Source organism: Exiguobacterium sp. s189 (genome assembly GCF_018617615.1).
GTDB classification, from domain to species: Bacteria; Bacillota; Bacilli; order Exiguobacteriales; family Exiguobacteriaceae; genus Exiguobacterium; species Exiguobacterium aestuarii_A.
Genome location: NZ_JACSKM010000009.1, coordinates 1 through 57671, shown reverse-complemented (window position 1 = coordinate 57671; position 57671 = coordinate 1). Strand labels below are relative to the sequence as shown.

Annotated in this window: 61 protein-coding genes and 2 riboswitches (1 of these 63 running past the window's edge); of the genes, 37 read left to right on the top strand and 24 right to left on the bottom strand. The window is 46.0% G+C overall.

What is annotated here, in order from left to right:
* On the top strand, positions 1-85 hold the end of the coding sequence (locus KNO99_RS11580) for a hypothetical protein (protein ID WP_214748692.1). The gene continues 407 nt to the left of window position 1, outside the view; only the last 85 of its 492 coding nucleotides appear in the window; its start codon lies beyond the left edge, outside the window; it ends in the stop codon at positions 83-85.
* Complete coding sequence (locus KNO99_RS11575) at positions 78-554, top strand: APC family permease (RefSeq protein ID WP_214748690.1); 477 nt, start codon at positions 78-80, stop codon at positions 552-554. Before KNO99_RS11580 ends, KNO99_RS11575 begins: the two co-directional genes overlap by 8 nt.
* 110 nt (positions 555-664) lie before the next feature.
* Here KNO99_RS11575 and KNO99_RS11570 read toward each other — a convergent pair whose 3' ends face one another.
* The 3 genes from KNO99_RS11570 to KNO99_RS11560 all read right to left on the bottom strand — a co-directional run bounded on the left by KNO99_RS11570 (position 665) and on the right by KNO99_RS11560 (position 3738).
* Entirely contained in the window at positions 665-1393 is a 729-nt protein-coding gene (locus tag KNO99_RS11570) for an ATP-binding cassette domain-containing protein (protein WP_214748687.1), read from the bottom strand.
* A 9-nt stretch (positions 1394-1402) separates the two neighbouring features.
* The gene (locus KNO99_RS11565; RefSeq protein WP_214748683.1) at positions 1403-2128 is read right to left on the bottom strand and encodes a hypothetical protein; all 726 of its coding nucleotides are present in this window, start codon (positions 2126-2128) and stop codon (positions 1403-1405) included.
* A gap of 113 nt (positions 2129-2241) precedes the next feature.
* Entirely contained in the window at positions 2242-3738 is a 1497-nt protein-coding gene (locus tag KNO99_RS11560; RefSeq protein ID WP_214696956.1) for a phytoene desaturase family protein, read from the bottom strand.
* Between the two features lie 186 nt (positions 3739-3924).
* On the opposite strand from KNO99_RS11560, the gene KNO99_RS11555 reads away from it, so the two are divergent.
* Positions 3925-4308: a hypothetical protein gene (locus KNO99_RS11555; RefSeq protein WP_214748680.1), complete on the top strand. Its 384-nt coding sequence runs from the start codon at positions 3925-3927 to the stop codon at positions 4306-4308.
* Between the two features lie 40 nt (positions 4309-4348).
* On the opposite strand, the gene KNO99_RS11550 is transcribed toward KNO99_RS11555, so the two are convergent.
* The gene (locus KNO99_RS11550) at positions 4349-4948 is read right to left on the bottom strand and encodes a TetR/AcrR family transcriptional regulator (protein WP_214748677.1); all 600 of its coding nucleotides are present in this window, start codon (positions 4946-4948) and stop codon (positions 4349-4351) included.
* A gap of 171 nt (positions 4949-5119) precedes the next feature.
* Between KNO99_RS11550 and KNO99_RS11545 the strand changes: the two genes are divergently transcribed.
* The gene (locus KNO99_RS11545; RefSeq protein WP_214748674.1) at positions 5120-5848 is read left to right on the top strand and encodes an ABC transporter ATP-binding protein; all 729 of its coding nucleotides are present in this window, start codon (positions 5120-5122) and stop codon (positions 5846-5848) included.
* Positions 5841-6854, top strand: coding sequence for an ABC transporter permease (locus KNO99_RS11540; RefSeq protein ID WP_214748671.1), 1014 nt, complete (start codon positions 5841-5843; stop codon positions 6852-6854). The genes KNO99_RS11545 and KNO99_RS11540 overlap by 8 nt, the downstream gene beginning before the upstream one ends.
* Position 6855: 1 nt before the next feature.
* Here KNO99_RS11540 and KNO99_RS11535 read toward each other — a convergent pair whose 3' ends face one another.
* On the bottom strand, positions 6856-7329 hold the full coding sequence (locus KNO99_RS11535; RefSeq protein WP_214748668.1) for a DedA family protein: 474 nt from the start codon (positions 7327-7329) through the stop codon (positions 6856-6858).
* A 149-nt stretch (positions 7330-7478) separates the two neighbouring features.
* On the opposite strand from KNO99_RS11535, the gene KNO99_RS11530 reads away from it, so the two are divergent.
* Genes KNO99_RS11530 through KNO99_RS11520 form a run of 3 tightly spaced genes read left to right on the top strand, consistent with a single transcriptional unit; the run spans position 7479 to position 9804 of the window.
* The gene (locus tag KNO99_RS11530) at positions 7479-8033 is read left to right on the top strand and encodes a class I SAM-dependent methyltransferase (protein WP_214748665.1); all 555 of its coding nucleotides are present in this window, start codon (positions 7479-7481) and stop codon (positions 8031-8033) included.
* An 11-nt stretch (positions 8034-8044) separates the two neighbouring features.
* On the top strand, positions 8045-8737 hold the full coding sequence (locus KNO99_RS11525; protein ID WP_214748661.1) for a response regulator transcription factor: 693 nt from the start codon (positions 8045-8047) through the stop codon (positions 8735-8737).
* Positions 8734-9804, top strand: coding sequence for a HAMP domain-containing sensor histidine kinase (locus KNO99_RS11520; RefSeq protein ID WP_214748658.1), 1071 nt, complete (start codon positions 8734-8736; stop codon positions 9802-9804). The genes KNO99_RS11525 and KNO99_RS11520 overlap by 4 nt, the downstream gene beginning before the upstream one ends.
* 237 nt (positions 9805-10041) lie before the next feature.
* Here the strand turns inward: KNO99_RS11520 and KNO99_RS11515 are convergent, their stop codons facing one another.
* Positions 10042-10665 carry a glucosaminidase domain-containing protein gene (locus KNO99_RS11515; protein ID WP_214748655.1) on the bottom strand — a complete coding sequence of 208 codons (624 nt, stop codon included), beginning with the start codon at positions 10663-10665 and terminating at the stop codon, positions 10042-10044.
* 141 nt (positions 10666-10806) lie between these two features.
* Complete coding sequence (locus KNO99_RS11510) at positions 10807-12303, bottom strand: MDR family MFS transporter (protein ID WP_214748653.1); 1497 nt, start codon at positions 12301-12303, stop codon at positions 10807-10809.
* A 164-nt stretch (positions 12304-12467) separates the two neighbouring features.
* Here KNO99_RS11510 and KNO99_RS11505 point away from each other — a divergent pair, with 164 nt between their 5' ends.
* The 7 genes from KNO99_RS11505 (at position 12468) to KNO99_RS11475 (ending at position 19616) form a co-directional block, all read left to right on the top strand.
* Positions 12468-13340: a TetR/AcrR family transcriptional regulator gene (locus KNO99_RS11505; RefSeq protein WP_214748650.1), complete on the top strand. Its 873-nt coding sequence runs from the start codon at positions 12468-12470 to the stop codon at positions 13338-13340.
* A 146-nt stretch (positions 13341-13486) separates the two neighbouring features.
* Positions 13487-14500 (top strand): LacI family DNA-binding transcriptional regulator, encoded by a 1014-nt coding sequence (locus KNO99_RS11500; RefSeq protein WP_214748647.1) that lies wholly within the window; start codon positions 13487-13489, stop codon positions 14498-14500.
* Between the two features lie 202 nt (positions 14501-14702).
* Positions 14703-16010, top strand: a complete 1308-nt coding sequence (locus tag KNO99_RS11495; RefSeq protein WP_214748645.1) for an ABC transporter substrate-binding protein — start codon at positions 14703-14705, stop codon at positions 16008-16010.
* Between the two features lie 59 nt (positions 16011-16069).
* Entirely contained in the window at positions 16070-16972 is a 903-nt protein-coding gene (locus tag KNO99_RS11490; RefSeq protein ID WP_214696921.1) for a carbohydrate ABC transporter permease, read from the top strand.
* 3 nt (positions 16973-16975) lie between these two features.
* Positions 16976-17905, top strand: a complete 930-nt coding sequence (locus KNO99_RS11485) for a carbohydrate ABC transporter permease (protein WP_214748642.1) — start codon at positions 16976-16978, stop codon at positions 17903-17905.
* A gap of 24 nt (positions 17906-17929) precedes the next feature.
* The gene (locus tag KNO99_RS11480; protein ID WP_214748639.1) at positions 17930-19282 is read left to right on the top strand and encodes a GH1 family beta-glucosidase; all 1353 of its coding nucleotides are present in this window, start codon (positions 17930-17932) and stop codon (positions 19280-19282) included.
* Between the two features lie 88 nt (positions 19283-19370).
* Positions 19371-19616 (top strand): hypothetical protein, encoded by a 246-nt coding sequence (locus KNO99_RS11475; RefSeq protein ID WP_214748637.1) that lies wholly within the window; start codon positions 19371-19373, stop codon positions 19614-19616.
* Between the two features lie 32 nt (positions 19617-19648).
* On the opposite strand, the gene KNO99_RS11470 is transcribed toward KNO99_RS11475, so the two are convergent.
* The 10 genes from KNO99_RS11470 to KNO99_RS11425 form a co-directional block, all read right to left on the bottom strand.
* Positions 19649-20611 (bottom strand): quinone oxidoreductase family protein, encoded by a 963-nt coding sequence (locus KNO99_RS11470; protein ID WP_214748880.1) that lies wholly within the window; start codon positions 20609-20611, stop codon positions 19649-19651.
* A gap of 131 nt (positions 20612-20742) precedes the next feature.
* On the bottom strand, positions 20743-21273 hold the full coding sequence (locus KNO99_RS11465) for a helix-turn-helix domain-containing protein (RefSeq protein WP_214748634.1): 531 nt from the start codon (positions 21271-21273) through the stop codon (positions 20743-20745).
* Between the two features lie 29 nt (positions 21274-21302).
* Positions 21303-22502, bottom strand: coding sequence for an MFS transporter (locus KNO99_RS11460; protein ID WP_214748631.1), 1200 nt, complete (start codon positions 22500-22502; stop codon positions 21303-21305).
* 103 nt (positions 22503-22605) lie between these two features.
* Positions 22606-23151 carry a hypothetical protein gene (locus tag KNO99_RS11455; RefSeq protein WP_214748627.1) on the bottom strand — a complete coding sequence of 182 codons (546 nt, stop codon included), beginning with the start codon at positions 23149-23151 and terminating at the stop codon, positions 22606-22608.
* The gene (locus KNO99_RS11450) at positions 23148-23474 is read right to left on the bottom strand and encodes a hypothetical protein (RefSeq protein ID WP_214748624.1); all 327 of its coding nucleotides are present in this window, start codon (positions 23472-23474) and stop codon (positions 23148-23150) included. The genes KNO99_RS11455 and KNO99_RS11450 overlap by 4 nt, the downstream gene beginning before the upstream one ends.
* A 74-nt stretch (positions 23475-23548) precedes the next feature.
* A complete protein-coding gene (locus KNO99_RS11445) occupies positions 23549-24877 on the bottom strand; it encodes a PTS sugar transporter subunit IIC (protein ID WP_214748622.1) in 1329 nt (442 codons plus the stop codon).
* 12 nt (positions 24878-24889) lie between these two features.
* Positions 24890-26296 (bottom strand): GH1 family beta-glucosidase, encoded by a 1407-nt coding sequence (locus tag KNO99_RS11440; protein WP_214696901.1) that lies wholly within the window; start codon positions 26294-26296, stop codon positions 24890-24892.
* Between the two features lie 15 nt (positions 26297-26311).
* Positions 26312-26620, bottom strand: coding sequence for a PTS sugar transporter subunit IIB (locus tag KNO99_RS11435; RefSeq protein ID WP_224863627.1), 309 nt, complete (start codon positions 26618-26620; stop codon positions 26312-26314).
* The gene (locus tag KNO99_RS11430) at positions 26617-26964 is read right to left on the bottom strand and encodes a PTS lactose/cellobiose transporter subunit IIA (protein WP_214696899.1); all 348 of its coding nucleotides are present in this window, start codon (positions 26962-26964) and stop codon (positions 26617-26619) included. The genes KNO99_RS11435 and KNO99_RS11430 overlap by 4 nt, the downstream gene beginning before the upstream one ends.
* A 153-nt stretch (positions 26965-27117) precedes the next feature.
* Entirely contained in the window at positions 27118-27828 is a 711-nt protein-coding gene (locus tag KNO99_RS11425) for a GntR family transcriptional regulator (protein ID WP_214696897.1), read from the bottom strand.
* Positions 27829-28033: 205 nt separating this feature from the next.
* On the opposite strand from KNO99_RS11425, the gene KNO99_RS11420 reads away from it, so the two are divergent.
* The 7 genes from KNO99_RS11420 to KNO99_RS11390 are packed head-to-tail and all read left to right on the top strand — an operon-like array spanning position 28034 to position 31521.
* On the top strand, positions 28034-28468 hold the full coding sequence (locus tag KNO99_RS11420) for a hypothetical protein (RefSeq protein WP_214748621.1): 435 nt from the start codon (positions 28034-28036) through the stop codon (positions 28466-28468).
* Entirely contained in the window at positions 28465-28893 is a 429-nt protein-coding gene (locus KNO99_RS11415) for a hypothetical protein (RefSeq protein ID WP_214748618.1), read from the top strand. Before KNO99_RS11420 ends, KNO99_RS11415 begins: the two co-directional genes overlap by 4 nt.
* A complete protein-coding gene (locus KNO99_RS11410; RefSeq protein ID WP_214748615.1) occupies positions 28894-29343 on the top strand; it encodes a hypothetical protein in 450 nt (149 codons plus the stop codon). It abuts the gene before it with no gap.
* Positions 29327-29797: a hypothetical protein gene (locus KNO99_RS11405; RefSeq protein WP_214748612.1), complete on the top strand. Its 471-nt coding sequence runs from the start codon at positions 29327-29329 to the stop codon at positions 29795-29797. Before KNO99_RS11410 ends, KNO99_RS11405 begins: the two co-directional genes overlap by 17 nt.
* Positions 29776-30294 (top strand): hypothetical protein, encoded by a 519-nt coding sequence (locus KNO99_RS11400; RefSeq protein WP_214696888.1) that lies wholly within the window; start codon positions 29776-29778, stop codon positions 30292-30294. Before KNO99_RS11405 ends, KNO99_RS11400 begins: the two co-directional genes overlap by 22 nt.
* Positions 30281-30751: a hypothetical protein gene (locus KNO99_RS11395; RefSeq protein ID WP_214748609.1), complete on the top strand. Its 471-nt coding sequence runs from the start codon at positions 30281-30283 to the stop codon at positions 30749-30751. Before KNO99_RS11400 ends, KNO99_RS11395 begins: the two co-directional genes overlap by 14 nt.
* 26 nt (positions 30752-30777) lie before the next feature.
* Entirely contained in the window at positions 30778-31521 is a 744-nt protein-coding gene (locus KNO99_RS11390) for an endonuclease/exonuclease/phosphatase family protein (protein ID WP_214748606.1), read from the top strand.
* A 29-nt stretch (positions 31522-31550) separates the two neighbouring features.
* On the opposite strand, the gene KNO99_RS11385 is transcribed toward KNO99_RS11390, so the two are convergent.
* Complete coding sequence (locus KNO99_RS11385) at positions 31551-31886, bottom strand: hypothetical protein (RefSeq protein ID WP_214748603.1); 336 nt, start codon at positions 31884-31886, stop codon at positions 31551-31553.
* Between the two features lie 413 nt (positions 31887-32299).
* Between KNO99_RS11385 and glmS the strand changes: the two genes are divergently transcribed.
* From glmS to KNO99_RS11345, 8 genes are all read left to right on the top strand, one after another.
* Entirely contained in the window at positions 32300-34096 is a 1797-nt protein-coding gene (gene glmS / locus KNO99_RS11380) for a glutamine--fructose-6-phosphate transaminase (isomerizing) (RefSeq protein ID WP_214748601.1), read from the top strand.
* Positions 34097-34240: 144 nt separating this feature from the next.
* Positions 34241-34510, top strand: a complete 270-nt coding sequence (locus KNO99_RS11375; RefSeq protein ID WP_078146232.1) for a PTS sugar transporter subunit IIB — start codon at positions 34241-34243, stop codon at positions 34508-34510.
* Entirely contained in the window at positions 34500-36530 is a 2031-nt protein-coding gene (locus KNO99_RS11370) for a BglG family transcription antiterminator (RefSeq protein ID WP_214748598.1), read from the top strand. Before KNO99_RS11375 ends, KNO99_RS11370 begins: the two co-directional genes overlap by 11 nt.
* 167 nt (positions 36531-36697) lie before the next feature.
* The gene (locus KNO99_RS11365; protein ID WP_214697278.1) at positions 36698-38119 is read left to right on the top strand and encodes a PTS mannitol transporter subunit IIBC; all 1422 of its coding nucleotides are present in this window, start codon (positions 36698-36700) and stop codon (positions 38117-38119) included.
* A gap of 47 nt (positions 38120-38166) precedes the next feature.
* Positions 38167-38598, top strand: coding sequence for a PTS mannitol transporter subunit IIA (locus tag KNO99_RS11360; protein ID WP_214748595.1), 432 nt, complete (start codon positions 38167-38169; stop codon positions 38596-38598).
* Positions 38599-39747, top strand: coding sequence for a mannitol-1-phosphate 5-dehydrogenase (locus KNO99_RS11355; protein ID WP_214748592.1), 1149 nt, complete (start codon positions 38599-38601; stop codon positions 39745-39747).
* Positions 39748-39891: 144 nt separating this feature from the next.
* Entirely contained in the window at positions 39892-40719 is an 828-nt protein-coding gene (locus KNO99_RS11350) for a CPBP family intramembrane glutamic endopeptidase (protein ID WP_214748589.1), read from the top strand.
* Between the two features lie 20 nt (positions 40720-40739).
* Positions 40740-41261 (top strand): GNAT family N-acetyltransferase, encoded by a 522-nt coding sequence (locus KNO99_RS11345; RefSeq protein WP_371743092.1) that lies wholly within the window; start codon positions 40740-40742, stop codon positions 41259-41261.
* Between the two features lie 33 nt (positions 41262-41294).
* Here KNO99_RS11345 and KNO99_RS11340 read toward each other — a convergent pair whose 3' ends face one another.
* The 3 genes from KNO99_RS11340 to KNO99_RS11330 form a co-directional block, all read right to left on the bottom strand.
* Complete coding sequence (locus tag KNO99_RS11340) at positions 41295-42788, bottom strand: N-acetylmuramoyl-L-alanine amidase family protein (protein ID WP_251131050.1); 1494 nt, start codon at positions 42786-42788, stop codon at positions 41295-41297.
* 168 nt (positions 42789-42956) lie between these two features.
* Entirely contained in the window at positions 42957-43208 is a 252-nt protein-coding gene (locus tag KNO99_RS11335; protein WP_214748581.1) for a hypothetical protein, read from the bottom strand.
* Positions 43209-43290: 82 nt separating this feature from the next.
* Complete coding sequence (locus tag KNO99_RS11330) at positions 43291-43962, bottom strand: hypothetical protein (protein ID WP_214748578.1); 672 nt, start codon at positions 43960-43962, stop codon at positions 43291-43293.
* Between the two features lie 212 nt (positions 43963-44174).
* Here KNO99_RS11330 and KNO99_RS11325 point away from each other — a divergent pair, with 212 nt between their 5' ends.
* On the top strand, positions 44175-45467 hold the full coding sequence (locus tag KNO99_RS11325; protein ID WP_371743091.1) for a tetratricopeptide repeat protein: 1293 nt from the start codon (positions 44175-44177) through the stop codon (positions 45465-45467).
* A 44-nt stretch (positions 45468-45511) separates the two neighbouring features.
* Here KNO99_RS11325 and KNO99_RS11320 read toward each other — a convergent pair whose 3' ends face one another.
* Positions 45512-45829, bottom strand: a complete 318-nt coding sequence (locus KNO99_RS11320) for a hypothetical protein (RefSeq protein WP_214748576.1) — start codon at positions 45827-45829, stop codon at positions 45512-45514.
* A 195-nt stretch (positions 45830-46024) separates the two neighbouring features.
* Positions 46025-47866 (bottom strand): ATP-binding protein, encoded by a 1842-nt coding sequence (locus tag KNO99_RS11315; RefSeq protein ID WP_214748573.1) that lies wholly within the window; start codon positions 47864-47866, stop codon positions 46025-46027.
* A gap of 236 nt (positions 47867-48102) precedes the next feature.
* Here KNO99_RS11315 and KNO99_RS11310 point away from each other — a divergent pair, with 236 nt between their 5' ends.
* The 6 genes from KNO99_RS11310 (at position 48103) to KNO99_RS11285 (ending at position 56452) form a co-directional block, all read left to right on the top strand.
* On the top strand, positions 48103-48708 hold the full coding sequence (locus tag KNO99_RS11310; RefSeq protein WP_214748570.1) for a flavin reductase family protein: 606 nt from the start codon (positions 48103-48105) through the stop codon (positions 48706-48708).
* Between the two features lie 171 nt (positions 48709-48879).
* Complete coding sequence (locus tag KNO99_RS11305) at positions 48880-49830, top strand: AAA family ATPase (RefSeq protein WP_214697256.1); 951 nt, start codon at positions 48880-48882, stop codon at positions 49828-49830.
* Entirely contained in the window at positions 49827-50897 is a 1071-nt protein-coding gene (locus KNO99_RS11300; RefSeq protein WP_214748567.1) for a DUF58 domain-containing protein, read from the top strand. The genes KNO99_RS11305 and KNO99_RS11300 overlap by 4 nt, the downstream gene beginning before the upstream one ends.
* Entirely contained in the window at positions 50894-52993 is a 2100-nt protein-coding gene (locus KNO99_RS11295; RefSeq protein WP_214748564.1) for a transglutaminase domain-containing protein, read from the top strand. The genes KNO99_RS11300 and KNO99_RS11295 overlap by 4 nt, the downstream gene beginning before the upstream one ends.
* Before the next feature lie 41 nt (positions 52994-53034).
* Positions 53035-53135, top strand: a riboswitch (purine riboswitch).
* Between the two features lie 110 nt (positions 53136-53245).
* On the top strand, positions 53246-54769 hold the full coding sequence (guaA, locus tag KNO99_RS11290) for a glutamine-hydrolyzing GMP synthase (protein WP_251127027.1): 1524 nt from the start codon (positions 53246-53248) through the stop codon (positions 54767-54769).
* A 134-nt stretch (positions 54770-54903) separates the two neighbouring features.
* Positions 54904-55005: riboswitch (purine riboswitch) on the top strand.
* A gap of 88 nt (positions 55006-55093) precedes the next feature.
* The gene (locus tag KNO99_RS11285; protein ID WP_251125744.1) at positions 55094-56452 is read left to right on the top strand and encodes an NCS2 family permease; all 1359 of its coding nucleotides are present in this window, start codon (positions 55094-55096) and stop codon (positions 56450-56452) included.
* 26 nt (positions 56453-56478) lie between these two features.
* Here KNO99_RS11285 and KNO99_RS11280 read toward each other — a convergent pair whose 3' ends face one another.
* Positions 56479-57321, bottom strand: a complete 843-nt coding sequence (locus KNO99_RS11280) for a VanW family protein (RefSeq protein ID WP_214748561.1) — start codon at positions 57319-57321, stop codon at positions 56479-56481.
* Between the last annotated feature and the right edge of the window lie 350 nt (positions 57322-57671).

Genomic DNA, 57671 nt, shown 5'->3' with positions numbered 1-57671 from the left:
CGATCCGTTACACGTGACGAGTGTCGAGCTCGGCCATGTCCAATTTGAGCGGAAGAAACAAAAAAGGAGGAAAGTGAATGGATAAACAAGAACGTCTCCCCAAAATGATCGAACAGGATCTCGACGCGCGAGGGGTCAGCGCGATATTTGGCATCATCGGCCTGTTTTTATTTCTAGTCGTTTCGGTCATAAAAGGTGTCACGGTGACGACGGTTGCCTTCTCTTTTCTCGTGACCCAACTGCCGATGCTCTATCAAGCGTGGCGACGGATGAAGCTGTTGCGCACATTCAACGAAGACGAAGAATACCAACGCCTCGTGCGCCGAGAATTTCTAATCATCGTCGCCATATTTGGGTCACTTGGTGTATTCACTTTCCTCGCGTGGTTCGTATTCGGTTCGATGCAGGAACTACTCGGTGTCGCATTGATTGGCGTCATTCCACTTCTCATCTTGTATTTGCTGATGGACCGTAAACTACGTGAAGCGGACCCGGAGCATGTGACCAATCGAGAGTTACGACAAGCACATCGTAAACAGAAACTCAGCCCCTGACAGAGCGTCAGAGGCTGAGTTTTTTCATGAAAACATGGAGATGAGAAAGCCGCAGACGACCATGCCGATTGTATAGAATGTGAACCGGTGTCGTTCCCAAAACGAGTCATTCATCGTGTCACCGCCACATCATCAAGTGGTGTGTCGACCATCCGAACGAACGCTTCATCCGGGTCGGTCGTTCCAGATTCTTTGAGCCAGTCCTGGAAGTCCCCTTCATACAAAATACGTCCGCCGTGTAGGAAGATGACGTGGGCATCGAGTTGAACTAAGTCATGCAACTGATGCGTCGAGATGAGGCATGTCTTACCGTCATCGACGAGTCGCTGCAGGCGGCGCATGATTTGAATGCGTGACGCCGGGTCAACCCCGCTCGTCGGCTCATCAAATAAATAGAGAGAACGCTTGATGGAAGACAATAGTGTCACGAAGAGCCATTTCTTCTCTCCAACGGACATCTTCCCGAGTTTCATCGTCCATAGATGTTCGAACAGTTCTTGCTCTCGGGACGTCGAAAGGTTATTCACATAAGACTCGAGTTTCTTGAAGTCGGAGCGCTGTGACAGGCGTCCGATAAAATAGGCGAAGTCTTTTCCTGTTAACTCATGGTGGTTATACATGAGTTGTGTCAAATAGAGCATGTCCGTCGTCGGGACGAGGTCGAGTGACGCTTTGTCAACGGGAAGGGTACCCGTCATACAATCAAACAGTGTCGTCTTGCCGGCACCGTTTTGTCCGATTAACACGTTCAGCTTATTTGGTTGCAGGGTGAACGAGATGCTGTCGAGCACGGGACGTGTCGCTTTCGGATAGCGATAAGTGAGTTGGTTTACGTGCATAAGAACCTCCTAGCGTGTGATGAGTGAGACGAGACTAAAGCGTTTCAACGCAATCGCACCGATGATGAAGTAACCGAGTACGGAAAAGAATGTCGCCCATACTCCGAACGAGAGATTGACTTGAGTCGTTAGATGCAGCAACCCGAGCGCGAATTCATGGAGCGAATAGAACGGGTTGAGGAAGCTGAACCATTGATCAGGTGACTTGATTGCCAATAAAAAGAGTGGGAACATCAGAATGTTTGCGAACGTTCCGAGACTCGATACTTTCACTGGAAGCGTCGTGATGGCGACACTGGCGACCGCGAACGGGATACTGCCGATCAATACGAGTAGAGACGTTGCAATCAACTTGAACGAGAAGAACCCGTGTACGAGCGTGACGACCGTTGTGAATAAAGTCAAGCTGATGGAGGCGAATAGAAGTTGCGCCAAGATGACGGCGATGACGTATGTCAGTTTGTTGCCTGAGATCATCACGTACGTTTTCATCAGTCCATATTCGCGCATGCGGGCGAGTTCGATGCCGACACCGTTCACATATGTAGCAAGAATAATATATACCCAGAAATAAGAGAGTCCTGGGTAGTATTCCGCTGTCGTCGCTTGGCGAATATCTGAAGATGACTGCGTCAAGGCGATAATGAGTGGAATTACGAATGTCCAGATGAATGGAACTTTATCCGTGACGACAACTTTGGCATACATAAATAAATAACTTGTGATTTGATGCATCTTGTTCCTCCGTTTGTCTATTTGATTGTTTGTATCGTAGCACAATATACGGAAGGAGATTGGAAAAAGTTTCAAAAAATAATCCCTCATATTGAATGAGGGATTGAAGAGAATCATTTCACTTTGTCACGTTTCGCGATTTTATCGCTCACTTGTTGACCACTCAACGTCACCATTGGCATACCGCCGCCCGGGTTGACGGTTCCCCCGACGAAGTAGAGATTGTGATAGAGTTCGCTCTGCTTCTTATGCTTGAAGCCGCCGTTTCGATTCTTGTCGGCGACCGTTCCATAAATAGCGCCTCGGTCCGATCCATACGTCCGCTCGATATCATGAGGCGTCCATACGTCACGCGTCACCGTATGTTCACGCAGACCATCGAGACCCATCCGTTCTAACTTATCGAGAACACGCTCTTCAAAAGCGGCGTACTCTTCTTCGGTGAACGGATTGTCTTGGATATACGGGATGTGAGGCAAGATTTTAATGTTCTCATGTCCCGGTGGCGCTTGAGTCGCATCGGTCTTGTTGACGTTGACGAGATAAATCGTCGGGTCGTCCGGAAGTTCGTGTTTCTCAAAGATTTTGTCCATCTGCTCATGCAAGTTTTCGGAGAAGAAGAAGTTATGGTGCGCGAGCTGAGGATAGGCTTTCTTCACCCCGAGATGGAGGACGAATCCAGAGCTGGCCGGTTCATATTTATCGACGAGTTTGTCGACGTACTGTTCGTCGGCGTCGACCATTTTCTGATAGAACGGGATGACTTCCATGTTCGAGACGAAATAATCGGCCGAACGGAGACGTCCATCCTCGAGCTCAATCGCTGTAATCTTTTCATTCACCGTGTGGGCACGAACGACGCCCTGACCGGTATGTAGCTTCACACCGATTTCTTCGGCGAGCTTCGTCAATCCTTCTGCGAGCTTGTGGGTCCCACCTTCGACGTACCAACAGCCTTGGGCGTACTGCATGTAAATCATCATGTTGAGGACGGCCGGTGCGTTATACGGAGACGACCCAACATATTTGACGTAATACGACAGCATGTCCCGAAGATGTGGATTACTGATGCGCTTCTTGATGGCGCTATACATCGTCGACGTCAAATCGAACCCAAAGAGCGTTGGGAAAATCCCCGTCTTCATGACGGCTTCTAAAGGTGACTCAAACCCTTCAGCCAAGTATCCTTTCTCGGTCGTCTTATAAATGCGGGCTGCGTAATTCAATAGTTCACGATATTCTTGCATGTCTTTTCGAGAGAGGGAGGGATTCGCGCGTTGCATCTGTTCGAGGTCATGATAGAGGTCGAGCACGGTCTCGTCCGGGAAGAACGAGCGCCATTCGAGCTCAAGCCGCTGGATGGAAACATAGTCCTCCATCCGTTTGCCGCTTCCGCGGAACAGTTTGTCGAAGATATGGGGCATCGTTAAAATCGAGGGTCCGAGGTCGAAGCCGAATCCGTCTTGTTCGAGACGGTTCACTTTCCCTCCGATGTGGTCGTTCTTTTCGTAGAGTGAGACGTCGTATCCCTTTTGAGCGAGCGAGATGGCCGCTGACAATCCACCGAGCCCTCCGCCGATGACGATGACCGACTTATCCACTGATTGCATATATTCGCCGCCTTTCCGAAGTATTATTTTCAAAAAACAGAATGATTGCTACCTCTTCTATTCCCGTTTCTAAATGAATCGAACATGCTTTTACGGATTTGCCACATCCACAAAGATGTCATCCCTGAATCGGGAAAAGTTTTGTATAGTAAGGGAACAGAGACTGAACGAAAGTAGGAATCTAAGATGATCGTAAAAACAATCACGCTTCACTTTGCGAACGGGGATGAGATCATGATCCCGTTTGACGACATTGAGTCATGTCGGATGCATGATATAAAAGACGGGATGCGTGTAGCGACGGATGGTCAGGTGATTAAAGAAAAAGTGATGCATGGACTCGACCTCGTGTTAAACGACTCAGTGAATCAATTGGAATGGGATGGTGAGAGTAAACCGTTTGAACGCATCATGCGAATCGCTGACTTACAGCACCTCGCTTTTGAGTTTGAAGGGATGCGAGGGAAGTCATATCGTATCGCGTGGCATGACATGGAGGCGGTACAGAACGCTTATCAGACGACAACGGAAGACAATGGAAACTTGCATGTGCATGTTCGCATTCCGTAAAAAGGGCCTCTCGCAACGTGTGCGGGAGGCTTTAATTGTTTCACTTCACACCACCAGCGACGAGTGGTCCTTCAAATGTAATCGTATAGATAATCCGAGCGATGTCTTCCGCCGTTTCTTCCGAAGACGGATTGTTCAGCCATTCGTAGATGACCCCCATGTGAGCTGATGAGAGATAGGCGACGAGATAAGTCGGCGGGACCATCATCTTGTTCGGATCAAACAAGGTTACCGGAGAGCGCTGAAACAAGGCAGCCTGCATAAATTTTCGAAGTTTTGCCTGGAACGTCGGGTCTCCGTTCGGTCCGAGGAGCGGCTTCATGATGATTTGGTTGTCTTCGATGAAACGGATGAACGGAATGAGGTAATAATACGAGTTGTCGGTCCGTTCGTCTCCGAAGATGTGTGGCAACTGATGAATCAACTTCTGTTCAGCCTCTTCAAAGATTTCGTTGACGCATTTCTCCATCAACTCGAACTTATCCACATAGTGACTATAAAAGGTTCCTCGATTGATACCGGCCCGTTCGGTCAATTGCTTGACGGTGACGGCTTCAAATCCCTGTTCTTCAATAAGACTGAAGAAGGCATCTTTGATCAATTTTTTCGTCCGGATGACGCGTAAATCAGTCTGTTCCATCCATTTTCTCCTTTTCCTCAACACATTCAGACCATCTGTCGGAAAACCGACACGATGACCGATATTGACGATTGTTGCTACCGTGAACGGGGTCTATACTAAACTTATAAACCAACACGGTGTCGATTATCTTGAGTATACACGATGAGGCGCCGAAAAGGAGTGACAGAAATGAACATTCAACTGCAACACGTCGACAAGTCGTTCGGTGACCAGCTCGCCATCGACAACATCGACTTCACCATCCCATCTGGAGAGATTTGCTGTTTGCTCGGACCATCTGGATCGGGGAAGACGACGCTCATCCGACTCATGATCGGCGCCCTCGCACCAGACAAAGGAAGTGTCCATATCGGCGAAACGAAAATGCCGGACATGGGCATGCTCCGACAAATCGGATTTATGCCGCAAAACGATGGCTTGTACGAAGACTTGTCGGCCGAGGCGAACCTAGCTTTCTTCGGTTCAATTTATAAGTTAGGGAAAAAGGCGCTACAAGAACGCATCACCGAAGTACTCGACCTTGTCGATTTGGCGAACGACCGGCATAAACTCGTCCGCAACTTTTCAGGAGGGATGAAAAAACGTCTATCATTAGCCATTGCCATCTTGCATAAGCCAGATGTGTTGTTCCTTGATGAACCAACGGTCGGGATCGACCCGATTTTACGTCGTCAAATTTGGGATCAGTTTCAAGTGATTCGGAAGGCAGGTACGACGATTATCGTCTCGACACATGTCATGGATGAAGTGCTTGAGTGTGACCGTGCCGCGCTCGTCTACAATGGGCGGTTGATCGCCTATGACCATGTACAGGACTTGCTCGACCAGACCGAGAACGGTCGCGTGGAAGAATTGTTCTTGATTGCCGGGAAAGAGGAGGTGGGCGGTCATGCGTAACTTAGCGAAACGTGTCATCTTCCAAACGTTGAACGATAAACGAAGTGTCGCCTTGATCTTGATCGCACCGCTCCTCATTTTGACACTCGTCTACTTCTTACTCGGTGACTCAGATTACGTGCCGACTGTCGTCTTGGATGACAACGCACCCGAACAGCTCGTCAATGCGTTTGAAGACGAGACGCTCGAGGTGGAACAAGCAACGTTCGATGATCCGAAAGCATACATCGAAGACAATGAACATGTCGATGCTGTCTTTGAAATGGATCAAGAAGGGACGACCATCACGTTACGTGAACCATCGACGAAGTCGTCGAAGGCGGTTGGTGAGATTCAAGATGCGTTGACGACGCTCAACCCTGCAGCCGAGATTGATACGTTATTTGTCTATGGGGAAGAAGACCAGTCGACGTTCGATTCGTTCGGATTCGTATTCCTATCTCTCTTCTCGTTCTTCTTCGTGTTCATCTTATCTGCGATGGCGCTCGTCAAAGAACGGAGTGGGGGTACGCTTGAACGACTGTTGATGACCCCGATCAAGCGAGGGCAAGTCATTTTAGGGTATACGCTCGGGTACGGAACGTTTGCGGTGATACAGTCAATTTTTATCGTACTCTATTCGATTTATGTGCTCGGTTTGTCTTCTCTTGGGAACATGGCATGGGTCATGTTGACGATGCTACTCATGGCGGGTACGGCAGTGCTCTTCGGAGCGACCATCTCGGTGTTTGCCCGTTCGGAATTACAAGTCGTACAGATGATTCCGTTCACCATCATCCCGCAAGTGTTCTTCTCGGGACTCATCCCGCTCGACTTGATTCCATATGGTCTCGGGAACTTGAGTTACATCATGCCAATCTTTTACGGAGCAACAGCAATCAAGGAAGTGATGGTCTACGGAAGTGGCTTCTCAGGCATCTGGGTGTATTTACTCGGTTTAATTCTCTATGCAGGTATCTTGTATCTCTTAAATATGCGGGCACTCGGAAAATACAGAGGACATTGAGTTAAAACGACAACACCCAATCTTGAAACTGTTGAAACGCCGGGATTTGATTGGCCAGTCCGATGACGAGAAACCAAGCACCCGTATAGAAAAATGCAGAGATAGTCGTATAGAACGCATACGTGCGAAGTTTGAGCGACGTGAACCCGGCGATGTAATGGAGCGGGTGCCGAAGGCCAGGGATAAAATAAGAAATCATAATGGTACGTGCTCCATAATTTTGATAGAATGCCTCAGCTCTCTTGAGATAACGAGATTCTCGTTGTCGCATTGGTAAAATGTGATGAAGTCCTTTCCCGATTAAATAAAACCAGCCGAACGTGAGCGTGAAGAGAATCCAAGTGGAGACAAATAAAAGCCAACTTGGGACAAAAGCATCCGCGACCGTCAGATGCGTGATCATTAAGACGTCGTCAGATAATGGGGTAAACATAATGCCGATGGCAAGCATGCCATAATGTATGATCATTTCCATAACGTTTCACTCCTTACCTTGTCTAGTATTCACTCGCAAGCGTAAGGAGTTTTTAGTATTCTCTTAAGAAATCTTAAGAAGTTCGTCAGAATGTGTTGCGATTCACTCGATACACTCAAGCTATCAACAAAGAAAGAAGTGGAATCGAGATGATACAATCATGGCTCAACAAATATATGAACGACCTTGAAGAAGCTAAGATGATTTCTCCGGAATCAACCTATTTAGCTGAGGGAATGACACAGAAAAAAGTATTGAGCGAAGCGCATATAATTGTTGAAATCAGACCTGGGATAATCGGTTGTACCGAAGAAATCCTTCGGAAAATGCGAAAAGATGCTACGCTCATATTGATTGAATCTGACATCGATCTGGTTCAAAATTTAAAAACACGATATGGAAGAGATCGTCGAATCATCATTGTCGAAGCAGATGCTCTCGACTTGCAGAACATATTACGAGCATTAAATATCGAGGAAGTAGATGTCATCTTTTCTGGGCTGCCATTTTCAAAATTCAATGCTGAACAAACAGAAACCATCTTACGAGAAGTGAAAACTGTTCTTTCAAAAACAGGTTGGTTTGTTACGTTTCAATATACGAAAATTCGGTACGATCATTTTCAACAAATCTTTAGTTGTGTAGGGGTGGAGCGAGAATACCGCAATGTACCACCCGCATATTTATTTCATTGCGCCATGTGAGGAGGAAGGACATGCGTTCACAGCCAGTCATTTGTATTGCTGACGACGATGAGGCGATTCGAGAATTGCTTGCCATTTATTTAAAAAATGAAGGATATGTACTTCGATTTGCCAAAAATGGACAAGAAGTCATTGACCTTGCTTCAACAGAAACAATTGATTTACTCATTCTCGATTTGATGATGCCGGTTATGGGTGGAATCGAGGCTTGTATTGAAATTCGAAAGACACAGTTTATGCCGATTTTGATGCTGACCGCAAAAACGAGCGACATGGATTTGATGCAAGGGATTTCTGTTGGAGCGGACGACTATATCAAAAAGCCGTTCAATCCACTTGAAGTGACGCTTCGTGTCAAGTCGTTACTCAGAAGGTATCGTGATTATGGGGCGGACCGAACTGAGGCACAGACCACGCTTACTCATGAAGAGATTACACTCGACCTTCGGACGCGACAGTGTCGAAAAGGCGAGACTTTGGTTAGGCTCACACCGAAAGAGTTTGATATTCTCGCTTATTTTATGAGGCATCCAAATCAAGTCCTAACCGTCGAACAGATTTACGAGGCGGTGTGGGGTGAGGCGGCATTTGAGGTCGACAATACGGTGATGGTTCACATCACAAAAATTCGTGAGAAGTTAGAAGACACACCACGAAAACCAACCATTATCAAGACGGTGTGGGGCGTGGGGTATCGATTATGAAACAGAGGCAATGGGATCGCTTGCTTGTCAAGTTAATCGGTATTATTTTAATTAATGCGTTGATTGCGACGATTGCTTTTCTAATCATGGGTTATTCGATTAGTCTATATTACATTGAAAACGAAATCACACCAGATCCGCTAACAGCTAATTTAGTATTTTTAGGGGTAACATTCATTGTCATACTACTTTTTATTATTGGATTTTCAATCATGATGCGGAAAATACTTCGTAAAATCACGTATCTGTCGAGTGAGATTGAACAGATTGCAAACGGAGACCTCGGTCGTACGGTCAAGGTGGAAGGACGAGATGAGCTCGCCTCACTCGGAGAGAGTGTAAATCAGATGTCGAAGCAGCTACGTGAATTGTTTGAGAAGGAACGGGCGCACGAAGAAGAGCGGAACCAACTGTTTTCCAACCTGTCACACGATTTGCGTACTCCGCTCACGAGCATCAAAGGCTATACTCAACTCCTTCAAATGAATCGTGAACTGACAGCTGAAGAAAACAATCATTTTCGTATCTTAAATGAAAAGACGAATCAGCTTGAACATCTACTCGATCAGTTGATGGACGTGAACCGACTCTACGCCCCGAATATGCAACTTAACAAACAGAAACTCAATTTGAGCTTGTTGACGACCCAGCTCATCCACGAGATGGAGCCGTTGTTCAATGAGCGAGGTCATCGACTACACTTGTCGATTCAACCTGACCGATGGATAGAGGCTGATCAAGAACAGCTCATTCGTGTATTTGAAAACCTTTTCTCGAATGCTTGGAAATATGCGGAGCAAACGAGTCCAATCGAGATAAGACTTCAAACGAAAAGACAACAGATTGAATGGTCTATTTCAAATGCGACAACGGCAGAGACGATTGGAGCCATTCCTCATCTCTTTGATCGCACATATCGAGTCGATTCGTCGAGAGGGGTCACTCCAGGTGATGGATTGGGTTTATCGATTGCGCGCCAAATCATTTTGTTGTATGGCGGGACGTTGACAGCCGAGCCGATCGAAGATCAGGTCATTTGTTTTCGAGTGTCGTTTCCGATTGCATAAACTGGCTCATCGTATAGCACGTGAGTAAGTAACTGTTCTTCGTTTTGAAAGTCGTGGCTCATAAAATGCTGCGACTTTTTTGTGTTGAGCAAATAAACCCACAAAAAAAGCACTCGGACAACTGCCCGAAATGCTCATTAGCGCTTGAGTAACAACATCACGCCGGTCACGAATAATGCGATTCCGCTCGCGAGTCTAACTTGTTTGCACGTCACGTTCTTTCACCCCTACATTTCTTCATCGTTTTGCTTTAGCGACACGTTTCGGTGTTTTCGACATTTCTTGATAAATCGAAAGAATCTCATTCCCGTAATTTCCTTTTGGCTGCATGGCCCACTTTTGGTGAAGTGACGGCCAAGTCGTCGCAGAGCCCCGTTTGACGAGGTGGAAGCGTGGATCGACTTTTGTCATATTCAGCGCATCTTTTGAGGCGTATGCCTTTAGATGCTGAATTTGAGCGGTTACCCCTTGATGTGGTGAACGGAAAAAGTGTCCCTTCACGCCGTTCCCAGTCGTCCCAATCCCTGAGTAGTTATGCTGCTTTGGAAGGACATCGCCGCCATAACGGAAATACCCTGTCTCTTTCAGCGCCTGCGCGAACGCAACATCACCACGGACGCCTTCTTTTGCACCGATGATGACGAAAAGTTTCGCCAAATCTTCGACAGACGTTTTCGCGAGCCGGACATCACGAGGATTCTTTTGTTTTACGTAATCCGCCATTTGTTGCGGAGTCAAAGCCGATACTCCCATGATAGCACGATTCTGCTTCTTTGGGGCCGCCTCAACGATTGATCCAGTCGAGACGAAAGATGAAGTGATCAGAAGAAAAGCAACGATGAAGCCAAACACTTTTTTCATAATATGTACCCTCCTAAACGAATCCTATCCATTGAGAAATAATACCATATATGTATTAAAATTTAATTTCATATTTACGCATGAAGGAAATGAGAAATTGAAAAGCCGTTCTGAATCGATTGTTCAGAACGGCTTTTTATATTAATTTGCTTGTTTCAATTCTTCAACGGTTTCTATTTGATCATCAAATTTACGAACATCCACTCGTTTTACGAAGAACGCAAGGACAAGCGCCAAAAGATTCATCCCGAGTGCAACGTAAAATGAATATTGAATCCCGGACAAGAGGGCTTGCTGAGTGATGGCACCCATCGAGCTCTCTGTGAGCGTCGCAGGATCGACTCCTGTCATCAATGATTCAGCTTCCGTACGTGTCACCGAGTTCATGATGGTCACGAGTACTGCCGTACCAATTGCGCCGGATACTTGTTGGGCCGTGTTGTTGATGGCCGTTCCGTGCGGGTTGAGGCGAGTTGGCAATTGGTTCAGTCCATTAGTCATGATGGGCATCATGACCATTGACATCCCAAACATACGCAACGTGTACGTTAAGACGATGTATGTGTAGGTCGAGTCAAGTTGGACGTTTGCGAGCATGTACGTCGATACGGCGGTAATTGTCAATCCGGTAAGTGCCAATAATTTTGGCCCGAATCGGTCAAACAGTTTACCCGTGATTGGCGACATGATTCCCATGATGATCGCACCAGGAAGAAGCATGAGCCCTGAATCGAGTGGGGAGATACCACGTACGCTTTGGACGTAAGCCGGTGTCAAAATCATACCAGAGAACATCGCGACCGCGTTGACCATCGCAATGACTGACGCGAGTGCGAACATCGGATGTTTGTAAGCACGCAAATCGAGCAATGGTTTTTCCATATGGAGCTGACGATAAATGAATGCGATCAACGAGATGGCACCAACGATCATCGTCGCCAAGACGATTGGGTTGTCCCAGCCGTCCGAGCTTGCCGAGCTGACACCGTATAAAATCCCGCCAAATCCGAGCGTCGATAAGACGAGTGACAAGTAATCGAGTGACTGATCTTTATTTTGGACCATGACGTTCTCCGCTTTCCAAACAGCGAGCGCGAGACCGATGATGGCGAGCGGTAAAATCATTTCGAATAAGACGCGCCAATCATAGTACTCGACGATATAACCCGAGAGTGTCGGTCCGATCGCAGGTGCCGAGATCATGACGAGCCCGAAGATTCCCATCGCCATCCCCCGTTTTTCACGCGGGAAGCTGACGAGCATGACGTTCATTAAGAGTGGCCCCATCGTGGAGGCTCCGACGGCCTGAATCATCCGACCGCTCAACAACCAGCCAAAGTTTGGCGAGAAGGCCGCGATCGCCGTACCGATGGCGAAAATACTCATCGAGGTGATGAACAAGCTTCGGTTAGAAAAACGAGTGATCAAATAGGCGGATGCCGGGACGAGTACACCTGTCACGAGCATAAAGCCTGTCGCAAGCCATTGTACGGTCGAGTAGTCTGCAATCTCGAGATCGACCATGATCGATGGGAGCGCGACGTTGAGTAATGAGTTGTTTAAAAATGCGATAAACGCACCCGCAAAGAGGACCGCCAACATGACGTAAGGCGGTTTCTTTTGGAATTCTGGTTTCATATGGATGGCTCCTTTATTTTCTAAATAGTTATGTGTTGGTAAGTGTCGATGAAATGATTTTATACCCGTTGTATAAATAAAGCAATCATTTTGTACTATTAGTCTAAAATGGTTTTCGGTGATATAGTAAAGGTACATATTAGACAGAACGGAGTCATGAAAGCATGAAAGAGAAAAAGAGAAAAGTCGCAGACATTGCCATGTCTCTCTTCATCGAAAATGGAGTGCAACACACATCGGTGCAAGAGATTATCGACCGTGCCAATATCTCAAAAGGGACGTTTTATAACTACTTCTCATCGAAGACGGATTGTGTCGCGAGTATCCTCGAGAACTTACGATATGATGCAGGACAGCGCCGGATTGAGATGCAGATGGGACGGGACAAACGAGATCGTGACGTCTTCATCGAGCAAATCTCGATATTGATTCAATTGAACGAAGAACGGAACTTGCACGCGTTATTTGAATCGATCATGTCGTCAAACGAGAATGAACTGAAGAAACTCGTACTTCAACATCGCATTTATGAAATTGAATGGATTGCGATGCGTTTGACGGAAATCATCGGAGAGGCTGTCAGACCGTATTCGATGGAATTGACGGTGCTCTTCAACGGAATGTTGCAACATATCTTGTTCACGAACCGGATCACGAATGCCGCTTACTCTCCTCAAAAGGTCGTGCGCAGTTTATATGCGTACGTAGAACTGATTGCTGCGCGAATGATAGAGACAGGAGAGCACGTCTTGAACCCGGTCACGGTCGATCAAATGCGGGGGACGACAGATAAACATCTCATTACGATCGAAGAATTGATTGAGATGGCTGCTCGCATCGAAGAGCATGTCGAGATGACGGAAGAACAACAAGATTTGTTCGATGCAATCTCACATGAACTGAAACAAGAACGCCTTCGGAAAATTGTCTTAGAGCAATTGTTGAAGCCATTTCAGCGTCTATTTAAAGGCGTGACAGGCGAGACAGAAGTCCAAAAGTTTACGAATCTCGTCTGGCTGTATACACGGACACATTAAGGACAAAAATTTCCCGATACAGTAATATAGAAGAAACAAGGAATGGAAAAAAGAATCAAAAAGTTTCCTCGAAAAAGAATTGATTCCTACAAATTCATGCGCTACAATCAAATTACCGAAAGCGCTTTCGGGAAGAGGAGAATAACATGGGTACGATTTATGATTTAGCCAAAAAAACAGGATTCTCAATCACGACAGTGTCCAAAGCGTTGAACAACTATAAAGACGTGAGCGACAAGACGAGAGCAAAGATTCTTCAAGCCGCTGCTGAGATGGACTACTTGCCGAACGCACATGCCCAGTCGTTATCGACGAAAAAATCATGGGCGATCGGGGTCATGTTCTCAGAGGCGAATGAAGTTGGGATGAAGCACCCGTTCTTCAATGGGATCATCGAAAGTTTTCGTCACGCGACAGAGGAGCAAGGCTACGATTTGATCTTCGCCTCGCGTAACCTGCGCAACCGTGATATGAGTTATCTCGAACACTTCAAACACCGTGCGGTCGACGGCATCGTCGTCATCTGCTCGGACCGAATGGATGAGCAAGTTCAGGAGCTCATGCGAAGCGACATCCCAATCGTCGTCGTCGATATGGACAGCGCCAATTGTAGCGTCGTCTATTCCGACAACATCGAAGGGGCACGTCTCGCTGTGAATTACCTCTATGAACTCGGTCATCGAAAAATTGCCCACATCGCTGGGGATGAGACGATTGACGCTGGAGCGGCACGGATCAAAGGATATGAACTTGCGATGCAAGAGCTGAATCTTCCGATTCGACCAGGCTACCTCGTCAATGCCGGTTTCTTCTCAGTAGGAGAAGGCAAGCAAGCGATGGAACGATTGCTTGAACTAGACGATCAACCGACTGCAGTCTTTGTGGCCGGGGATCAAATGGCAATTGGCGTCATCGAAGCGATTCACGAACACGGTCTTCACGTCCCGAATGACATCTCTGTCATCGGATACGACGACATTGAAATGATCCAATACATTACGCCGAAACTGACTACGATTCGCCAAGATACGGATGAAATCGGGGAAGCGGCAGCAGAACTTTTACTTGAACAAATGACCGCGAAAGAGCGACTCACCGAACGTCGCATCATTCCGGTACGCTTAGTAGAACGGGCATCTTGTGCGCCGGTCAAACAGTGATTTATAGCCAATGATATTTCGAAGTCGCTCTCTTTTCTTCAGCGGATGGAGAGGGGAGCGCGATTTCGAAAGTCATTTTTAGAGAAAATCGAAACCGCTTTCGATATTTTATTTCGGATAAACCGAAAGCGCTTTCGATAATTATTCACCTCTTCTTGCAAGCGCTTTCTAATACTACTTATAAAAAGGATGGGAACAACACATGCGTAAACTTGTTAGCTTACTTACCATTGGAGCACTTTCAGTTGGTGTCTTGAGCGCTTGCTCTGACGGCGGCGAAGGATCATCTTCAGAAGGTTCAAAAGATGATGTCCTAAAAATTTGGTCATTCACAGATGAGTTGAAAGAGCCAATCAAAACGTTCGAAGAGCGTAACGGCGTGAAAGTCGAATTGACAATCGTACCGACGGCTGACTACGCAACGAAGTTGAAGCCAGCTCTTGAAAGTGGCGTCGGCGCACCGGACGTCTTCACGGGTGAAATCGCGTTCCTTAAACAATGGATTGACGCTGGATATTGGGAAAACCTTTCGGAAGAACCATACAACGCAGAAGAAGTTTCTGGAGACATCGTTCCTTACGTCTTCGACCTCGGGAAAGACAAGGACGGAAACGTTCGTGCTCTTTCATGGCAAACAACTCCAGGTGGAATCTACTACAAACGTAGCATCGCTAAAGAAGCACTCGGTACAGATGACCCGGCTGAAGTCGGCGAAATGATGAGCTCGATGGACGGACTTTTCGAAGTCGGTGAAAAGCTTAAAGATAAAGGCTACAAACTCTTCCCGGACGAAGGTTCAATCCGTTGGTTCGCACAAGGCGATGACCCACAAGCATGGGTAAACGAAGACAATGAACTTGTCTTGACTGAAGGGAAACAAAACTACTTCGACTACGCAAAAGAGCTTCGTGAAAATAACTTGACTGCCCTTGCACCAGAATGGTCACCATCTTGGTTCGAAGGAATGGACAAGCCGATCAAAGTTAAAGAAGGCGGTAAAGAAACGGAAACAGAAGTCTTCTCTTACGTCCTCCCAACTTGGGGTCTCCACGCTGTCTTGAAAGAGAACGCGAAAGACACTGCTGGTGACTGGGCTGTTACAAGCGGACCAAGCCCATACTTCTGGGGCGGTACATGGGTCGGGATCTACAAAGACTCTAAACATAAAGAAGAGGCTTACGAATTCATCAAACTCATGACACAAGATGAAGAGTTCTTGACTGAATGGGCGAAAGAGACAGGCGACGTACTTGCTTATAACCCAGTTACAGAAAAAATCAAAACTGACTTCAGCGACGAGTTCCTCGGTGGACAGAACAACTACGAGTTCTTCCTCGGCGAAGCAGAATCGATCAAACCAGGGATCGTTACGAAATACGACCAACAGCTCGACACGCTTTACGGAGCGGCAGTTAACTCTTACGTAGAAGGTAAGAAAACGAAAGACGAAGCATTGAAAGAGTTCAAGAAACAAGTTAAAAACGCTTACCCAGACATCGTTGTTGACTGACGATGACCAACACGAGGGAGGAATTTCCTCCCTCGGTTCTTATGGAAGGAGAAATACACGTGAAAAAATTAGATCGTTACGGCTATCTGTTCATCGCCCCGTTCTGGGTTGTTTTCTTGACGTTTAGCATTTATCCGGTTTTCTTGACGCTTTACTATAGCTTCACGAACTATACCGGTAGCCCAGGAGAAGAGATTGTCGGATTTGCGAACTATACACGGTTGTTGACGGACACATACTTCATCGAAGCGTTTTTCAACACCATCAAGATTTGGGGAGTCAACTTCGCCTTGCAGATGGGAATGGCCCTTTTATTGGCGCTCTTATTCTCAGATCTACGTTTGAAGCTAAAAGGATTAAACTTCTTCCGTTCATTCTTCTATCTTCCAAACTTGATCACAATTAGCTCGGTCGCGCTTTTGTTCGGTATTTTGCTCGACTGGCAGCATGGTTCACTCAACATGGTGTTGATGAAAATCGGTTTGATTTCAAATCCGATCGACTGGTTGGCAGAACCCGTGACGGCTCAATTATCCGTCTCACTCATCTTGACATGGATGTGGTTCGGTCACTCCTTTATCATCGTGATGGCGGGTGTCTCAGGAATCTCAACAGATTACTTTGAAGCCGCTCACATTGACGGTGCGAACCGTTGGCAAATGTTTACGAAAGTGACGTTGCCGCTCTTAAAACCAATTCTTCTCTACATTATGATCACATCGCTCATCGGTGGGCTCCAATTGTTCGACCTTCCGATGTTGATTACCGATGGAATCGGTTCACCAGACGGTTCGTTGAACACGATGGTGCTTTACTTGTATAACCAAGCCTTCAAATACAATAACTACGGCTACGCATCTGCGGTCGCTTACGGCTTATTCTTGATCACGCTCATCTTCTCGGCGATCGTCTTCAAAGGTATGTTCCGCAACGAACGCGCAACACAGAAGAAGGGGGCGTAAGCGATGGAACAAAATGCAGAAACACGGCGAATGCTTCCGGATAGCGAAGCGCAGCCAAAACGTAAAGAAGACCGTCCACTCAAAGTGGCGCCACCTCAAAAACAAAAGTCGAAGCATCGTGTTGTGCGAGGCTTGATCTATGCAAGTTTGGTTATTCTTGCGATTATCTGCTTCATCCCGTTCTTGATGATGATCATCAACGCGACGCGGACGAATGGAGAAGTCATATCTGGCTTCACCTTGATCCCTGGTAATGCGTTGCTCGATAACTACGCTACCCTGAGCGAGTACATCAACATCTGGACCGGTTTTAAAAACAGCTTGATTATCTCGGTATCGGTAACGGTACTTTCGGGCTACTTCTCAGCCCTTACAGCTTATGGATTCACGTTCTACAACTTTAAAGGGAAGAATGCGATGTTCATCTTCATGCTCGTCATGATGATGGTTCCAGCACAACTTGGACTCATCGGATTCTACGAGATTTCAAAAACGCTCGGCATTCTCGATACGTTCATCCCGTTGATCGTCCCTGCGATTGCAACACCGTTCACGGTCTTCTTCATCCGCCAGTACACGCAAGCGACACTTCACATCAGTTTGATTGAAGCGGCACGGATTGACGGTGCGAGCGAGTTACGTATTTTCCATACAATCGCGCTCCCAATGATGATGCCAGCGATTGCGACGATGTCGATCTTCACGTTCATCGGCTCGTGGAACAACTACTTGATGCCACTTGTCCTCTTATTCTCTCCTGAGAAATACACGTTGCCTGTCTTGATGGGCTTCTTGAAAGGATCACAAGTCGCAGAAAACCTTGGCGCGCTTTACCTAGGAATCGCGATCTCGGTTGTACCGATCATGATTGCCTTCTTGTTCCTCTCGAAGTACATCGTCAGCAGTATTTCGGCAGGTGCTGTCAAAGAATAAATATAGAGAAAAGAGGAAAACACTATGCATTTTAAGAAAGACTTCGTATTCGGGACAGCCACGTCCTCATACCAAATTGAAGGCGCACACAATGAAGGGGGACGTACCCCTTCCATCTGGGATATGTTCTGTGACATCGACGGGCGCGTGTTTGAAAAGCATAACGGCGATGTCGCATGTGACCACTACCATCGTTACGAAGAAGACATCCAGCACATCAAAAAGCTAGGTGTCGACACGTATCGATTCTCCATCGCGTGGCCACGAATCTTCCCAGCCAAGGGAGAGTATAACCCAGAAGGTATGGCGTTCTACAAAAACTTGGCGCTGCGTCTCCGTGAAGAAGGAATCAAACCAGCCGTCACGATTTACCACTGGGACCTTCCGATGTGGGCTCATGAAGAAGGTGGCTGGGTCAACCGTGAATCGGTTGATTGGTTCCTCGATTATGCGAAAGTCTGTTTTGAAGAGCTTGATGACATCGTCGACTCTTGGATCACCCACAATGAGCCTTGGTGTGCCGGCTTCCTCGGCTACCATGTCGGTGTTCACGCACCGGGTCATCGTGACATGAACGAAGCGGTACGCGCCGTGCACCACATCTTGTTGTCGCACGGAAAAGCGGTCGAATTGTTGAAGCGAGAGATGACATCCACGACCCCGATCGGCATCACGCTCAACTTGTCACCGATGTACGCGAAGACGGATTCGGCGAATGACCGCCTTGCGATGAACAATGCCGACGGGTATTCGAATCGCTGGTTCCTCGATCCGGTCTTCAAAGGCCAGTATCCGGTCGACATGATGAACTTGTTCTCTAAATATGTGCATAACTTCGATTTCATCCAATCGGGTGATATGGAGACGATCTCGACAGCTTGTGATTTCTTCGGCATTAACTTCTACAGCCGTGGCATTGTCGAGTTCAACGCAGCAAATGATTTCTTGAAGGCAGACGCTTACTCGGACTACGAGAAGACGGGCATGGGCTGGGATATCGCCCCGAACGAATTCAAAGACCTGATCCGTCGTTTACGCGCCGAGCATACTGACCTTCCCATCTACATCACAGAGAACGGCGCCGCATTTGACGACGTGCTGGAAAATGGCGAAGTCCATGACGATAACCGGATCGACTACGTCCGCCAGCACCTCGAAGCCGTTTCTGACTTGAACGATGAAGGCATGAACATTCAAGGCTACTACCTCTGGTCGCTCATGGATAACTTCGAATGGAGCTTCGGATACGAGAAGCGCTTTGGAATCCTCTATATCGACTTCGAGACACAAGAGCGTATCTGGAAAGATAGCGCGAAGTGGTATGCTGGTGTCATCGCCGACCATAAAGCCAAACACGCGGATAGCGTCGAGGCGTAACATGCATCCATCCCTGCCGCTACGGGGATGGATTTTTTTGTGTGCAATTTATCTGTTGAGGGAACTGTAAGAGGGGGGAGGGATATTCATGAAGCGTGAATTTTCGACGTATGAAGTTACAGGTTATGACGACCAAGGAAAAATCAAGTTCATTCATTTGAGAGAAGGGGAATTCGTGTTGCCGGTTGAGATTAAAGGAGATGACTTACGAAAAATCAAGAAGATAATGGAGCTTAACCCGGGTGTGACCGTGATTGTCCATGCGGCGATTGACCAGAGACGGATGCGGCTTTTAGAGGTTGACGGGTATTCGCTTCGAAAAGAGGATATGTAAAACGCCAGCACCGAAAACGGGCTGGCGTTTGTTTATGGGATCAAGAGGATCTTCCCTTGGCTCTTCCGACTTTCTAAAAAGGCGTGGGCCGATGCCCCATCGGACAAAGCGAACGTCGTGGGTGGCGGAATGACGAGTGAACCGTCCTCGATCCAACTGAACAATTCGTGCGACCGGCGAATTCGTTCCTCCTTTGAGGTGAGAACGTTCCATAAGTCGCCACCCGTCAACGTCTTCGACGTATCCATGAGCATACGCGGGTCGACCGGTTTGGGATCGCCGCCGGCCATACCATAAAAGACCACCGTCCCACCGATGCGAGTCGCTTCGAAACTGTCCTCTAATGTCGAACCAACCGAGTCATAAACGACATCGGCACCGCGACCGTCCGTGGTGTTGCGAATCTCTTCGATCCATGCTTCGTCATAGCGATAAGCACGGGCACCATGCGCTTGGACCGTCGCTACTTTTTCGACTGTAGACGTGAGACCAATGACTTGTCCACCGAGACGCTGAATCATTTGCGTCAACAGTTGACCGACACCGCCAGCGGCAGCGTGTACGACCGCGACGTCACCGGATTGAATTCGATAGCTGTCGTGGACGAGATAATGGGCCGTCAACCCTTGAAGCATGGTCGATGCGGCCGTTTCAAAAGAAATGGCATCTGGAAGGGGAATCGCTTTGTCGAGCGGAACGGCAACAAATTCTGCGTTAGCGTGCGGAACATCGGCAAAGGCAATTCGATCCCCGACTTGTAGCGAGGTGACGTTCGCCCCGACCGCTTCGATGACACCGGATCCTTCATATCCGAGAATGTATGGAGGTTCTCCGACGAGATGATAGTTGCCTTTCCGGCGATACACATCGGCATAGTTCAATCCGATGGCTTTCGTGCGAACCAATACTTCATCGACTTGTGGCATCGGTGTCGGGACTTCTTCATATGTTAAAACATCAGGAGCACCGAACTGATGGAAGACGAGTGCCTTTATGTTGATCACTTCCTTCGTTAGAGTCACTCAAACTATAGCATATACATCTTTTAATATTTGTAGCGATGCCCAAGAAAAAGCCCGAGTTCATTGTAGTGATATGCTCCCCAATGGGTAGACAGATGAGTTTTTTATACGTTCTTTTTATGGCTTGAAACCAAAAATTGATAATCAGTTGTTTCTTCAGAAGTTTCTTCTGGCTCGTAAGAGTTGATTAGTTGTCTAATTTGTCGATTCAACTCTTTCCATTGCTCATGTGTCAGTGTTTTTGTGGCGTAGCCGATTTCAGCCGTTCCTTCATCTTGTTCGACGACGTCGCGTTTTAAAGCTTGTGCGGTTTGATGGACTTGGACGAAATACCATTGAAGAACATGTTCTAAGTTTGATGTAAGAAAATCACCTTCAATCGCCAGCTTATCTTCAGAATATAAATGACGGCTAGAATAGTAATTCTCAAGAATGTTTTTCACTTGTTCTTGTCGCTCGATTCGCAATGCATCGATTTCAATTAGTTTTTTGATGGGATAGTATAAATTTGCCGTCGGTTGTTTCATCAATTTGGCGATTTCTTTTGTATTTCGTGATTCTCGTTTCGTGTGCTCGAGAATCTGAAAAGTCTTTTCGTCAAACACGAGTTTGCCGATTTCTTGAATCTCTTTCATGCGAAACCTCCTATCAGTGATCAGTTTCATTATACGCTGATTTCTTCAATTGTAGGCAGGTCACGGTTCTCTTTATTTATTGCAAAATAAAATGAAATTACAATCAGTCCAAGAGCGCTACTGAACATCGTCCACTCTACGCCAATCAAGTGTGGCAACAACCCACCAAGCAATGCCCCGAGCGGAAGTGCGGCCACTAAAAAACTGTCTAGCGTTGAGGACACCCGAGCGAGCAAATGCTCGGCAATCGAGACTTGAAGAAACGTGATTAACAAGATACTCATCATTCCGAACGGGATGAATGCCAACCCGAGCACGATGACAGAAATGATAGGAGAAGGAATGAATACGGAAGACATCCATAAACAACTCGAGAAAAACGGTAACATTATGAGCAATCGACCAAGAGGATAGTGCATGATGCGTAACACGAACATCGTTCCAATCAAATTGCCAAGCGTGATTGCCATTAGCATGATTGCGTAGTGCCCGCCGCCACCTTGATTTGCTGCGTATGCGGGTAACACAGCTTGTGTGATTCCAAAACAAAAATTGGCGAGTAAGAAGGGAGCGCAAATCACAACGATTTTTGTTGTGAAGAAATAATGGAGCCCTTCTTTTAATTCTTTGCGATAAGATGTTGCCTGTAACGGTGTTTTCGAGACTGCTTTGAATGGAGCGCGGATCAAGCTAAATAAAAATGCTGCGAGGAGATAAGTTAATGCGTTAAACAAATAGATTTGCTCGATTCCGAAGAAAAGGATGACGGTTGCAAAAATACCTTTCATTGATAAATCAATTAGTTGTAATCCGGCTCCGATTCTTGAGTTGAACATGCCACGATGTTCACGTGCGACAACATCTGGCATCAGTGCGATTTCAGCTGTTCCCTCAAGATTTTCTAATAACGAAACGAAGAACATCACAGTGATGACGAGATAAACGGATTCGTAGCCCAAATACAATGCGAGCGGAATAATCAACATGAGTACAAACTGAATGAACTGCGAGTGAACCAGAATACGTGACTTGTTCATTCGTTCGATAATAGGACCGAACAGCACATTTAAGATTTTGGGGATCATGACGACAGCTGTCGCTACACCAGTATAAAATGTATTTTCGGTCAACGTATAGATATACCAAATGACTGCGACTTGGTATAAGCTGTCACCGGTAGTCGATAACAAGCGTCCACCGAATAACAAGGTACTATTTCTATTCCACATGATAAAACCTCCTTTATCGTTAAAATAAATTTAAATGATAAAATAAAATTTGTAAATAGCAAATAAAAAAGCCACCTGTCCTAAAAGGAACAGATGGCTCTATTTAGCGGCTCAATCGGCGCACCCGGTTTAAAATCTCGAGTTTAGATACGTCTGGATACTGTTGTTGCATCATCTTGACACAACTTGGTACGTTGGCGGTCCTGAGAAAGTGGATGATCTGTTGATCGATGGAATCGAGTTCGAGTGGCGTCTTTTCTTTCAAATCCTCCCGATTTAGCCAAAATGATGCACCGAATAAGTGCACGAATACAATCGCCATGACAGTGAGCGTCGATAAATCGATAGACGGAAAGAGAGTCAGTACGACGTATAGACTGATTCCGCTCACGATTCCATGAAGAATGCTGTCGAGTAGACGCGGTATGTTCGTATGAACAAACGAACGTAATGCTCCCGTTAACGCATCAACGAAAAAACTGAGGATTGTCGACAACGGATAGAAACAACCGAGCATCGCGAGAGTCGATAAGATTCGGAACGGTGTGTCTTCAAGTAAATAGATGAGAATCAAATCGACGGCAAGTAGCGGGGTGAGGGCGAGCGCTAAAATGGACGCGCCCCAACAGAGTCCAGTCACAGCCTTCAAGAGATGTGAGCCCGATATCGTCCGAGCGCGATGAATGCAGCAATCAGACAGACCATATGTAGCACAACCCCGATGAGCATGGCGTAAGGGATGATGGATTGGAAGCCAAGACCGAATGCAAGGGCGGCACTCGATAAGATGATGAAGCTCGCTGTATAATTTCGTACGGTTCTTTTCTGCTTATTCGCATGTGCCACGGAGTATCCGGCAATGAGTAGAAAGACGGGAAACAACATGATTGGGTAGACCGATTGAAACACCAGTCCGAGTAATCCGGTCAGACCCGCAAGGACAGCGAATATAGAAGGGTAGTGGGCTTTCAAATTTCCAACTCCTTAACTCTTTTCCCTAAATATAACAGCCCTCCTCATTGCTGAGAAGGGCTGTCATTTTTGTTTCAGGCTGACGCTTTGTCTGCTTCTTCTTGTGCTTTCAATTCTTCACCATACGAAACGCGGTCTTGAATGCGAACGAATGGAAGGTAAACCGCAACGGCCATAGCAATCGTTGCAATCTGTAAGAGCGCAGCACGCCATCCACCAATCAAGAATCCAGAGATGACTGGAGGTGTCGTCCATGGTACTTGAAGGGCGTTGAACGGCTCGACCCAACCCCAAAGGATGGCGAAGTAAACCATGAATGAAGCGATGGCTGGCACGACAACGAATGGGACGAACATGATTGGGTTGAAGACGATTGGCATCCCGAAGATGACCGGCTCATTGATGTTGAAGATACTTGGCGCAAGTGATAACTTACCAAGCTGCTTCAAGTGTGCCGAACGTGCGACAATCAGTGTCGCGATGATGAAACCGATTGTGATCCCTGATCCACCGAGTTTCGTGAACACATCAAGGAACTGGATTGTAACGATTTTTGCGTTCTCACCAGCGACAAGCGTACCACCTGCATCGAGGATGGCTTGGTTTTGAAGCGCGTTCGCTGTGAGAAGAGGTCCCATGATTCCCATAAGGATTGCGGCACCGTGAATTCCACACCACCACATGACAGACATGAGCACCATGATGATAACGGCTCCAGCAAGTGTGTCTGTCAAGTTTTGAAGTGGTGCTTGAAGCACATCATAGATGACTTCTGTGAACGTACGCTCTGCAACCGCTTGGAAAATCGCAAACGTTGCAACGGCGAGCGAGATGATTGCCAAACCAGGAACAAGTGCAGAGAATGAGTTCGATACGCCTGGCGGTACACCGTCGGGCATTTTAATGCTGATCCCGCGTTTGATGAACTGCGAGTAGATGAATCCAACTGTCAATCCGACGATGATGGCAGCGAGGACACCTTGTCCACCTGTCCATACTTTTGGAATGACGCCACCGACGAATTCCCCAGATTCAGACAAGACAGAAGCTTGTGTGATGATGAGGAACGAGATGATTCCGAGAATACCAGCCGGTACCCCTTCGATTTTTTCGTTCTTGACGTACGAGTAAGCGATTCCAAAAACACCGATTAAAGCAAGAATGTCAAACGTCGCACCGACGACTTGCGTGAGCGGGAGTGACCAGTCTGCCCCGAATAGACCTGACATGAAGTCAGCCCAACCTGGAATCGGTAACGCCAGGATGAGAAGGAACAGCGACCCGATGATGGTCATCGGCATCGTGAGGATGAACCCGTCCTTAATCGCAAGGACGGGCTTGGCGTTCGCAAAGCGAACAAAAGCAGGGGTGAACTTTTCAAATACTCTTTCTAAGCGGCTCATAGGGGAACCTCCTTATAGGTCTTCAGCGCGCGTGGCGATGATCTCTTTATACCAGTGGAACGACTGTTTCTTCTTCCGTGCGAGACCGTTGTTGTGGTCGACGTAGATGAAGCCGTATTGTTTCTTATAACCGTTCAACCAACTGAGAAGGTCAATTGCAGACCAAGCGTAGTAACCGGCAACGTTAATGCCTTGTTGAACAGCATGTTTGACTGCACGAAGGTGACCTTCGATGTACTCGATTCGTGGCGTGTCCATGATTTCACCGTCGACGATCGGGTCGACATCACCGAGACCGTTCTCTGTGATATAAATCTTGACGTCACCGTAACGATCTTTCAACATATGCATCCCATCGAGGAACGCTTCCGGTGAGATTTCCCAATCCCATTTCGTGTACACTTTGTCGTCCATCTTGACTGTCTTATAGACGCCATCGAACGATGGGTTACCAGGGCGACCTGTCGAGTTTTCACGTCCACCAGCCATGACGAGCGCTGAGTCATTTTTCATGACGCGCTGCGGGCTGTAGTAGTTGAGACCGATAAAGTCGTTCATCGGAGCGGTACGTTTCAAGACGTCGAGTTCTTCCTCTGTCATTTCAGGGAGAAGACCTTGTTCGTTCAGACCGTTCACGACGTACTCTGGATATTCACCTTTTAAGATTGGGTCGTAGAACCAATGTGTCGCATAAGCGTTCGCATGCATTTCGGCAAACTTGTTCTCTTCTGCGTCATCGATACTGAACGCCGGGTTGAACACGTGCGTGATCCCGATTTCGCCAGTGTGACCGTTTTGTTTGAAGAGCTCGACGGCACGGGCGTGAGCGACGAAGACGTTGTGCGTCGTTTGGAAATAACCTTTGACGTCGCCTTCGATGCCTGGCGGGTGTGCGCCTGTTAAGTATCCAAGTGAGCAGAAGATGACCGCTTCGTTGAATGTGATCCAGTGGTTGACACGGTCACCGAACGATTGGAAGCAAGTATCTGCGAAACGGACGAATGCGTCAACCGTCTCTTTGTTCTTCCAGCCACCTTTTTCTTCAAGTGCTTGTGGAAGGTCCCAATGGTAGAGTGTGACGAATGGGACGATGTCGTGTTTCAAACATTCGTCGATCAAGTTGTTGTAGAACTCAAGTCCTTTTTCGTTCACTTCACCCGTACCGTTCGGGAAGACGCGTGGCCATGAGATTGAGAAGCGATACGATTCGAGTCCCATCTCCGCCATGAGCGCGATGTCTTCTTTATAACGGTGGTAATGGTCGACTGCGACGTCGCCGTTTGTGTTTTCAAATGTCTTACCAGGAATTTTCGAGAAGACGTCCCAGTTTGAGAGACCTTTCCCGTCCTCGTTCCATGCGCCTTCGACCTGATAAGAGGCCGAAGCAGCGCCGAACAAGAAATCTTTAGGCATTTTCAAAGTAGTCACCTCAGTTTATTTATTTACAAGTTTTAATGAGTGGTCTAATACTTTCGCACCGTTCATCATGCCGTAGTCGACTGTGTTGATGACATCGATTGGAACACCTTTTGGTTCGCAGATTTGCTTCCCTTTTGAAAGAAGGTACTTCACTTGTGGTCCGAGAAGAGCGACGTCGATGTTGTTAACGTATGTTTCCATCTCTGATTCTGGGTAAGCTGCAATCTCAGCTTCAATGCCGCGCTCAGAGGCAACCGCTTTCATTTTTTCTACTAACATACTTGTTGACATACCTGCCGCACAGAAGAGTCCGATTTTAATCATTTTTGATCCATTCCTTTCAATTCGTTGATTTCGTTTTGCATGTTCATCATATATCCAAGCATTTCTTTAACGAGAATTGTGTTCATCAAGTGATCTTGCGCGTGCACCATGAGGACACCGACTGTTGCCGATTTACCTTGTGCTTCGAGCGTGACGAATTTCGTTTGAATCGCATGTGCTTCTTTTAATGTTGCGTCACCAGCAACGACTGCTGCCTCGGCTTCTTCTTTTTTTCCTTCTTGCATGAGGAGCATCGCTTGATGGTAGCTCGCTTTGGCGTCACCCGAGAGGGCGATGAGACCGAAAATATCTTCCGGTGAGATTTCGATTGTTTCAGAAACCATAATATCTCTCCTTTTTTGTATGGATAACTAAAATTCATAGGTACAAATATTTTCTACACGTTGATAGTAGCACGAAAGCGTTTTCGTGTAAACCCTTACTTTTCGAAAAAATGCATAAAAAATGCGCACGAGAAAAGCATCTCTCGGGCGCGTTTAGGACTTGATGTTCGAGACTTTGAGCATTTTGACATGTTTAAAATGATGGATGGAACGAGAGACGTCGAAGATTTGACCATTTGTTAAATAGACGGTGTTGTCGACAATCAAGGCTGGGTCATTCTCGTTCAAGTCGAGCAGATCGGCGGACTCAGAATCTAAAAAGTCTGCGTAAATGACTCGGTCGGCGAATCCGATGGCGAGCTTTTGGTCACTTCGTAAATACGTATAAATCGACTTTTGGACGATGTTCTCGTCTAAGTAGATGACGAGCTCTTTTCGGAAGTATGAATCTTCCACCGAGAACGGATGGTCATCGACGAGACGTAAACGCTTCACGAAGTAGACGGGTGTCCCAATCGGGCACTTCATACGTTCTGCGACTTCATCGTTTGCGACCGTCTGTTCGAAATGTAAGACGCGTGTCTCGACTTTCCGGCCACTGAAGTCACTCGTGAGACCTTGAAGTTTTTCAAGGTTGATGTAATCGCTATTGTAATGGTCGCGGACGAAGACACCGCTCCCTTGAACTTGATAGACGTATCCTTTGTTGACGAGAATCTCAATTGCTTTTCGGACCGTATTGCGACTGACACCATATTTATTGGCGTACTCATCTTCGGTCAATAATTTATTCGTATGTTGGTAGACGTGATTGACAATGTCTGATTCAATCTGACTCGCAACTTGCTTGTACTTCGGAGACATACAGTTCTACACCTTTCAAAAAAATTTGTGGGAATGAATTTGCTAACAGTATAGCAGATAAACTTTGTAAGCGGATACGTTTCATTTATCAATTGTTGAAAAAAGTCGAACGATTCATTGCGGGAATATTCGGAAAATGTGAAACAATATAAAAGGAGATTGCGTATAAGAAAGGTAGATCCTGTAAAGAAAGGGTGTTTGTTAAGTGACCAATCAAAATCGATTTGTACAAGGAGATACATGGTGGAAGTCACCACTTCGAATAAAATATACCTCGTTTGCGTTCATATTCATGGCGCTTGCAGTGTCATACTTCGAAGGTAATGTATGGCTGACAGTTCCACTCATTGTTGTCGGAATCGCGATGATTGGGATAGATGTTAGCAAGTATCAGAAACAACGTACGCATGTAAGCGAAAAAATCAAAGTGAAATCTCTAAAATGGGAGCTCATATATGATTTAGTGGATTCAGCAATCCTCATTGTGATCACGGTGGCGCTTCTCTTTATGCAAGTTGACACATTGACAATTTTTGTTGTTCTCACCTTGTGGATGGTGTTCGGTCAGACTTTCCAAAAACAATTCGGAGAACGCATGCCTTTGGTGGATCAATCTGAGAAACAACGGTTGAAGAGATGAATGAACGGATAACGCAAGAGAAGGCATGGAAACGTTTATTCGACCAATGGATTTTCGGCATATTTGGAACATTGGTGGTACTCATGTTTCCCATCAGTTTATGGACGGATGACCTTACATGGGGCGTGTTGTATATCGCCTGTACACTCATTCCGTTGAACATCTTATATGTGAAACGTTATCGGATGCGCCTGTCATTTCAACCAGAATTGAAAGGGTTATATCGTCGTCAACTCGTTCGGGATGGGATTAACAGTGTTGCTTTCTTTCTCGCATTGAATCATCAATTATTGTTCACATCAAACGTGGCGTATATATGTGTCACGGTGTTCATCGCAGGCGCGATGTTATGGACATGGAACGTGGAGACGCAGACGAAACGACAAGATGTAGAGTATATCAACTTTAACAAGGAGGCGATATAGGTGGAGCAAGACATAAAGTGGATGCAACGGATGCGAGGTTACGCCGTACCCGTCATGATTCTATATGTCACAGCCGTCATTGTCGCCCTCTTGTTAGAGAAAATGTGGCTCATTCCCATCATGGTATCGGTCTCCGTAATCATCGTCGTGATGGGATATCAAGCAATGCGTATCATGTGGCGAATGACCAAGCATCCGAAGGCGCATCGAATGCTTATATTCCAATACGTATTCGAATGGGTGGATGCGATTTTGTTGACGGCTCTTATGGTGACGCTGCTGACAGCAGAAGATTTTGGTCTCCTGATTGGTCTCTTTTTCGGGATATGGGGAGTACTCAGTCCGTTTCGGCAGAAGTGGTTCACAAATCAACTCCAACATATTGAACCAGGGCTACCGACTTATGAAGAAGTGATTGAAGGGAGGGTCTCGCATGAATCGTCCATTTGAACTCACCGTAACGCATGCCAAACAGTTCGAGCGGTTCTTTGGTTGGCCCGTACTCGTCATTTTCTTGATTTCGTTCATCGTGATGTTGCGGACACAGGCGATGTGGGTCATCCCGGTCATGTTGGTCGTATCCATGGGCTTGGCTTATAAAGGATATATGGAATATCGAGTCATTCGCCATTTTGCCGAACATCAAGCGGTTGCTCGCGTGTTACGCTATCGACTCATTGATTGTTGGATTGATGCCGTTTCTTTATTTGCGCTCTTCATCCCGATGTATGTAAACGAAGATGCCTTCATCCTGATTGGCGGGATCGTCGCCCTTTGGGGGTTGACGAAATCGTATCGAGAGAAGAAGTGGAAAGAGCGAATTCTTGGACATCAGTCTAGGCTACCGACGTATGAAGAAGTGTTGGAAAGGAGAGAGGACGTATGGAACTATCACCAAAAGTAAAGTCGCAAATCGATACGATTTTAAAAGTAGACCGTTTGACTAAATGGGGTGTAGGCATCATCGGAATCGGGCTTGTCGTCAGTTTTTTGATTTACGCCTCGTATTGGACACTCTCTGACGGCGTTGTTACAGGAACATTATATGCCGTGCTCGCCGCAATCTTGACGGGTATTTTTATTCAATATCGGATGTGGCTGCGCTTTGTGACGAATCAAACGGCACGTAATCTCTTATCAATCAAAATGATGGCACACACGCTTGCTTTGACCGGTATCGGGATTTATGGACTCTTTTACTTTACGAGTGAAACGACAGGCACACAATCGTTCCGCATGTTCCTCCTTTCCCAGCTGACGTTTTTCGGGATTGAATACTTGGCGAAACGGTTCGATCGCGTCATTCAGTCTTATGATGAGAACTATTTGACGGATCAAGATTTGAAAGAGATTCGTGAGGTTCGTGAATACGAGAAGGAGCAACGTCGTGAACAAACGTGATCAAATGAGAGAGCTCGCCAGTGTTGAGTCTGAGAAGAATAGAGTCTTCACTTTTCTGTCGTGGATGATCTGTATTTCGCTGTTTGTTGCGACTGAAAAAGGATGGGTGTCAGCAGAAACTGTTCTTTTGATTGGTCAATTTGCGGGCCTATTTGCGATTAAGAAATCTTGGAAGAAAGAAACGATTCAATTGAAATATTTAACGAATCGAGACGCCAAACGTCACATACACTTGATGTCGATTTTTAATTTTTTGACGTTCCCGGTTTTGCTAATCCTCATGTTCGGATGGATCACGAAACAAATTGAGACACCTTACTTTATCGGACTGATGGTGACTGGAGGTGTCATATCAGTCATCGGACATAAATGGTATGAGCGATATATGGTTCGTCTTGATGAGAACTATGTCACGGAACGAGAGTTAAAGGAAGAACAGAAGTGGGGGAGCGCGTGACTCACTCTAGAAAGTAGGAATATGAAGTGAAGATTGCGACATATAACATTTGGAACAATGAAACGTTATGGCAAGAGCGAATCGAAGCGATTTGTGAAGAAGTGAAACGAATCGACGCGGACGTGATCGCACTACAAGAAGTCCGTTCTTACGAACAGGGTAGTGTGGCTCATGACATTGCGGAAGCGACGGGTTATCCCTTCTGCGTCTTTCATCCTTATCCTGACTCCCCGGACGAAGGACTCGCTTTTTTGAGTAAAGTTCCCTTGTCATCAGTTGAAGCGATTTGGGAAGAGGATGTGGAAGAGTCAAACTTTTGTGCGACCCGAGTGACGCTTACGTACGGCGGTCAGGAATGGGGACTCACGAACGTACATCTGAATTGGCGTTCCGTGTCGATTCGAGAACGTCAGATGGCAGCGGTGCGAAGTTGGTTACACAAAGGACGTCAAAAATCGGTCGAAGTGTTATGTGGAGACTTCAATGATCATCCTCAATCTGCCATCTATCAAGATTTATCGGATGCAAGGTGGTTAGACGTCACGACGTTTGTTGAGGAAGAGCCACGGGCGACGTTAGACGTAAAGCACAACCCGTACCTACAATCCTCTCATCTCGAGCAGCCTGAACGATACGATTGGATTCTGATCCGTTCCGAGTGGAAAGACGTTGAGGTTCAGCATGTCGATGTATTTGGAGACATACGAACGAGTACGGACGTCATACCGAGTGATCATTACGGGGTTGTCGCCGATTTCAGCGTGAAATAAAAGTAGGATGTGCTGCGGCGCGTCCTTTTTTATTTGAACAACCGAGCGATGAACCCCACACATGCCGCAAAGGGAAGAAGGAGAAGAAGCCCGAGCCATTGATCTCGCCAAACGACAAACCAGAAAGCAGCTTGCAGACAAAGGATACCGACTGCGGCAAAAATCACAAATAGCAGTGCCTTTTTGCGGGTGGAGCGGTCTTCCCACCATTCTTTAAAGTAAGGAAAACTGCAGAAGAATGCCATCGCCATAAAGAAAATCGCAGGAAACAACATGACATCCCCTAACGTGCTATTCCCTTCAAATTCTAGCCACCTGGATAAGACAGATAACAGTATGCCGATCAACAGGAAGATGCCGCCCATGTGTTTCCCCTCATTTCTTTACTCGTTACTTGTATCATGCCCGTTCTCTCCCTAGTCGAAAACCTGAAGGAGTGATGGCTTTTTAGTGAAAGTGGTGACTTTTACATGAACGGTAAAAAAGTATTCATCGACAATTTTTCAGATTGCTCTATTCAATCCCTTTTGTACTCGATAGCATGAAAGCGTATCTGGAGAAACGGCTAGGTATGAGATAAAAGCGCCAGAACTCTATGGAGTTGACGAGGTCGAAGGTGATCGAGGAATTCGGCGGATGCCTTCCAGTCGCGTGTCACGACTGAGAGAGTCTTGATAAAACGTTCGGGTGACCGGACGGACAAAACGAGACTTGATGACATCACTCTAAAAAGTCCGTTTCCTTTTTCGAGAAATCGAAGGATAGAGGAGATTTGTTTATGTGTGGAATCGTAGGAATGATCGGACAAGTTGAAACGAAAGAGATTTTATTGAAAGGACTCGAAAAGCTCGAGTATCGCGGCTACGACTCAGCAGGGATTGCCTTAGTCGGTGAGGACGTTCGTACGTTCAAAGAAGTGGGACGAATCCAAGCACTCCGTGACATCGTACCGGCTGACGCCGAAGGAACAATCGGAATCGGTCACACGCGTTGGGCGACACACGGGGTACCGAGCGTACCGAACGCCCACCCGCACCAAAGCACGACTGGACGTTTCACCCTCGTGCACAACGGCGTAATCGAGAACGATGAACAATTGAAAGCCACACTTGATGTCCCGTTCCTTTCAGAGACGGACACGGAAGTCATCGTCCAGCTCATTGAGAAGCACTTCGTCGAGCTCGGTGACGTCGAGGCGGCGTTCCGCAAGACGCTCTCGGACCTCCACGGTTCATACGCGATCGCGATGATTGACTCAGAGGACAAAGAGCGCCTCTATATCGGGAAGAACAAGTCACCACTCCTCGTCGGACTCGGTGACGGCACGTTCAACGTCGTCGCATCAGACGCGATGGCGATGCTCCAGGTGACGGACCAGTACCTCGAGCTCCACGATGGCGAGATCGTCATCCTCACGCGTGAGTCGGCGACGATCAAGACGCTCGACGGCGACGTGCTCGAACGTTCGCCGTACACGGCCGAGATTGATGCGTCAGACATCGAGAAGGGCACGTACGCGCACTACATGTTGAAGGAGATGGACGAACAGCCAGCCGTCATCCGCAACATCATCCAGCATTACCAGAACGAGAACGGCGACATCGAACTCACGGAAGGCGTGCGCGAGCTCGTCTCGGAAGCAGATCGTGTCTATATCGTCGCATGTGGGACGAGCTATAACGCCGGACTCGTCGGAAAAGACATTTTAGAACGCATCGCCGGCATTCCGACAGAAGTGCACGTTTCTTCTGAATTTGGCTACAATATGCCGCTCTTAAGTGAACGTCCGTTGTTCGTCTTCTTATCACAATCCGGTGAGACGGCGGACAGCCGTGCCGTCCTCGTCGAAGTGAAGAAACGCGGATATAAAGCGCTCACCATGACGAATGTACCGGGTTCAACGCTCTCACGCGAAGCGAACGAGACGATGCTCCTCCACGCCGGACCGGAAATCGCCGTCGCGTCGACGAAAGCATACACGGCACAGATTGCCGTCCTCGCGATTCTCGCGTATGACATCGCTCGTGCGACAGGGAAAGAATTACCGTTCGACCTGATGCCGGAGCTTGCACGTGTTGCGACCATTATGGATTCAATCATGGCGCAAAAAGAGTTGTTCGAAGACCTCGCGGAACGTTATTTGAAAACGACACCGAACACGTTCTTCATCGGTCGTGGGCTTGACGCTTCTGTCTGTCTCGAAGGAGCGCTCAAAGTAAAAGAGATTTCGTATATCCAAGCGGAAGGATACCCAGGTGGGGAACTGAAGCACGGGTCGATCGCCTTGATTGAAGACGGGACACCGGTTATCGCGCTCATCTCGCAACCGAAGACGAACTTGAATATTCGTGGAAACGTCAAAGAGGTCGTTGCCCGTGGCGCGAACGCCTGTATCATTTCCATGCAAGGCGTCGAACATGAGGATGATGACTTCATCTTGCCGCACGTTGAGCCACTCTTGGCACCGCTCATTAACGTATTACCGGTTCAGTTGATGGCATATTACGCGGCGCTCGCTCGTGGATGTGACGTGGACAAGCCACGGAACTTGGCGAAATCGGTGACGGTCGAATAAACTGAACATAGTGTAAGGCACCTTTCTTCAGGAGAGGTGCTTTTTACTGCTTGCCGATATCTTTGCCAACAAGCAAAATAGTAGGAGAAGTAAGCGGTTCCAACTTATGATTAGATAAAGATAAGCGACGAAAGAAGGGCTGACATGAACGTATACATTGCTTGCCATAGCGGGTTTGTGACAAGTGCGATGGCGGCGAAGTTGTTCGCACAGGCAAGCGAGGGGCGCTTGTCTTGTACGATTACGCACGGAACGATTCAAAACATCCCGAATGAGGTGGATTTGATTCTCTATCAGGAAGGGGCGACTCCCGTTACCCATCCGACCGCATGTGTCCGGTCAGTCCGACAACTCCTGTCGCTCGAGGAATACCGACTACTTGTCGAAGAATGGATGGATGAGCATGAGACATGAGTGGACCGCGAGAGAACGGTCGATTTTACTACACTTATTAGCAACTGAGACATCGACACCGCTCGCCGAAATCGCGCAGGCGGTGAATTTGTCTGAGCGTACGATTCAACGAGAACGACAATTACTTGAAGGCATCTTAAAAGAGTTCGAGCTCGAGCTCGCTTGGCAACGCGGGCATGGACTAAGCCTTGTCGGCAAACCGTCTGCGAAGCAACAGTTACGAGAAGACCTAATCTTATCTGCAGAAGCGATCCCGACGAGCGAGGACCGCTTATTTGAGCTGGCGTGGCGTCTTTTGTTTGAGAGCGATACACTCAAATTGCAGGCCGTCGCCAAACAGATGCATGTGTCTCCGAGTACGTTGACGCAAGATTTGGAGAAGTTGGATCGATGGTTCGAAGAGTATCATTTAGAAGTTGAACGGAAAAAAGGTGTTGGGGCTAGAGTGCTCGGTTATGAGTCCGAGAAACGTAAGCTACTCATCAACGCGCTGCTTGCCCACTGGGACACGCTCGCTTTTTACCGCTTCGTCCGTGGCGAGGATGACTACATTCCTGCTTTTTTGAAGACGGTACCATGCGAGGAGATGCTTGAAGGTCTTCGGGATGGTTACGATTATTTGAAGTCACGCTCGTTTGAGCGGATGGATGACCGCACCATCATGCGGGTCACGTTCGCCTACGGGGTGCAACAAGCACGGCTAGCGTCCGGATTCTTTTTAGAGATGTATACGAAAGGCCGGTCTGAGGACTATTTGAAAGTTGCGACCGACATGGAGGAAGCACTTGGCATCACCTACTCGAGGGCGGAACGTGTCTGGTTTGCCGAGGAGGCGAATCGTCTTCGCTCGATTAAAGATCAAATGAAAGAAGATGAAGAAGAGCGGTGGATCATGCAGATTCGGGTGCATAAACTAATTCATCACGTCTCGCTCATTTACGGGTTTACCTTTACGGATGACGCAGCGCTCGAACGTGGACTGCTCGCGCACATCTTGTCGAGTATGAACACGCAGGCGCTACCGGAAACGAGTACGGTGAAACCTCATATCGACCGAGACTATCCGGGGCTTCGGTCGGCCATCCAACAGGCTGCCGACATCGTCTTTGGGACGAATACGTTCTCTGAGGAAGAGACGGTATTTTGGGCGATGCACTTCGCGGCAGCACTCGTCAAACCGGTGCGGCGTCGTGAGTATCGGGCACTCGTCGTCTGCTCGGCCGGACTCGGTTCGTCGAAAATGCTCGTCAATCGGGTACGTCAAGAGTTCCCGGAGATGCAAGACGTCGTCAACTCGTCTTTATTCGGATTAGAGCAACACCGACTTGAGGAATATGATGTCATCTTGTCGACGGTGCCATTACCACCACTCTCGGTACCGACATTGATCGTCAATCCGTTGTTGACGAGTGAGGAAGTACAGCGCGTCCGTCATCTCTTGTTGTCGTTACCGCAATCATTTCAAACGTTGACTTCAAAGCCGCGATCGACGATGCTCGATTTTGAAGAACTTGGCGAACTCGTGGAGACGTTCGAGCGGATGGATGATCAGTTTGATTTGGTCACACTCAACAATACGGACCGTTTAGAGGATATCCTGGTCGATATCGGAACACATCTTGAGGAACGAAATCTCGTGCAAAGCGGAATTCAGTTATCTGCGCAATTGCTCCGGCGTCACGAAGTTGCAGGTCTTGGTGTCCCAGGTACAAAACTGGCACTCTTCCATGGACGACATACTTCGATTGAGAAAGCGAGTGTGTTTGCATTTGATTTAACGACGTCAATCCCGCTCCTCATGATGGATCAATCGACTGAACCCGTGACGCGACTTCTCGTGCTCCTAGCACCAGAAGAGGCGCGCGATGTCGAACTTCAATTTTTAAGTGCGATCAGTGGGTCGCTCATTGAGAGTGAGGAACACATGCGTCTTTATAGCACGGGAACGAAAGAAGATCTTCGTTTACTCCTGCACGAATGCATGAAGAAAATGATTCATGAGACGTTGTACGAAAAATGACCGAACCATGGTCATTTTTTTGTTTGGCACAAAATGTTGCCAAAGTGTGAACTGGATTGAATTGAGAAAGCGCTTACTCCAGGCATACAATACAGGTGTAGAGCACAAACCGGTTAGCTACACTACACATTCAACCTTTCACATTTTACAGACTGGAGGTTTTATACATGGCGAATACGCAAGCGAGCTCGGGCGGGGTCCGAGTCAAAGTACAACGGTTCGGTAGTTTCCTCAGTGGGATGGTCATGCCGAACATCGGTGCCTTCATTGCCTGGGGGATTATCACAGCACTCTTTATTCCGACAGGATGGTGGCCAAACGAAAACTTAGCAGAACTCGTTGGTCCAACAATCACATATCTCTTACCATTACTCATCGGTTTCACAGGTGGTAAATTACTTCATGACGTACGAGGCGGTGTCGTCGGGGCGCTCGCCACGATGGGGGTCATCGTCGGGACAGACATTCCGATGTTCCTCGGAGCGATGATCATGGGTCCACTCGGTGGTTACATCATCCGCCAAGTCGACCGTGCCCTTGAAGGCAAAGTCAAAGCAGGATTCGAAATGCTCGTCAACAACTTCTCGGTCGGGATCATTGGTGGACTTCTCATGCTTGGAGGATTCGAAATCTTCGGTCCAATCATGAGTGCCCTCGATAAAGTGATGGCCGCAGGTGTTGACTGGATCGTCGGCGCGAAATTACTTCCAGTGGCGAGCTTGTTCATTGAACCAGCAAAAGTTCTCTTCTTGAACAACGCCATTAACCACGGGATCTTGAGTCCACTTGGTGTCGATCAAGTGGCAGAGGCTGGTAAGTCTGTTCTCTTCTTACTTGAAGCGAACCCAGGGCCAGGTCTTGGATTACTTCTCGCATACATGTTCTTTGCCAAAGGTGCAGCGAAACGTACAGCACCTGGTGCAGCGATTATTCACTTCCTCGGTGGGATTCATGAGATTTACTTCCCATACGTGTTGATGAAGCCAATTTTGATTCTTGCGATGATCGCAGGGGGCGCAACAGGGATCTTCACATTCGTACTCTTTGATGTCGGTCTCGTCGCACCGGCTTCACCAGGTAGTATCTTCGCTATTCTCGCGATGGCATCACGCGGTTCATACCTCGGACTCGTGGCAGGGATTTTCTTATCGGCAGCGGTCACATTTGCTGTGGCGAGTGTCATCTTGAAATCGAGCGCAGCAGAGGAAGTATCACTTGAAGAAGCGACACAAAACGTGAGCGCGATGAAAGGCAAACAGTCTTATGCATCCGCTCTCGTGACAGATCGCCTTGATAAAGTCGATCACATCATCTTCGCATGTGATGCAGGAATGGGGTCAAGTGCGATGGGGGCCTCGGTTCTCCGGAACAAGGTCAATAAAGCCAACTTACCAATCAAAGTGACGAACACGTCCATCAGCAACTTGCCGAAAGATGCGCAGTTTGTCATTACGCATGAAGACTTAACAGAGCGTGCAGAAGCGCAAGCACCGAATGCGATTCATCGTTCGGTCACAAACTTCTTGAACGCCGATTACTATGATCAATTGGTAGAAGAAATTAAAGCAGAACGCAGCAAAATTTCTTGAACACAGAACAGATAGAGATACGGTTTAGCTATTAGGAGGAAATCAAAATGCCATTCATTCAAACAGAGATGATTCGACTTAACCAAACATTCGCAACGACAGAGGAAGCGATCACAGCAGCCGGGGCAGTCCTACAAGACGCCGGCTGTGTGACGCCGGAGTATGTAGAAGCGATGCATGAACGCCAAGCGATCGCAAACGTCTATATCGGAAATCACGTAGCCATTCCACACGGTACAGAAGCGGCGAAATCAGCGGTTCAGAAGACGGGAATCTCGTTCCTGCAAGTGCCGGACGGTGTCGACTTTGGTGGACAGACGGCTAAACTCGTCATCGGGATTGCGGGCGTGAATGATGAACATTTAGAGCTCCTTTCGCAAATCGCGATTCTCTGCTCGGACGAAGAAAACGTGGAGCGTCTTGTTCAGGCGAAGACGAAAGAAGAAATCTTGGCGCTCTTCATGGAAGAGGTGGCATAAATGAAAGCTGTTCATTTTGGAGCAGGAAACATCGGACGCGGATTTATCGGATTGTTGCTCAATCAAAGTGGTTATGAGGTGACGTTCGTCGACATTAACGACACGGTCATCGAAGCACTCGAAGCAAAACGTCACTATGAGGTCGGGTTCGCGGAAGACGGTGTCGATCGAATCGTCGTCGACCGAGTACGCGGGGTCAACAGTTTGAAAGAGCCAGCCCGTGTCGCGGCTTTGATCGCAGAAGCGGATCTCGTGACGACGGCTGTCGGACCATCGCTTCTTTCAAAAGTAGCGCCATTGATCAGTGAAGGTCTCCGTGCGCGTGAAGTTGAGGACGCGCCGGTCTATGTCATCGCATGTGAGAACATGATTGGTGGGAGTGCCATTCTTCGTCAAGAAGTAGAGGCATGTGGCGGTGTCGGGGAGGCAAACGTCTTCTTCCCGAATGCGGCAGTTGACCGTATCGTTCCCCTTCAACAGCATGCAGACCCACTTTACGTGGAAGTCGAAACGTTCCATGAGTGGGTCATTGAGACGCAAGGGCTGAACGAGCAACCACCGATTCAAGGTGTGACATGGGTCGAGGAAATCGGACCGTACATCGAACGCAAACTCTTCACGGTTAATACCGGGCACGCCATCGCCTCTTACATCGGTTCCTTGTTCGGGAAGGCGACGATTGACGAAGCGCTACAAGATCGCCGCGTGCGTCAAGTCGTTCAAGGCGCATTGTATGAAACGGGTTGGTTATTGCTTGAGAAATATGGCTTCGAGGCGAAAGAGCATAGCCAATACATCCAAAAAATCATTAAGCGTTTTGAGAATCCAAAATTGAAAGACGAAGTGTCACGGGTGGCACGTTCGCCGATTCGTAAACTCGGACCGAGCGACCGTCTCGTCAAACCAGCGCGTGAGTTGATGGATAACGGAATCGAGCCGAACGAACTCGCTTACGGGATTGCAGCAGCCCTTCATTACTACAACCCGGAGGATTCGGAATCGTCGGAGCTGAATCTGTCGATCGAGGAGCACGGGATCTCCTCAACGATTGAAAAATACCTTCAACTTCATGAAGGGGACACGTTGACCCAGTTGATTCTCGATCAATATCATTTGATTCGGGAAGAAGAGAAAGAACGCGTGTCATAAGGGAAGGGAAGGCGAGAGCACGTCTGTGAAAGCAGGTGTGCTCTTTTACTGTTGAAAGAAAATCTGAACAAATTGAGAAGAGTGACGGAGGATGGTATTTCCTCCTGCAATAACGGGTACTTATCAACAGGAAGGAGACTCGTTATGTATAAAACTTCAGAAATCATTCGATTTATTACAATCACGTTCGCTTATTCATGGATTGTCTGGGCGAGCCTTTATTGGTGGACTGATTTGCCGATTATGGCAATCATCATCATCGGAGCGTTTGGACCGAGTCTCTCCGGGATCTTAACGATGTATCGACTTCGGGGTGTGGCAGGAGTCAAGCATATCCTTCTAAAAAGTATTCAAGTGAAAATGAGTTGGAAAACGTATGCGGTCCCGTTCGGATTGATTCCATTCATATTCCTTGTCGCGTATTGGTGGACGGACCGGAGTGGTGCGTTAATCGCTCGTGAACCGTGGTGGATTGCCCCTTACTTTTTATATATGCTCTTTCTCGGAGGGACGCTACAAGAAGAATACGGATGGCGTGGTTATTTACTTGATGCGTTGCAGTCGAGACTGTCCCCACTAGTGGCAAGTTTAGTGCTAGGGGGAATTTGGGCGATTTGGCATACACCGCTCTTTCTTATGACTGGTACTGGTCAGGCAAATTTGCCGTTTTGGGCATATGGATTGTCTGTCATGGCTTATTCGATTCTGATTAGCTGGGTATACAATGGATCATCGCGCAATTTGTGGTCCGCCTTTCTCATGCACACGATGTTCAACGTCATGTTCGTGATGGTAGGCTTCCATGCAGAAGTAGGGTATCCCATCGGTTTGGTTCATTTGATGATCACGTTATGGACCGCGGCGATTTTAGTGTTATGGAAAACCTACGGGAAGCTGAATTACGAGCCGCTCGAAGAATTCATTCCTTCGTACCCGAGTGTTACGCAGCGGATTCGTGAGGGTAAAGAGTAAAACAAAAAAGAGAAAAGGAAGTGGACGTCTTGAACTTTCGCGCACTCGAACAATCAGACGTGAAATCCTTACAGCGCTTATTTATGGAGAGTTTGAGTGACTTGATTCGACGAGAGCGTTTTGAAGATGCCGATTTGCTCGATGAAGAAGTGGCACGCCTAAATACGACCATTCAGGACCACTTTGATGACGATCAAGTTCAACTGTATGTGGTTGAGCAGGAGGGAATCCTTATCGGAGCGGGGGCTTTGTTGCCTCCAAACGATATTATATCGGGCAACTTGGAAATAAAGCGTGGTGCCATCGAACTCGGGAGCGTCTATGTCCTTCCTCGTATGCAACGTCAAGGAGTCGGGCATTTTCTATTAGAGGAAATGAAACGAGAAATCCTTGCGAGAAAGCAACACGTCTTCTATTTGGACGCGGGCTTTCCTAGTGCACAGGCCTATTGGCGAAAACAATTGGGTGAACCTTTATTGACTCTTGACCATTACTGGGGTCCTGGTGCACCTCACATGATTTGGGAAGTGAACATAAAATAAGGAACTTAGCGGTGAATGCTAAGTTCCTTTTTGTTAGTAATATGAACGCATGAACTGATCAATACCAGATGCTGTGGCTTCCGCCATGAGCTGACGATAGGACGTGTTCGTTAAATACGAGCGGTCGCTAGAGTTGCTGATGAATCCGTATTCAACAAGTGTCGAAGGGGCAACATTTTTCCCAACAACGTACACGTTTTGATATTTCACACCGCGATTTTGAATCATTGTGATTTTTGAACCGAGTTCTTTATTAATTGTCGAGCCGAGAGTACGACTGGCTGAGATGTAAGGGTTCGTTGTGTAACTTTCTGAAGTTGGAACGAGTACTTCATGACCGTTTGCAGAACTGTACACCGAGGAGTTCGCATGGAGACTCACGAAAACGTCCGCTTTATATGACTTGCTCAATGAGACGCGTTCTGACAATGACAGATACGTATCCGTCGAACGAGTCAGTTTGACGTTATAATTGTATGTGCTCGTGAGTGTATTGGCGAGACGTTTGGCAATGTCTAACGCGATCACTTTCTCATACAATGAGCCGTAGACGGCACCCGGGTCATTTCCGCCATGACCGGCGTCGATCACAACTGTTTTCGTTGATGCAGAAGTTGTCGTTACCTTTACATATTCTGAGGATACATACCCTGTGACGCCCTTGTAAGTAACTTTATACCAAGATCCGTACGTTCCGAGGTAGTCAACCGTACTACCAGATGGGATAGTTAATAGAATCGTACTTGATGTCGAGGTACTTTGACGTAAGTTGAGGTTGGCTGTTGTCGAGTAAACACGTTCCACCTCTGTCGTGCTCGTTGGCGCAAGATATTGAGAAGATACATAACCTGTCATTCCGTTATAAGAAACTTTAAACCATGAGCCGTATGTACCGATATAGTTGACGACTTCTCCACTTGGAATTGTCGTCAAAATGGAACCTGACGTCGATGCACTGGTTCTTAAGTTTAGGTTCACCGTTGTTTTGTAGGTGATATTTGTTTCTGGAGTTTGTGTAGAGGTTTCGATCACCTTGACGTAGTCAGATGAGACGTAACCGATTGTTCCGTTGTAAGAAACTTTAAACCATGAGCCGGATGTACTCAGATAAATGATTTCTTTTCCGTTTGGAATGGTTGTTAAAATACTACTCGAAGTCGAGGCACTTTTACGTAAATTCAAGTTCGCTGTTGTCGTATAGGTTTTCACAGTCGTCGGTTTGTAAGTTTTTAAATATTGAGACGAGACGTAACCGACTGTACCGTTGTAAGAAACCTTATACCATGAACCGGACGTTCCGAGATACGTAACTGTTTTTCCAGAAGGGATGGTCAATAAAATAGTGCTTGACGTGGAAGCACTTTTTCTAAGGTTTAAATTTACCGTTGTCGTGTAATATGTAGCAGCTGCATCTACTGTATTAATTTTAAACGAGTTCGATTCAAAATCGATTGGTGTCACCGTGATTGCCGAGATCATGAGGGTTGAACTAACTAATAATTTGGCATTCCAAGAAGATTTCAACATATTCAAATAAATAACTCCTTTATATCTTTATGTAATCGAATCACTTATAAAATGACATGATGTCATTATTATATAAGTAAAAAAGAAAAAAATGGAGTTTAATATTTAATTTATTTATCTTTTTTTAAAAAACGTTACTAAAAAGATAAAAAAAGACGCCGAGGCGTCTTAAGTAATTCTAGGAAGTTCATCAACAAACGTTTGAATTGATGGAGTAGTTAAAGTAATACGTGGTAATTCATCAACGAAAGTTTGGGTAGGAGGATTGACTTTAGTGATGCGAGGTAATTCGTCAACAAATGTTTGGATGGGTGTTTCGATTTTAGTAATACGAGGGAGTTCATCAACTAATGGCTTCACAGAACTACTGAGTATTACGACTGCAGCTGCTATAAATACTATTCCTGCAACTTTTTTCATAAGATAAAACCTCCATTTTTTAGATAGATTTTAAATTTCAAGGGGTTCAATTTAGAATACCCTTCAACCACGATATCAAAAATTACTCCCCTGAATCTCCTAATAACTTATAAATATCATTGGTCTGCTTTTCAATATTCGACTCGAAAGATCCATTGTAATCTTCAGGAGAATTTTGAGGATGTAGTATTATTCTATCCCCTTCTAGAGATTGTACTGAAGATAAAATCGGAACTTGAGCTTTTTGACTAAGAATGCAACTACAGAATGGTATAAAATGATCCTTTAATTGTAGTGCTTCTTCGGGTCTCCATGTAGCAGATACTTCAGGTAATATATATATGATATGTCCTTCATCAAGAAGTGAGAGACACTTTTCAACAATAAAATGAGGATCATATTCTATACTAATGTATTGAAAGTCATGATGAAACTGATCATATACATTTTTTTTGCTTTTTTTCAAGATTGAAAGTGATAGTTCAGGTCCTAAAATATAGATGGTTTTATGTTGACTATTCTTCTTTAATGTCTCAGAAATCAACTTCGGTAACAGTTGATAATAATCAATTTGAAATGCATTAACGATAAAACCTTTATTTGAACAAATAAGTTTGGTTAAGTGTTCTAATCCTTCAAATTGTTTTCTATCATCTGATGAATAGGATGTGTTTACGATAGGTGCTTGCTTTGGTTTAAAATAAATCTTAGGCTTAATGTAGTCCTCAGCTAATAAATAACTTAATTTTCCCATACCATATTCACCTCTAACTATATTTAATATTGATAAGTCGTAAAGTCCTAGTTTTTTAATTTGGATTAGTTAAATTTTATCATGATAACCATGCCATTGGACTCAGTATCTGGTTGGGAAACTTATGAGTAATTAACGTGATTATTAGCTTATTTCATTAATATTTTCCTGGATTCTAAAGTAAGGAGCGCTGATTTAAGGATTATTGAGAGATGACTGAGAAGGGGCTATTACAAATAATGGAATATAACTATGGGAACTTAATTAAAGTTGAACGAATGAGGAAGAATATGAAGCAATCTGTTCTTGCCAGAGGTGTTTGTTCAGTCTCTTATTTGAGTAAAATTGAAAACAATCAAACTTCTGCGAGTGAAGAAGTTTTAGAGCTATTATTCAAACGTCTTGATATTGATGCGCCGCTTTATGTTGATTTAAGTGAACAGGTGCAAAAAATAAAAATAGACATGAGAGAACTACTGAAAGAAGCGATACTGACTCGGAACGATAGATTACTACTTCCTAAACTACTCAAGTATAAAGATAACCCAGTAGTAAACCAAACTAAAGAATTATATATTACTTTAATGATTACTTTAGCTAGATTTGGATTGATGCCAAATGGAAATCCTCAACATGTAATCGAATTAGGATGGTTAGAAAATCAATTTGATTTTGATAATACGCTCAGATATAAGTTGCTCAAATGTTTATACATTCATCATTTCCAAAGTGAAGAGCGAGAACATGCTCTGAAACTCTTGGAAGAAGTAGATGAAAGTTTACCTAACTCACATATACCTGACTGGGAAGTTGCTGATATGCGATATATCATGGGAGCTATATATATAAAATACAAAGACTATCTCCAAGTTATTGAACATACTCGTTTTGCGCTAAGTTACTTCCAAGATCACTTCTATATTGAAAGAATTGTTGAATGCCATCTTTTAATTGGAGTTGCTTATAAAAGAAGGAAAAGGTATTTAGATGCATTGTCACACTACGAAAAGGCATCTAAAATTGCTCAAAAAACTAGTTTAAAAGATTATAATGGAATGCTCTTCAATAACATGGGGGATATATATTTTTTAATAGGAGATCAGGAAAAGGCGCTAAAATACTTTCTCGAAAGTTTTGAGTATAAAGTAGATATACGAAGTAAATTGTACAGTGTGATGTCACTATTAGAAGTAAATTCTGAAAACCAAAATATTAAAGGTGTTATTGAATGGTTGAACATAGGTTATGAATTAATGGAGAAGATCAATAATTCCGAAGAGTTCACCCACCACTTCAATATATACAAGTACGAATTTGTAGAACCTGACAAGGGGAAATTGATTACAAGCTTAAAAGAGGCAGTACACTATTTTGAAACGCATGACGAAAATTATACAAATAAATATGCACTGTGGTTGGCTAGAGAACTAAGAGAAGATGGAAAATATAAGTTGGCAACAGAGTACTATGAGAAAACTGTAGCCATTATGTCACGATGGGAATAAAAAAAGACTCGAGATAAGTACATGTACTTAAATCGAGTTCTTTTTTATGGTGTCGTAAAATAGTGCACAGTCCAGACTTGCTCTTGAATTAGGCGTTCATCTTCTATATGACCGTTCAGGACTTGCTGCAATAAATGAATCAAGTGTTTTTGAAGATTCCCATCGTGTGAGCCGCTGTGCAAAATTTCTTCTTCGCTCGCTATGATGTAAAATCCCCCAAGCCGTAATGGAATATGTTTTCGAATCAAAGAAGCGGCGGCCTGAAACTTTGCTTGTTCGCCTATTTGAGGAACGTCAATCTCAAAACGTCCCCATTGATTAAAATCTCCAATTTCTGAAAAGGGTGGGTCACGATGATCCAATGGCAAGACCTCCGATCCAAGTATCTCTTTATATTCAGTATATCTTGTTTTCAGTTTAATACGTGCAAAAATAAATGAATAGGTATATTCCCTTCATTCCGAATAAATCGCTCTCGTTCCTTTCTATATTTTGTAAACTGAATCCTGCTGATTCTGTTAAAAAGAGTCAAAAATAACACGGTCGGATTGACCGTGTTATTGCATGATGTGTTCTTTTGAAGTTGGTAACTCACAGATGAAGGTACTTCCTTCTCCGTAGACCGACTCCACGTGAAGTTGACCATCGTGTGCTTTAGCGATTTCTTTACAGATTGCGAGCCCGAGCCCAGTACCGCCAATTTTACGACGATCTGAGTTGTCGACACGATAAAACTTTCCAAAGAGATGAGGGAGAGAGGCGCTTGGAATACCCATTCCGTGATCTCGCACCTTCATCACGACTTGTTCGTCTACTCGTTCGAGTGACACGAGGATGTTCCCCCCGTCTGGTGAGTACTTGATGGCGTTACTTAATAAATTGCCGAGTAACTGACGCATTCCTTCTAAGTCTGCATCGATTATAAAATTCTCTTCAGCATCGGCATCGATAAACAATTCATGTTGATCAGTCGTTTCTTGATAAAACGTCACACTGTCTGTGGCGAGTTTATACAAATCGACCGGTTCCCATTCAAACGTTTGTTTCCCAGACTCCATTTTTTGGAGGTCCAAGAAATCATTAACGAGATAAGATAATCGTTTCGCCTCATCATGAATCGTTTTTAAATAAAGTTCTCGTCGATTTTCTTTCAAATCACGTGACAACATGAGCTCCGTAAAGCCATAGATTGAAGAAAGGGGCGTTCGCAACTCGTGTGATACGGTCGAAACGAGCTCCGACTTCATTCGATCTACCTCGGTCTCAGCAGTGACGTCACGTAGCACAAGCATCGTTCCACGAAGTCGACGATCGCGATAGACGCTTTCGGCATAAAGCTGAATGAAACAATCACCTTGATCGATTGAAATTGTAAGTCCGTCTTCGGGCGTATCTTGTGAAAAGACGCGTTCGAAGTAACGAACGAATTGTTCGTGCTGATCTACACGTTCTGCGAGTTGCTCGATATCGATATCAATTGCTGACAACTCTTCATACCCTTTATAGTCGAAGTGAAGGTCATCAAACATGCGAATAAACGCGCGGTTTCCAACGATAGTATCGTCTTCATAGTTCACGTATAAAATGGCTTCGCGTACGGAATTGATCAATTGAGCTGTTTCTTTTCGATCTTGTTGCATCTGACGATAAAGTTGCATCCGAAGCAGTGAAATGGCGAGCTGACTAGCGAACGCATTCAGTTCAGATTTTTCACTTGCGTCATAGTGTTCATCGTAACGGGCCAAATATAGGCAACCAATCAGACTGTTATCTGACGGGTCCATAATTGGGATAACCGTTTCATAAATATAATACGGATACGTGTGCAAGGTATCGACGACCCGCTTTGAAGTAGCTGCAGGCGACTTTGAAATCATGACACGTTTAAGAAGCAGTGATTCCTTTTTGAGACTCTCTTGTTGGTCTTCCGTCATTTCTTTTGGTACGACAGACGTGATTTCTCCGTCTTTAGTGAGTAACAAAGCGCCGAATTCAGACTTCGTGAGTAATACGATTTTTTCGATGACAGAAGAATAATCAAATAAAGATTCTTTCGACGCCAATACTTCAATCAATTCATTGCGGTATTGAAGATTCATTTCGTTCAACTTTGACTCTTTAATCACGTTTTCGAGTTTTTCTTTTTTCATTTTAAGTCTACTGTTTTGATCGGTCATTCGTTTGATGAGCGGACGCCCGATCAAAAGAATAGCGCTAATGAACATGACGAGTCCCATCATCCAAATCCACCGAAGGGCGGTAAGTTCGAGAGTAGACACATTTCCATCTCGAACAAACCAGGCTCCAATGGCAGTTAAAATGAGACTAAATCCGCATACGCTATATAAAATACTGAGTATTTGACGACTGTTTAGTTGTTCAATCCACTTGCTAATCATTCGTTCTACTTCCTTCCTTGAACATAAAAAACGATAGGCCATCTTTTCCTTGCCCTGCATTTTATGAAAAAGGGAAAGGAAATTGAATTAATTTGCTTGCGTGATGTGCATATCTAGCACATAAAGCGATTTACCCGAAATGATTGAAATATACACGTCCCAACCTTCTAGTCGTTGACAAGATCATCAATAATTATTATCTTGAATTTAAGATAAAAAATGAGGAGCGTGACTAAATGTTATCCATTGAACCATCCGCTTTAACTGAGCGGGACACGTATAAGTTTTTGATTGGCAGTATTGTACCGCGACCAATCGCCTTTGTAACGACACGTAATGGAGACGTGATCAACGCTGCTCCATTCAGTTATTTCAACGTAGTCGCTTCCAATCCGCCTCTCGTTTCCGTTTCTATTCAACGAAAAAATGGCGTGATGAAAGATACAGCACGAAACGCAATCACAACTAAAGAACTTGTCATCCATGTTGTTGACGAAACAAACGTCCTCGATGTGAACGAGACAGCTGCGAATCTTGACGCTGATGAGAGTGAGCTGTCACGTACAACGTTCACAATTCAACCGAGCGAAGTGATTACGACTCCAGGAATCAAAGAAGCAAAAATTCGATTTGAATGTGTCTTACATCAACATGTACCAATCGAACATGAAGGACAAACGACAGCAGACTTGTTGATTGCAAGGGTTGTCCGCTTTCACATTGAGCGAGAAATATATGAACATGGACGAATCGATGCGAGACAGTTGGCGCCGGTCAGCCGCATGGCCGGGAATAGTTATGCAACACTCGGTGAACTTTTTGATGTGAAGCGTCCTGAATAATCCACAAACGTGCCCGTTTTTCTAAAGAACGAGCACGTTTTTTGGGTAAAGGAATAAGGAGCGTATTTGCATGTAGTATTTCTTTCATTCCGATATGCTCTTATGTCACAATAAAGTCAGAACATTCTAACTTCAAGTCATCCTAGATTCAGAGAAAAAGGGGAATCCGTCATGTATCGTCCAACTGTCCAATCGATTATAACTGCCATTGAAACTGTGATTGTCGGAAAAGAAGAAGTCATCGCCAAGAGTCTGACTGCCTTGTTAGCAGGAGGGCACGTTCTTCTAGAAGATGTACCGGGCGTCGGGAAAACGATGCTCGTTCGTACGTTTAGCCGGGCAATCGACTTAGATTTTAAGCGAATTCAATTCACGCCAGACATGTTGCCGTCCGACTTGACGGGGATCTCAATGTACAACCAAAAAACGAGAGAGTTCGAATATCGTCCGGGACCGCTCATGGGCAATATTATCTTAGCGGATGAAATTAACCGAACTTCACCAAAAACGCAGTCCGCTCTTCTCGAGGCAATGGCCGAGCGGAGTGTCACGGTAGACGGTGAGTTGAAAGTGTTACCTTCACCATTTTTCGTCATGGCGACACAAAACCCGATTGAGCATGAAGGGACGTATCCATTACCGGAAGCACAGTTGGACCGCTTCTTACTCAAAATCGAGATGGGTTATCCGACATTTAATGAAGAAATCGCACTCTTAAGTCGTTTTGAGAAGGAAGAGCCGCTTGAGGCGCTTCATAGTGTCATTACAAAACAAGAAGTAGAACTCATGCAACGTGAAGTGAGAGAGGTCCATGTATCGAGTGCGGTCAAACAATACATCGTACGATTGGTACATGAGTCACGGAAGGATCCCCATACGTATTTAGGAGGCAGTCCACGAGCTACGCTTGCGTTGATGAAAGCGGCGCAGGCATGGGCTTATATTCATAATCGTGACTTCGTTTTACCAGATGACGTCAAGGCGATGGCGGCGAGTGTACTCGGACATCGTATCTTGTTAACGGCTGAAGCGCGATATAAAGGAAAAACACCAAATCAATTGATTCAAGGTTGGCTTGATACGTTGCCTGTCCCGATGGATCGTGAGGTCAACGAGGTATGAAAAACTGGATGAAGCTGTTCGTTGTATGGGCGGCGGCATTCGGGTTGTACGCATTTGCCCGTATCGAAGGGAGTATCGTTGCTTCGACATTATGGTGGTCGTTCGTGGTGTTGACGGTTTATTGGACGCTCTTTATGATTTATCCGGTCACTGCGGCAAATGTGTCACGACGAGTCACGACGAAACGTCTCGTCTCGGGTCAATCAATGGACATCGAGTTACGAATCGAACGAAAATATCCTTTTTTGATTGGAATGGTGACGTTAGAAGAACGATTGCCACAACGATTGATTGATGAAGACAGGACAATCATCGTACCGGTAGACCGTTTCTTTCGACGCGCCGAAGAGGTCCATTACGAGGTCAATGCGATTAAGCGGGGGATTCATGTCTTTGACCGAACGGTTCTTCACGTGCGTGATGTGTTCGGTTTATTCGATCGGAAGCGGACGTTGCGAATCGAAACGGTTGTAGAAGTGTCACCTGCTGAACTTCCGTTCGATCTTCCACGGGATGAGCATGTCGGAGGACGCGGCGAACAGTATCGTCAAATGCGTACTTATACGGAAGTGGCCAATACGACGAGCGGTGTCCGTGAATACGCGGCAGGGGACCGAATTGGTCGGATTGACTGGAAAGCATCCGCTCGACGTGGGAACTTGATGACAAAAACATTTGACCAAGAGCAAGAAAAGAAACTTTCGCTCGTATTCGTACCGGCAGTCTCTGCCGGGTATGAGGAAGCGTTTGAACGTTCGTTGTCCTTGCTCGTTGGGGCGATTCGTCAGTTAGAACGAAAAAACTTACCATTTGAGTTATACGTGATTGAAGAACAAGTGCGCTTGTTCCATCTTCCGGATCAAAGTGCAGAGGTCGGTCATTACCTGCTCACCGCAACACCAGAAGCGGAGGGGCGTCTTGTCGAGCGGGTGAAACAGAACCTGCCTCAACAAACGGGGGATTTGATTTTGATCAGTCCGTTTGAAACGACTTCGATTCGTGAGCTTATGCATGAGACGCAAGGCAGTTATCACTTATACACAGCTGTAAATGAGGTGACGGGATGAAGACGTGGATCACACGGATTGTATATACAGTGCTCGCCGCCTACTTATTGTCTTTTTGGATTGAGCCGATTGTTGGAAGTACAACGTTCGATGTAAGTTGGCCGTTTTATTTCCTTCTGATCGTCCCAATGTTCGTCAGTCTTCTCCCATGGAGTGCATTTCTTGGAATCTCCCTTCTCAATTTCCTAGTTGTGTTATACGTCTATCACGGAAGTATTTTCGACTGGTTTGGCATATGGATGGAAGATTTTATGGGCGTCATAAGCGGTGAGTTACCAAACGAGGCGATTTTCTTCTCTGCAATGGCGCTCATCGGTCTACTATTTGCCATCCTTGTTGGACGAACATACCCGAGTTACGGATTCGCACTTGGGATGATTGTTTCAACGCTCGGTGTCATGGCTTATTTCGATACGTGGACACTGTATGACGGAGAAGGGAATATCCTTTATGCGATCGTCACCTCACTTCTATTACTATTTGTCACGGATTTAGCGAAGCGTCCAAGTCAATCGCTCGTACGATTCGTCAGTATCGGTTTGCTTCTCAGTGTCGTCGTTGCGCTTGCGAGTGCCTCCCCGACATTAGAAGGAGATTGGTCCGACCGAATTACGACGAGTTTCCGAAATGCGACAACAGAAGGTGACGGGAACGGACCTGGTCGGGTCGGATATGGTGTGAACGATGAGGCGCTAGGTGGTCCGTTTGAACAGGATGACGGCATTGTCTTTATTGCGCGAGGTGTCCCGGCTCGTTATTGGCGAATTGAATCAAAAGCCATTTACACAGGGAAAGGTTGGATTGAGGCACCTGTTTTAGATTCTAACTATAATCGTGGGCAATTGGTCGACTCTGAAGTAGATACAACCCCGGAGCAGGCGCTTTTGCGTTTTGATCGTCGTCAAACATTCGTTCCGTATGGGGGAGAGTATCCTCAAGCGACGGAAACAGAGTCAGGCACTGAATTTCGGGTCGGAGATATCGAACAAGCTTTTCCGAACGAGACCATCACAATCCAACCGTCCGGAAAAATTGTGTTTGAAAACGAAAATCAAGCGACACCGCGGACGATTCAACTTCGCTATAGTGTTCCGGCTTTCTCAGAAGAGCAACTTGCCTTAAATGAAGAGGTAACATCCCTGACAGAAGAGGAAGAACGGGTCTATTTACAACTACCGGATTCCTTACCGGATCGTGTACGTGACTTGGCTACGGAGATTACCGCTGAAAGTGAAACTCCAAATGAGAAAGCAGAAGCGGTAGAAGCGTATTTCCGAAACGGAGAATTTCAATACGATACGGAAAATGTCGCGCAACCAGAAGGGGAAACCGATTATGTAGACCAATTCTTGTTCGACACGCAGATTGGATATTGTGATAACTTCTCTACGTCAGCAGCCGTCTTATTACGTGCGAATGGAATCCCGACACGTTGGGTAAAAGGATTTACAATGGGTGATACGCGAGGAGTTGTTCAAGGTGAGGAAGAGCATACGATTCGTAACCGACACGCCCATTCATGGGTCGAGTATTTTATCGAAGGAGCAGGTTGGGTCCCGTTAGAGGCGACGATCAGCTTCTCAGATGCGAACTTACTACAGATGGAACGAGAAACGAATACAGATGATACGACACCGGCAACGAATGATCCGCAGGCGACGCAAGACAACAACGCACAAAATCGTCCACAAGAAGATTTGTTGATCGATGATGTCACAACAGGTGATGCACAAGAAGAGTCTCGCAGTATCCCTGTATGGGGGTGGATTGTCATTCTTTTCCTTGTGACCGTTGTCATTTGGAACCGGAAAATCATTGAGCGGCAAATCATGTACGTCTGGTGGATGAGCCGTCCGCTCACAGACGGTAGTCTCGTATCGATGCATCGCTATTTAGTGAAGCGACTTCGCGCGAACGGATTTAAAGTCGAAGGGCGTACGCCGTCGGAGCTTGCCAAAGAAGTCGATGCCTATTACGAAACGAACGACATGACGCGCTTGACGGCCTTGTTCGAGCAAGCAGTTTACGCCGAACAAGAACCGAATTCAAAATATAAAGAATATTGGAAAATCATGATTCGTAGAATTATGAGTTGAAGTGACGGGATGCATCAAGTAAGATAGACGCATTAGTTAGATAATTGAACATGGCATTCCTTCGTATATACTCGTGAATTGGCGCGAGAGTCTCTACCGGACCACCGTAAATGGACCGACTATGAAGGAGCACGTTTCGCATACAAAGAAAAGGGCGTGCTTCTTCTTCGGTTTGGATAATCTGGGGAGAGGCTCGTCCTTTTTTTGAGGAGAAGGCAGAAAGGTGGAGATTTCGTGAAAGTAGAACAAGAAATGATTTTGGTGCTCGATTTTGGTGGACAGTATAACCAGTTGATCACGCGTCGTGTCCGTGACCTTGGCGTATACAGTGAGTTGCATTCACATAAAATGACTGCAGCGGAGATTCGCGAATTGAACCCGGTCGGCATCATCTTCTCTGGTGGACCGAACAGCGTATACGCAGAAGGTGCATATCGTTGTGACCCGGAAATTTTCGAATTAGGTATTCCAATCTTCGGAATCTGTTACGGCATGCAGCTCATGACGCATCATTTCGGTGGTCGTGTCGAACGTGCTGCACACCGTGAGTATGGAAAAGCGACATTGTTCTCAACGCCGGAAGCATCAGCCATCTATAATGGACTTCCTGTTGAACATACAGTTTGGATGAGCCACGGCGACCTCGTCATGGAAGCACCTGAAGGATTCATCGTTGACGGAACGAACCCATCTTGCCCGGTCGCTTCGATTAAAAACGATGAGTTGAAAATGTATGGTGTTCAATATCACCCAGAGGTTCGTCACTCGGAGTATGGGAACGACATCTTGAAAAACTTCATCTATGAAGTGTGTGGTGCTAAAGGTGAATGGTCAATGGAAAACTTTATTGACCTCGAAGTCGAAAAGATTCGTGAAATCGTCGGCGACAAGCAAGTACTTTGTGCCCTTTCAGGTGGCGTCGACTCTTCTGTCGTTGCGGCACTCGTGCATCGCGCAATCGGTGATCAATTGACATGTATGTTCGTCGACCACGGTCTCCTTCGTAAAGGAGAAGCAGATAGCGTCATGAAGACGTTCGCTGACGGGTTTAACATGAAGGTCATTAAAATCGATGCGCAGGAACGTTTCTTGACGAAGTTGGCTGGTGTGTCGGATCCTGAACAAAAACGTAAGATTATCGGAAACGAGTTCATCTATGTATTCGACGAAGAAGCATCGAAACTTGTCGATATGGACTTCCTCGCACAAGGAACGCTCTATACAGACATTATCGAGAGTGGGACAGATACAGCGCAAACGATCAAATCACACCATAATGTCGGTGGATTGCCAGAAGACATGAACTTCACACTGATCGAGCCACTCAACACGCTCTTTAAAGATGAAGTCCGTGCGCTCGGTACTGAGCTCGGTCTTCCTGACTATATCGTGTGGCGCCAGCCATTCCCAGGCCCGGGCCTAGGAATTCGTGTACTTGGTGAAATCACGGAAGAGAAACTCGAAATTGTCCGTGAATCAGATGCAATTTTGCGCGAAGAAGTGAAGAAGGCAGGTCTTGAACGAGATATCTGGCAATACTTCACGGTTCTCACACCGATTCGCTCAGTTGGAGTTATGGGTGACGAGCGTACGTACGACTATGCAGTCGGCGTCCGTGCCGTTACATCAATTGATGGGATGACGTCTGATTGGGCGCGCATTCCATGGGATGTACTTGAGAAAATTTCTGTCCGTATCGTCAATGAAGTCAGCCACGTCAACCGTGTGCTGTATGACATTACGTCTAAGCCACCTGCAACAATCGAATGGGAATAAGCTAAACAGAGGGCTCACACCCTCTGTTTTGTCTTAAAACCGAACATTACCGTTTTTTTTAGATGTAAAATCCGTGAATTTAGTTGACATTCTATTTTCACGCTGATACGATAAGAACGTTCTTATTATAACCGAACAATTATAAAATATTTTGCCGTATAATGTCGGGGATATGGCCCGAGAGTCTCTACGAAATCACCTTAAATGATTTCACTACGGCGAGACATAGATGAGGGTGTATGCCCTCGTATGTTTCGCGTGGGGTCCTCGGTCATTTGCCGGGGGCCTTTTCTCGTTTTACGGCGAGTACAAGGAGGAAAACAAATGAGCACACAGCTCAAGCAAGAACAGCAACAACCTACAACGAGTCGGATTGATCGTTACTTCCAACTCACAGCACTTGGAACGAGTGTCCGCACTGAATTGATTGCAGGATTCACAACGTTCCTCGCAATGGCGTACATCCTTTTCGTGAACCCAAACGTTCTCGGGGCAGCGGGGATGGATACAGGCGCGGTCTTCGTCGCAACTGGACTTGTTGCAGTAGTCGGTTCATTGACAATGGGACTTTTAGCGAACTATCCGATTGCGATTGCGCCGGGCATGGGCCTCAACGCGTTCTTCGCATATAGCGTTGTTATCGGAATGGGCGTACCGTGGCAAACGGCTTTGTCGGGTGTACTCGTATCGGGTCTCTTCTTCATCGTATTGACGCTTTCGGGTATTCGCGAAACAATTGTTAACGCGATTCCAGCGCCACTTAAAATGGCGGTCGCAGCAGGGATTGGTTTCTTTATCGCTTTCATCGGATTGAAAAACGCAGGAATTGTCGTAGCGAACGAAGCGACACTCGTAAGTCTCGGTTCACTTGGAACGGGAACGACACTTCTTGCTGTATTCGGACTTGTTGTCAGTGCCTTGCTCATGGCGCGTGATGTAAAAGGTGGAATCTTCATCGGGATGTTGTTGACGGCAATCGTTGGTATGATCTTCGGTCTAGTTCCGACACCGACGGCAATCTCTGATGTTGTGTCAATGCCACCGAGCATGTCATCAACGTTCGGTCAAGCGTTCATCAACTTCAGTGACGTGTTCACGCTCCAAATGCTGATTGTCATCTTAACGTTCTTCTTCATCGATTTCTTTGATACGGCTGGTACGCTCGTTGCCGTGGCGCGTCAAGCAGGAATCATGAAAGAAAACAAAGTACCGCGCGCAAGTAAGGCGTTAATGGCTGATTCGACAGCAACGGTAGCGGGTGCGATCTTCGGAACATCTACAGCGACTTCATATGTTGAATCGTCAGCTGGTGTTGCTGCAGGTGGACGTACAGGTTTGACGGCGGTGTTCGCAGGATTGTTCTTCGGTTTGGCATTGTTCTTCTCACCTCTCTTGGCGGTTGTAACAGCGCCGGTTACGGCTCCTGCATTAATCATTGTCGGTGTGCTCATGGCTTCGGCTCTTCTTGATATCGATTGGAAGAAAATTGAAATTGCCGTACCAGCTTTCTTGACGATCATTATGATGCCTTTGACATCTTCAATCGCAACAGGAATTGGGCTTGGGTTCATCCTTTACCCACTCATGATGATTGCGAAAGGAAAGACAAAAGAAATTCATCCAATCATGTATGGGATGTTAATCATCTTCTTGGCATACTTCATGTTCTTACCACACGCATAAGTTCATTTGAAAAGCCGGCTCTTCTATTAAGAGTCGGCTTTTTTGTATGCAGTATTTTCGGGTAGGAAAGGGTCATACATCGTGATGGCATGATTTTCTGTAATGAATTCATTTCGAAGATGAGTGCCATTCATTGAAGTGACCTCTCTGAAAATCTGATTATGTCGTATCGTCCCTCCCCACCATTCACGTGTGAAATGATGGTTTTCTTCATATATACGATACTGCTCTTTATTCGGGATGGTAGAGCGCCATTCACCTACGAGATAATCTCCCTCTATATATAGAAGGAGTTGATACGTTTGTGCGGTTTGATTTGTAATTTGTAGATCAAGATAATTGTAAGAGCATGTAGCGCCACTTCCGAATGGTTGGTCTCTTCGATAATCAGGAAACACGTCATAGCTATGACGATAGCGTTCAGTTACGGTCAATGGGCTATGAAGTGTAATCCAATAAATGAGGTTAGATAGTTGGCATAAGCCACCGCCGATTCCTGAGGTGACCTTTCCGTAATGCAGGATCATGCCATCGACATACCCTTTTCGTTTAGTAGGCTTTCCGATCATCTTCCAATAAGAAAAGACGTCGTTCGGTGTTAGGATGGCTCCGTTTAGGTTTGCGATTGCGATCTTTAGATTCGTGACTTTATTATGTTGAACTTCCATGTCTACATCTCGTAGCTGTCGATAGAGGGGAGTTCGGTGTGTAAAAATGAGATAAGGCATCGGTTCAATGTTTTGTTTCGAGACGTATTGTCGTTTGTCGGTCATCCATTCGAATCGTCGTTTCATTGTGTATACTTGTGTGCCGGACCAGATTCTAAATGGTGAACGCTTTTTTGGTTTTTGTAAATCGTGTTGGATCATGAATGTGACTCCTTATCGGTTGATAGTCGTTATTAGATATAAGTGTATTCTTTAAAGTGATCTGTTCTTCCTTTTAGAAGTTGAGATTCAAACTTTATGAAGATACGAAAAAAATCAAAAGTTTTTTTAGAATAATGCTTGCAAGATTAAAAAGCAGGTGATATAGTTATGTCTGTTGCCAGCGACAAACGTTGAACAAACAAAAAAGTTGTTGACATCAAAAAGAATTAAATGTTATTATCACTTAGTCGCCAAGAGCGGCAGACGAACTTTGAAAACTGAACGATGAGGCAAAAATAAGTTTTACAATTTTTTGAATGAAGCGCAAGCTTCGTCAATTTAAGAGCTAT

Excerpts from the sequence above, each read along its gene's own strand:
- KNO99_RS11575 (WP_214748690.1), top strand. The coding sequence starts at position 78 with ATGGATAAACAAGAACGTCTCCCCAAAATGATCGAACAGGATCTCGAC.
- KNO99_RS11570 (WP_214748687.1), bottom strand. The coding sequence starts at position 1,393 with ATGCACGTAAACCAACTCACTTATCGCTATCCGAAAGCGACACGTCCC.
- KNO99_RS11565 (WP_214748683.1), bottom strand. The coding sequence starts at position 2,128 with ATGCATCAAATCACAAGTTATTTATTTATGTATGCCAAAGTTGTCGTC.
- KNO99_RS11560 (WP_214696956.1), bottom strand. The coding sequence starts at position 3,738 with ATGCAATCAGTGGATAAGTCGGTCATCGTCATCGGCGGAGGGCTCGGT.
- KNO99_RS11555 (WP_214748680.1), top strand. The coding sequence starts at position 3,925 with ATGATCGTAAAAACAATCACGCTTCACTTTGCGAACGGGGATGAGATC.
- KNO99_RS11550 (WP_214748677.1), bottom strand. The coding sequence starts at position 4,948 with ATGGAACAGACTGATTTACGCGTCATCCGGACGAAAAAATTGATCAAA.
- KNO99_RS11545 (WP_214748674.1), top strand. The coding sequence starts at position 5,120 with ATGAACATTCAACTGCAACACGTCGACAAGTCGTTCGGTGACCAGCTC.
- KNO99_RS11540 (WP_214748671.1), top strand. The coding sequence starts at position 5,841 with ATGCGTAACTTAGCGAAACGTGTCATCTTCCAAACGTTGAACGATAAA.
- KNO99_RS11535 (WP_214748668.1), bottom strand. The coding sequence starts at position 7,329 with ATGGAAATGATCATACATTATGGCATGCTTGCCATCGGCATTATGTTT.
- KNO99_RS11530 (WP_214748665.1), top strand. The coding sequence starts at position 7,479 with ATGATACAATCATGGCTCAACAAATATATGAACGACCTTGAAGAAGCT.
- KNO99_RS11525 (WP_214748661.1), top strand. The coding sequence starts at position 8,045 with ATGCGTTCACAGCCAGTCATTTGTATTGCTGACGACGATGAGGCGATT.
- KNO99_RS11520 (WP_214748658.1), top strand. The coding sequence starts at position 8,734 with ATGAAACAGAGGCAATGGGATCGCTTGCTTGTCAAGTTAATCGGTATT.
- KNO99_RS11515 (WP_214748655.1), bottom strand. The coding sequence starts at position 10,665 with ATGAAAAAAGTGTTTGGCTTCATCGTTGCTTTTCTTCTGATCACTTCA.
- KNO99_RS11510 (WP_214748653.1), bottom strand. The coding sequence starts at position 12,303 with ATGAAACCAGAATTCCAAAAGAAACCGCCTTACGTCATGTTGGCGGTC.
- KNO99_RS11505 (WP_214748650.1), top strand. The coding sequence starts at position 12,468 with ATGAAAGAGAAAAAGAGAAAAGTCGCAGACATTGCCATGTCTCTCTTC.
- KNO99_RS11500 (WP_214748647.1), top strand. The coding sequence starts at position 13,487 with ATGGGTACGATTTATGATTTAGCCAAAAAAACAGGATTCTCAATCACG.
- KNO99_RS11495 (WP_214748645.1), top strand. The coding sequence starts at position 14,703 with ATGCGTAAACTTGTTAGCTTACTTACCATTGGAGCACTTTCAGTTGGT.
- KNO99_RS11485 (WP_214748642.1), top strand. The coding sequence starts at position 16,976 with ATGGAACAAAATGCAGAAACACGGCGAATGCTTCCGGATAGCGAAGCG.
- KNO99_RS11480 (WP_214748639.1), top strand. The coding sequence starts at position 17,930 with ATGCATTTTAAGAAAGACTTCGTATTCGGGACAGCCACGTCCTCATAC.
- KNO99_RS11475 (WP_214748637.1), top strand. The coding sequence starts at position 19,371 with ATGAAGCGTGAATTTTCGACGTATGAAGTTACAGGTTATGACGACCAA.
- KNO99_RS11465 (WP_214748634.1), bottom strand. The coding sequence starts at position 21,273 with ATGAAAGAGATTCAAGAAATCGGCAAACTCGTGTTTGACGAAAAGACT.
- KNO99_RS11460 (WP_214748631.1), bottom strand. The coding sequence starts at position 22,502 with ATGTGGAATAGAAATAGTACCTTGTTATTCGGTGGACGCTTGTTATCG.
- KNO99_RS11445 (WP_214748622.1), bottom strand. The coding sequence starts at position 24,877 with ATGAGCCGCTTAGAAAGAGTATTTGAAAAGTTCACCCCTGCTTTTGTT.
- KNO99_RS11435 (WP_224863627.1), bottom strand. The coding sequence starts at position 26,620 with ATGATTAAAATCGGACTCTTCTGTGCGGCAGGTATGTCAACAAGTATG.
- KNO99_RS11430 (WP_214696899.1), bottom strand. The coding sequence starts at position 26,964 with ATGGTTTCTGAAACAATCGAAATCTCACCGGAAGATATTTTCGGTCTC.
- KNO99_RS11425 (WP_214696897.1), bottom strand. The coding sequence starts at position 27,828 with ATGTCTCCGAAGTACAAGCAAGTTGCGAGTCAGATTGAATCAGACATT.
- KNO99_RS11415 (WP_214748618.1), top strand. The coding sequence starts at position 28,465 with ATGAATGAACGGATAACGCAAGAGAAGGCATGGAAACGTTTATTCGAC.
- KNO99_RS11405 (WP_214748612.1), top strand. The coding sequence starts at position 29,327 with ATGAATCGTCCATTTGAACTCACCGTAACGCATGCCAAACAGTTCGAG.
- KNO99_RS11400 (WP_214696888.1), top strand. The coding sequence starts at position 29,776 with ATGGAACTATCACCAAAAGTAAAGTCGCAAATCGATACGATTTTAAAA.
- KNO99_RS11385 (WP_214748603.1), bottom strand. The coding sequence starts at position 31,886 with ATGGGCGGCATCTTCCTGTTGATCGGCATACTGTTATCTGTCTTATCC.
- glmS (WP_214748601.1), top strand. The coding sequence starts at position 32,300 with ATGTGTGGAATCGTAGGAATGATCGGACAAGTTGAAACGAAAGAGATT.
- KNO99_RS11375 (WP_078146232.1), top strand. The coding sequence starts at position 34,241 with ATGAACGTATACATTGCTTGCCATAGCGGGTTTGTGACAAGTGCGATG.
- KNO99_RS11370 (WP_214748598.1), top strand. The coding sequence starts at position 34,500 with ATGAGACATGAGTGGACCGCGAGAGAACGGTCGATTTTACTACACTTA.
- KNO99_RS11365 (WP_214697278.1), top strand. The coding sequence starts at position 36,698 with ATGGCGAATACGCAAGCGAGCTCGGGCGGGGTCCGAGTCAAAGTACAA.
- KNO99_RS11360 (WP_214748595.1), top strand. The coding sequence starts at position 38,167 with ATGCCATTCATTCAAACAGAGATGATTCGACTTAACCAAACATTCGCA.
- KNO99_RS11355 (WP_214748592.1), top strand. The coding sequence starts at position 38,599 with ATGAAAGCTGTTCATTTTGGAGCAGGAAACATCGGACGCGGATTTATC.
- KNO99_RS11350 (WP_214748589.1), top strand. The coding sequence starts at position 39,892 with ATGTATAAAACTTCAGAAATCATTCGATTTATTACAATCACGTTCGCT.
- KNO99_RS11340 (WP_251131050.1), bottom strand. The coding sequence starts at position 42,788 with ATGTTGAAATCTTCTTGGAATGCCAAATTATTAGTTAGTTCAACCCTC.
- KNO99_RS11335 (WP_214748581.1), bottom strand. The coding sequence starts at position 43,208 with ATGAAAAAAGTTGCAGGAATAGTATTTATAGCAGCTGCAGTCGTAATA.
- KNO99_RS11330 (WP_214748578.1), bottom strand. The coding sequence starts at position 43,962 with ATGGGAAAATTAAGTTATTTATTAGCTGAGGACTACATTAAGCCTAAG.
- KNO99_RS11325 (WP_371743091.1), top strand. The coding sequence starts at position 44,175 with ATGACTGAGAAGGGGCTATTACAAATAATGGAATATAACTATGGGAAC.
- KNO99_RS11315 (WP_214748573.1), bottom strand. The coding sequence starts at position 47,866 with ATGATTAGCAAGTGGATTGAACAACTAAACAGTCGTCAAATACTCAGT.
- KNO99_RS11310 (WP_214748570.1), top strand. The coding sequence starts at position 48,103 with ATGTTATCCATTGAACCATCCGCTTTAACTGAGCGGGACACGTATAAG.
- KNO99_RS11305 (WP_214697256.1), top strand. The coding sequence starts at position 48,880 with ATGTATCGTCCAACTGTCCAATCGATTATAACTGCCATTGAAACTGTG.
- KNO99_RS11300 (WP_214748567.1), top strand. The coding sequence starts at position 49,827 with ATGAAAAACTGGATGAAGCTGTTCGTTGTATGGGCGGCGGCATTCGGG.
- KNO99_RS11295 (WP_214748564.1), top strand. The coding sequence starts at position 50,894 with ATGAAGACGTGGATCACACGGATTGTATATACAGTGCTCGCCGCCTAC.
- guaA (WP_251127027.1), top strand. The coding sequence starts at position 53,246 with ATGATTTTGGTGCTCGATTTTGGTGGACAGTATAACCAGTTGATCACG.
- KNO99_RS11285 (WP_251125744.1), top strand. The coding sequence starts at position 55,094 with ATGAGCACACAGCTCAAGCAAGAACAGCAACAACCTACAACGAGTCGG.
- KNO99_RS11280 (WP_214748561.1), bottom strand. The coding sequence starts at position 57,321 with ATGATCCAACACGATTTACAAAAACCAAAAAAGCGTTCACCATTTAGA.